This window comes from Bacillus sp. RIT 809 (genome assembly GCF_016892495.1).
Taxonomy (GTDB): domain Bacteria; phylum Bacillota; class Bacilli; order Bacillales; family Bacillaceae_G; genus Bacillus_A; species Bacillus_A cereus_U.
In genome coordinates, this window is sequence record NZ_JAFEMR010000024.1 from 1 (window position 1) to 57,671 (window position 57,671).

Below are 57,671 nucleotides of genomic sequence, written 5' to 3' on the forward strand. Positions count from 1 at the left end.
AACTTCGGACTGGGGTTATGTTCTTATTGAGTAAAAAGACTAACCTGCCTATTAACAAGAAAAACCGTCCCAAAAGGTATTTTGGGACGGTTTTTTTATTCACTATTATTATTCATATATAAAATTGTTTCTTTTAATCCTTCATAATATGGAGTTTTAGGTAGAATACCTATATGCTCCTCATATTTTTCCCCACTTAACATAACTGGTTTTTCTGTCAAATATAACATTTCGACATATTCTTTCATCTGCTTATCAAATAAACCAATGAACTTGATCATACCCCTTTTTACAGTCATTACTCGTTTTGTATATCCCGTTAGTTCACGTATATGTTGAATCATTTCTTCTCCTGTAATAACACCACAACCTGGTATATTCCAATGTTGCCCATAAGCCTCATCACGTAACGCTAATTCTACCATGGCTTTCGCACCATCTGGCGTAAAAATATACTCACGCGCAATCCGCTTATCTCCAACAAAGCTAGATATTTTATTCGCAAGTACGCCATTTAAAGTATGCTGAACGAGTGTACTTTCTGCTTTCGGGCCGTAAAAATCCGGAAAATGAGCAATAAACATTTGGACACCACTCCGCACTGCCATCATTTCAAGTTGTAATCGAATTTTCCCCTTCTTCGTATGAGGTTTCTTTTCAGCATCTTCTTTAACGAGCCCTTGATTTTGCATACCATATGCATAAATATTATCAACGATCCCTAACTTAATATTATTCTCTTTTGTTACTTCCAATATGTTTCTTAATAGTTTAGGTTGCTTCTCTTCCCAATCCGAATAGGGGATATTTATAGCATGGAATATAGCATCTACGTCTTTCGCATTATCCATTATATCCGCTTTTACAAATACATCTCCTGCTACTATTTGTATCCGTTCTTCTCCTTGAAATAAATTCTCCAGCTTCCTCTTATTTCTTGCAAAAGCAATCACATCAATTCCTCTATTACATAACTCCTTTGTAATCGCATATCCCATTGCTCCAGACGCTCCCAGTACTAACGCTTTTCTCATCCTAATTCCCCTCCAATTAATTAACCGATGTTCAATTAATAGCAAAAAGAAAATCACTTACATTAGAAGCGATTTTGAAATAAACTCTACATGTGCTTGAGCGAACCCCTTTAATTCTTCAAATGTTTGCCCACTTCCGCAATAATGCGCTACAAACCCATGTAATGATAAAAAGACAGACCATATCATCATTGTATCTATTCTTTTATTACATAAAGAAAAAACAACCTTTGCAAATTTTTCATAACTAACATTCGGGCCGTCTGCTAGACATTCCTTTAACTCATCATCTTTAATTAAAAACATAATTTCATAATGACTTTGATTTTTCAAACCAAACTCTATAAAACCAAATAAAACCGCTTTTAACTGATCTTCTTGAGATAAGTGTCTTTTACTAATCTCATCTAACTTTTTATTTAGCAATTGAAAGTCTTGTTCTACCATTGCATAAAAAAGTTCAGCTTTATTTTTAAAATGATAATAAATTGAACCATGGCTATAACCTAGTTCCGTCGCAATTTTACGCATTGAAGTGTGTTGATATCCTTGCTGTACAAATAAATCTCTGGCTGCATTCATAATCATTTCTCTTGTTAACTCTTGTTTGACTGCTCTTCTTGGCGACATTTTTTATACCTCACGATTTAATTAACCACTGTTCAATTATTATTATATATTTTTCCCAAAATAATGCAACTTCTTTTTTTCAAAAATATACATTTTTGAAATGATAGCATTATATCAAAGAATTTAGTATCATGATTCAAGACACTATTTAGAAATGAACGGAGGACATTATGAGCTTATTAACTGTTGAAAAATTAGGTCATACATTTGGTGATCGCACATTATTTAAAGACGTATCCATGCGCTTACTCGCAGGAGAGCATGTTGGATTAGTTGGAGCAAACGGTGTTGGTAAATCAACATTTATGAATATAATTACTGGTCAGCTTATTCACGATGAAGGTCGTGTAGAATGGACACCTGGTACAAATTATGGTTACTTAGATCAACATACAATTTTAACACCTGGTCGCACAATTCGTGATGTATTAGCAGATGCGTTTTTACCTTTATTTGAAAAAGAAAAAGCTTTAAATGAAGTTACAGAAAAAATGGGAACTGCTACAACAGAAGAGTTAGAGGAACTTCTTGAGCAAATGGCAGAAATACAAGATGCTCTTGAAGCAGGTGGTTTCTATTTATTAGATATGAAAATTGAGGAAGCAGCGCGTGGTCTTGGAATTGACGCAATTGGTTTAGATCGTGATGTTGCGTCATTAAGTGGTGGACAACGTACAAAAGTATTACTTGCAAAGTTACTACTTGAGCAACCAGAAGTATTACTATTAGATGAGCCTACCAACTATTTAGACGTTGAACATATTTATTGGTTAACGACTTATTTAAAAGAATATCCACACGCATTCCTATTAATTTCCCATGATACGGAATTTATGAATAAATGTGTTGATGTTATTTTCCATCTAGAATTCACAAAGATGACGCGTTATACAGCGACATATGAAAAATTCCTAGAGCTAGCAGAGATCAATAAAAACCAACATATCAACGCTTATGAAAAGCAACGCGAGTTTATTAAAAAACAAGAAGATTTCATTTCCAAAAATAAGGCTCGTTACTCAACGACAGGCCGTGCAAAAAGTCGTCAAAAACAACTTGATCGTATGGAACGTATTGATCGTCCTGAAACAGCTATTAAACCTGAATTCTCATTTAAAGAAAGTCGTGCAAGTAGCCGATTCGTCTTTGAAGGAGAAAATGTAGAAATTGGATATACACATCCTTTATTACCAAAATTAACAATGACAATTGAACGTGGTGAAAAAATTGCAATTGTTGGATGTAATGGCGTAGGTAAGTCAACACTATTAAAAACGATTCTAGGTAAAATCAAACCATTAAGCGGAAAAACAAGTCTTGGTGATTTCTTAAACCCATCATACTTCGAACAAGAAGTGAAAGCTGATAATATAACACCGATTGATGATGTTTGGAATACATTCCCTAGCTTAGACCAGCATCAAATACGTGCAATGTTAGCGAAATGTGGTTTAAAAAATGAACATATCTCTCGTCCGCTGAACCAATTAAGCGGTGGCGAACAGGCAAAAGTTCGTTTATGTAAGCTAATGGGCGAAGAAAGTAACTGGTTACTCTTTGATGAGCCAACAAATCACCTTGATGTTACAGCAAAAGAAGAACTACAAAAAGCAATGAAGGCATATAAAGGAACTATTCTTCTTGTATGTCACGAACCAGAATTTTATGAAGGTTGGATAACAAAAACTTGGGATGTAGAAAAATGGGCCCAAGAAAATTCTTAATTACCTAAAAGCATCCCTTTACATCATCGTAATAACATGTAAAGGGATTTAACTTTATAATTGTCATAAAAATTAATAAGGAGTTTTTAAGCATAATGCAAAGTACATTTTTCTTGAAACTTAATACCTTTTTTGTGAAATGTTTATTGATACTATGTCTCATTATTTCTGCAGCGATCACGTTTCAATCAATAGTTGTGACTAGAGAATATACCAATACACGTCTCCTTATAATACTCCCAGTAATTATTATACTAGGCCTTTTACTTTTATTTATCGGCTATATTTCTAATAAATATATGTCGAAAATGGTATTTACTATTTCGCTTATCATTTTAGCTTTTTCGATTCGATTAATTTGGGTTTTCAATGTTCAAACTCCAATCGAATCTGATTTTGCAGTAATGTACAATAGTGCCATTCAAGCTACTAAAGGTGATTTTAGTTTTGCACAAAGTACATATTATACTTCATGGGTTTATCAACTTGGATTTACAATGTACCAAGCTTTTATTATTAAATTATTTGGTGAAGGGCCCTTCCTTCTAAAGTTTTTAAATGTATTGTATTGTACAGGAACGACATTCTTAGTTTACAAACTAACTTCTCATATATTTAACGAATGGTCTGGAAGAATAGCTGGACTACTATATGCATTATATATTCCAAGTATTGTGCTGAGCTCAGTACTAACGAATCAACACCTTGCTGTATTCCTATTTTATCTTGGGTTTTATTTATTAGTTACAAAAGGCCTAAGTCATAAATATATGTGGATTTTTATAGGTCTTTCTCTGTCAGTAGGGGATCTTATGCGTCCACTTGGTGCTATCATTTTGATTGCAATAACTATTTACATCTTTTTACAAGGTATATTAGGACAATCAAAACAAAACATTTTCAATTCCATTAAAAAACTTTGTGGGATTTTCATCGTTTTTTACCTCGTACATTACATTGTAAGCTATGCATTTATATCTGCTGGAATTACACAATACCCTCTATCTAACCGTGATCCTCTCTGGAAATTTACAGTAGGATTTAATCACGAAACAAAGGGTGGTTATTCTGCAGCAGATGCTGGATACATTATGTCCTTTGACATTGGTGAAGAACGAACAGCAGCTGAAAAAAAATTGATTCAAGAGCGAATAGCTGATCCAAAACAAGTTTTATCTTTATTCGGCGATAAGTTCACACTCATGTGGGCAGATTTTGATTCCGCCCCAATGTGGAGTCTACTGTCGCTAGAAAAAACAGACCCTGATATGATTACTTTAAAAGACACCCTTACGAAATACGAAAAGTATATGTATATTACAGCTATGCTATTTTGTACGTTGGCGCTTCTTTATCTCATCGTAACTAAGCAAAACAACACACATTACACACTATTTTTATTATTAATCATTGGTTACATAACTGTTCATTTCTTAATCGAATACCAAACGAGATATCGGTACTTCATTATTCCTAGCTTTACAATGATTCAAGGATATGGATTGTATTTATGTTATCGTCTTATTTCGAAAAGAAAGGTTTCAAAAGGATAAAGCTACAATTCCAAAGGTTCGCATGCTGCCCCGCAATTATTGGACACCATCTAAAATTGCGGGGCAGTTTTTTGATACTTATGTTTATTAACGTTAAATGCCTTATTCTAAAACAGCAAGAATTCATCAACAATAAAAAGCCACACGCATAGAGCGATGATTGGAACTGCTGCAATTGGTCGTACCATATTCATTAATGCAAATAGTGCCGCTAATAAAATCGAATACACCACTAATTTTTTTATATTTATATTGTGAATCTTCTCATGAACAATAATCATAATCGTCCAAATTAATAACAATATTGTGGCTCTGAAATTGCAAACATGTTATAAATCGTCTGAGAAGGCAATACTATCCACAAAATACTTGCTGTTATTGCTGTTTTAACTCCACAAATTTTTCTAGATATAACATATATCAATCCCATTGATATTGTAGTTAAAACAACATTTACAATAGGTGCTACCATATGACTAGCTCCAAATATTTTTAAGAAAATACTTAAAAATGAGGCATAACCAAAAATATTTGGAAATAACACGATATATCTATTATTAATAACAAATTCTTCCCTTAATGCTTCTGCAGTATAATAAAAAGTAGCATAATCAACCAGTGGCTCAATTCGGTACATAAGAACCCATGTTAATTTAACTACTAAGCAAATAATGACTAATACAAAAAAGCATTTTTTCTCATTTAATTTTTCTAGATATGATGAACATTTTCTAAGGATATAGGCCCCAATTGTACATAAAAGCACAACCCCTGTTAATATCATTGCATAATTGTATTTTTGGGTATCTGAAAAATAATTAATATTGAGGAAAAAACACCGTATATCATGTATACAGCACGTGTAGAAAGAGTCGATAACCCTTTTAAAAATAATTCCAATATAATCTACTCCTTTAAACATTGATACAAAGATATAGTTATACAATATAACAATTACATACTTAGTCAGTTAAACAGAAAAATCAAAAAATAATCATTTTTACTTCCATTATAACCCATATACGTGCTCGAGTAACCTTCAATAGTTCCATACAAACTGTACATTAAGCGTATTAAGACTGCTGTATACATACACCGGGCCAATCATCATCTATACTTTTAAAAATATAAGTACCTGTATAGCGGATTTTTCTAAGTAAAATATCAAATAAATTTAAAATCCCGTAAAATTAAAGCAAATCAATTTTATTAACGTTTCAGTATAAACTATGTTATAATTAGTGTTTGTTATGTATGAATAACTTTTCTACATTTCCTATTTTATTTATATATTTTATAAAGATGAGGATACTATTATGGAGAAACTCTTAAAGTTTGGTTTAGTAGGAATCTTTAATACACTCATTACAATTATTAGCTTCATGATATTAGTAAAACTTGGAATGAATTATCTCGTTGCGAATACCATTTCATATTTACTTGGTGTTGCTAATAGCTACTACTGGAATAAAAATTGGGTGTTTAAATCTAGCAATAAAAGCACGTCAGTGTTTTTCAAATTTCTAACTGTAAATTTAATTGTATTAGCTTTTAATACATTAAGTTTGTTTATATTAGTAGATAAACTTGCTTTCAATACATTTATTGCACAGATCTTTGCAATTGGCGTCGGAATGATTATGAACTTTTTCCTTAATAAAATTTGGACATTTAATGAAACCGAAAGCCCTACTAATTAAAAAATTGAAGCAATTTATTAAAACTACGGAGGATACAAAATGGAAAAATTAATTTCGATTGTAGTTCCTATGTACTTCGAGGAAGAAGTAGCACAGGAATGTTATAATCGTTTAAAGTCCGTTATGCTGCAAAATAATATTAATTATGAATTGGTCTTTGTAAACGATGGTAGTACAGATCGTACAATGGAAATCCTATCAGAAATATCTGCAAATGATTATCGTACAAAAGTTGTTAATTTTGCACGCAACTTCGGACATCAAATAGCTGTTACTGCTGGTATTGCTGCTGCAAAAGGTGACGCTATTGTAATTATAGATGCAGACTTACAAGATCCACCAGAAGTTATTCCTGAACTTATTGCCAAATGGGAAGAAGGATATGAAGTTGTTTATGCAAAACGTAAACAACGTAAAGGTGAAACTTGGTTTAAACTGTTAACTGCTAAATATTTCTATAAATTCTTAAACTATATGTCTGATATCGATATTCCAAAAGATACAGGTGATTTCCGAATCATCGATCGCAAAGTTGCTGATGTTTTTAATCAAATGACGGAACGAAATCGCTTTATTCGCGGCATGATGTCTTGGGTTGGCTTCCGCCAAACGTATGTTGAATATGAACGTGATGAGCGCTTTGCTGGTGAAACAAAATATCCATTAAAGAAAATGATTAAGTTTGCATCCGATGGAATCATTGCATTTTCGACAAAACCGTTACGAATCGTTATGTCTTTAGGCTTATTATCAGTTCTCATTTCCATAATTGTCTTACTGTATACAATTACTGTGAAAATCATCGGAAATGATACTCAAACAGGTTGGGCATCTATTATGGTCGCAATTACATTCTTTAGCGGCATTCAATTACTTGGCCTTGGAATTGTAGGTCAGTATATTGCTCGTATTTATGACGAAAGTAAAAACCGTCCGATTTATATCGTGAAAGAAACAATTAACATTGAAAACGAAGCGACTGCACAGAAAAAAGAAAAAGTGCACGTATAAAAAAAAGGTAACAATGAAAAACATCATTGTTACCTTTTTATATTGTAATATCCCATAAGTCGCAAGCGGAATTCTTTTAAATTTGGATATGCCTCTAAATTAGACAGCATCCCTTGAATAACTGGAATCCTTGGATTTGGTAATCTCATTTCTGCCTCCAAAACATCTAGCGTAACAAGCAATTCATCATCTTCTAATTGATCCGCTAATGTACGCTTAAACACAATAATTTCTTTTAAAAAATGTTCTTTAACTTGTTCCTTAATAAGCTCTGATTTACAAAAAAACTCTCCAAGCCTTTCTTCATGTAAAACGGGTTCTTCCAAAGATTCTATGAGTCCATCTACTAGATGATCTACCCTTTTTAAAATAAACGTCGATACATAGGACAAATCAATTTCTGGTGTTTGTAAAATAATTAGTTCTAAATATCCACGACATATCCCTTCCACCATAATTACTAAATCCAATAAATACGGCATAACCTTGTCACCATAAATAGACAACAAACTATTTCGATAAAATGCGTGAGACTCTAATTTCATCCGTATCATAAATTCTTCCACTTCTTTATTAAAAGGAATAGCATTTTCTCTCGCATGCATAATAATAAATTCCTTATGCTTCTGTATATCAGTAAACTGACAATGCAATTGTTTTGCAAATTTTTCACGTGGTAATAACGATTCTTTTTCAATATCCATCATTTTATGTTGAATCTTATCATAATAATATCGAAGTGTTGCTAATAACAGCTCATCTTTCGATTTAAAATATAAGTAAAAAGCCCCTTTTGATATACCGCAGGCTGTGACGATTTCTTGTACTGATGTCGCATTCACACCCTTGGTCGCAAATAACTTCATAGCCATCTCTATAATTAAGCGCTCTTTTTCTTTCATATCTTCTCTCCTAAATTTAATCTCGCATCTTATACTACATACATCTCGCTACTTGTGGCAGTAAAATTCCACTTAATTAAAGTTTCACTTTATTATACCATCTCTTTTCATTGACGACTGACCAATCAGTCAGTTATATTATGTATTAGACTGACCGATTGGTCAATACAATAAAAAGGGAGCGCAAACATGAACAAAATCATCAATTTCGCGTTAAAAAATAAGTTCGCGGTTTGGTTACTAACCATTATTGTTACCATTGCAGGCATTTATTCTGGGATGAATATGAAGTTAGAAACAATCCCTGATATTACAACGCCTATTGTAACAGTAACTACGGTTTATCCTGGTGCTACACCAGAAGAAGTAGCTGATAAAATTTCAAAACCAATGGAAGAGCAACTCCAAAATTTAAGTGGTGTAAACGTTGTTAGTTCATCATCTTATCAAAACGCATCTTCTATTCAGGTAGAATATGATTTTGATAAAAATATGGAAAAAGCCGAAACGGAAATTAAAGAATCGCTCGCAAACGTGAAACTGCCCGAAGGTGTGAAAGACCCGAAAGTCTCACGAGTAAACTTTAATGCCTTTCCTGTTATTTCATTAAGCGTAGCAAGTAAAAATGAATCTTTAGCTGCCTTAACAGAAAATGTAGAAAAAAATGTTGTTCCTGGATTAAAAGGACTTGATGGTGTCGCATCTGTTCAAATCGCAGGTCAACAAGTAGACGAAGTACAGCTTGTCTTCAAAAAAGATAAGATGAAAGAATTAGGTTTAAGTGAAGATACCGTAAAAAATATGATTAAAGGTTCGGACGTATCGTTACCACTTGGCTTATATACATTTAAAGATACGGAAAAATCAGTTGTTGTAGATGGTAACATTACAACAATTAAAGCATTAAAAGAATTAAAAATTCCAGCTATCCCTTCATCACCGAATGGTCAAGGTAATCAAAATGCTGGTGCTGGAACACAAGCACCACAGATGAATCCGGCCGCTATGAATGGCATACCAACGGTTACATTAGAAGAGATTGCTGATATTAAAGAAGTTGGAAAAGCAGAATCCATTTCTCGAACGAATGGAAAAGAAGCAATCGGTATTCAAATTGTGAAGGCTGCTGATGCGAATACAGTTGATGTTGTAAATGCAGTTAAAGATAAAGTAAAAGACCTTGAGAAAAAATATAAAGACTTAGAGATTATTTCAACATTCGATCAAGGTGCGCCTATTGAAAAATCAGTCGAAACAATGCTTAGCAAAGCTATTTTCGGTGCTATCTTTGCGATTGTTATTATTATGTTGTTCCTGCGAAACATTCGAACAACACTAATCTCTGTCGTTTCTATACCACTTTCTTTATTAATTGCAGTTTTAGTAATAAAACAAATGGATATTACCCTTAACATTATGACACTTGGAGCAATGACAGTTGCTATTGGACGCGTTGTTGATGACTCAATTGTTGTTATTGAAAATATTTACCGACGTATGTCTTTATCAGAAGAGAAATTACGTGGGAAAGATTTAATTCGTGAAGCTACGAAAGAAATGTTTATCCCGATTATGTCTTCTACAATTGTAACAATCGCTGTATTCTTACCTCTTGGGCTTGTAAAGGGCATGATTGGTGAAATGTTCTTACCATTTGCTTTAACAATTGTTTTTGCCCTACTTGCTTCCTTACTTGTGGCAGTTACAATTGTGCCGATGCTAGCACATTCCTTATTTAAGAAGGAAAGCATGAGAGAAAAAGAAGTACATCATGAGGAAAAACCAAGCAAATTAGCAAACGGCTATAAACGTATACTTGAATGGGCGTTAAACCATAAAATTATTACATCAAGTATCACAGTCCTCCTATTAGTAGGCAGCCTTGCACTTGTACCAATCATCGGTGTCAGCTTCTTACCATCTGAAGAAGAAAAAATGATTATCGCAACGTACAAACCTGAGCCAGGTCAAACGTTAGACGACGTTGAAAAAATTGCAACGAAAGCTGAAAAGCATTTCCAAGATAAAAAAGACGTCAAAACGATTCAATTCTCATTAGGCGGCGAAAACCCAATGAGCCCTGGTCAAACAAATCAAGCGATGTTCTTCGTTCAATATGATAACGATACGAAAAACTTTGAAAAAGAGAAAGAACAAGTCGTTAAAGATTTACAAAAGATGTCTGGAAAAGGTGAATGGAAAAACCAAGATTTCGGAGCAGGTGGCGGTAGTAACGAAATTAAGCTATACGTTTATGGAGATAGCTCTGAAGAAATTAAGCCTGTCGTGAAAGACATTCAAAATATCATGAAGAAAAATAAAGATTTAAAAGACATAGACTCTAGTGTTGCAAAAACATATGCAGAATATACTTTAGTCGCTGATCAAGAAAAGTTAAGTAAAATGGGGCTAACTGCTGCTCAAATTGGAATGGGACTTTCTAATCAACATGACCGCCCTGTTCTTACAACAATTAAAAAAGATAATAAAGATATAAATGTATATGTAGAAACTGAAAAACAAAACTATGAAACGATCGATGACTTAACAAATCGTAAAATTACAACACCACTTGGTAATGAAGTTGCTGTTAAAGATGTTATGACTGTAAAAGAAGGTGAAACTTCTAACACAGTAACACATCGTGATGGCCGTGTTTATGCGGAAGTTAGTGCAAAACTAACATCTGATGACGTTTCAAAAGCATCTGCCGCTGTTCAAAAAGAAGTAGATAAAATGGATCTTCCTTCTGGTATAGATGTTTCTATGGGTGGTGTTACACAAGATATTCAAGAATCATTCAAACAACTTGGCTTAGCGATGTTAGCTGCGATTGCCATTGTATACTTCGTTCTTGTTGTTACATTTGGCGGTGCCCTTGCACCATTCGCAATTTTATTCTCGCTACCATTCACAATCATTGGTGCACTCGTTGCCTTATTAATCTCTGGCGAAACGTTAAGCGTATCTGCGATGATTGGGGCTCTTATGCTAATTGGTATCGTTGTAACGAACGCAATCGTGCTCATTGACCGTGTTATTCATAAAGAAAATGACGGCCTATCAACACGTGAAGCATTATTAGAAGCTGGTACAACACGCCTGCGTCCTATTTTAATGACTGCAATTGCAACAATCGGGGCTCTTATCCCGCTTGCATTAGGATTTGAAGGTAGCGGCTTAATTTCTAAAGGACTTGGCGTAACAGTAATTGGTGGATTAACAAGTTCAACGTTATTAACACTTCTTATTGTTCCAATCGTTTATGAAGCATTAAGCAAATTTAAAAAGAAAAAAGTAAAATAAAAAAATAACCTCGCTAACTGCGAGGTTATTTTTTATTCCCAAACAAGATTAGGAAATCACCATATCCTTCTTTTTCTAAATCTTCTTTTTGAATAAAGCGTAGCGCTGCCGAATTAATACAATAACGAAGGCCATTTTGTCCTGGGCCGTCTGGAAATACATGCCCAAGATGTGAATCTCCTTCTTTACTTCTCACTTCCGTACGCGTCATATTATGGCTAACATCCATTTTTTCTTTCACACTAGCTGACATAACTGGTTTCGTAAAACTCGGCCATCCACAGCCGCTATCGAACTTATCGAAAGAAGTAAATAATGGTTCCCCCGAAACAATATCTACATAAAGCCCTTCTTCTTTATGATTCCAATACTCATTTTGAAAAGGCGGTTCTGTCCCATTTTCCTGTGTTACATAAAACTGCATCTCGTTTAATCTTTCTTTTAAATGAGCATTATTCTTTGGCCAATGTTGTTTAATAAAAGCATCTCGACCTGAGCCTTTACGATATAACTCATAGCGAAATGTATTCTTCTTATAATATCCTTGGTGATATTCTTCAGCTGGATAAAACGTAGCAGCTGGCAATATTTTTGTCGCAATTGGCTTCGAAAAATCCCCACTTTTCTCGAGCTCTTCTTTTGAAGCCTCTGCCTTTTTATGTTGTTCTTCATTATGATAAAAAATCACCGTTTCATAAGACTGTCCACGGTCATGGAATTGTCCCCCTATATCAGTCGGGTCAATTTGTCTCCAATATATATTTAACAACTCTTCATACGGCATTTTATTTGCATCAAATGTAATTTGTACTGCTTCATAATGCCCAGTTGTTTCCGAGCACACTTCCTTATACGTTGGATCCTCTTTATGGCCACCTGTATAGCCTGAAACAACCTGTATAATCCCTTCCATCTCTTCAAACGGCGAAACCATGCACCAGAAACACCCACCAGCAAACGTAGCTAACTCTATCTTTTCATTTACAGCCATTATTTCACCCCTATTCTATCTTCTCCTTACAGTATGGCATAAGGAACGTCATGTTATAAAAGAAAAAGCATCGAATATCGATGCTTTTTTAATCTGTACCCCTTGTAAAGGGCATTTTAAAATCAGTCTTCATATTTAATCTATGATTTTTACGTATTTGACTATAATGGATTAGATCAAGTGGATTTTATTTATGAGTTTTTGAGAAATTTAGAAAACGGAAAGTGTTATTTATTAATAGTAAAATAAATATTTACTTTATATTTATATATTTATTTTTAGTTTGGATTCTAGTAATATAAAACTGCAAATACATTTGTTGAAAACAAAACTATAAAATGTATTAATTTACTTTAAAAGGAGAGTTAATGGCATGAAAAAGTTACTAGTATTACCAGCAATCGCTTTATCTTTAATTGGAACAGGGACAGCTGCAGCATCAACATCAGTACCAGAAACGAACGTGAACATGAATAAAACTCCTGAAGTAACAGAAATTAATCCAGGAAATGGTAACGATTCAATCATCATGTATTCATCAATATTATTAGGAAGTCAAACAGTTTCCTTTAATAACGGCTCTGGAACTGGTTATTTTTGAAATAAATCTGGCGATGATCTTAAATTCTGGATTCAAAACACGGGGCCAAGTACTTTACACTATAAACTTATAAATTCAGCAGGCCATACGCTTTATCGAGAAAGTATAAATCCAGGAGCGCAAAAAACACTTTACTTTAGTAATAGTTGGTCAGATTGGGTATCAAGTGGAAAATATACCATCTCTGCATATAATGATAATGGCGGTGTTGGTTCATTCAAATTTGCAGCAAGAGCATTTCCAGAAGGATTTTAATTTTAAGGTTATAAAATATATTTATTGAACTGTATATACGAATATCGATTCAGTTGTTCAATTGTCTTTAAGGTAATAAAAAAGAAGTTTTTTGTTTAATTGAACTGCCCCCGAATCGTGGACACTAAAAAAGTCCATGATTCGGGGTTTTTGTGTATTTTCACACTTATGCCTCGTTAGAATGGAAACAATGATAAAAGTGAAGTACGGGAAATGAGTAAACTTATTTTTAATGAAATACAAATGAAACAACTAGAGAAGAACGAAAATGTCGTGAAGGTATCAGAATGTTCTATTACCTACTGTGCAGATTTTAAAATAAAAGCTGGAAAAGGTCCGAATCAAATCTTTTTGGAGAGTGGATTCAATTTAGAGATCATTGGTAAAAAAACAAATCAACGTTTGAAAAGTTGGAGAAAAACGTATGAACAATTTGGTGAAGAAGGATTCTATACGGAACGCCGTGGAAAAGGAAGTACTGGTCGTCCTTCCACAAAAATGTTATCTTCTGATGACGAGCTAAAGAAAGCAGAAGCTCGTATTGTTTTTCTAGAAGCGGAACTGGCATTCTTAAAAAAGTTAGACGAACTCGAAAGGCAGGTAATATAGGATTATATGCAAGATTATAATTATGATTGTTATCAATGGACACTCAAAAAAATGGCCCCGGTACAATACCGGAACCATCTTTTAAGTGCATAATTTTAAAGGTCTTTTTATTAAATTGTCCATTTTATAGGGCACAGTTCATTTCTTGCTTCACTTTATTTCGTTCCAACGTCCTTCTCCATTTCATCACTTGTCACATCTAAGACATCTAATAAGAAAATGAAGATAGGAATACCGATAATTAGTCCCCATACACCTAAGAAGTGTTCTGAGAAGATTAATACCATAAACGTATAGAAAATCGGTAAATTTGTTTTTTGCGACATAAACTTCGGATTTAATACATAACTTTCAAGCGAATGAATTACTGTTACAATAACTACAATATAAACGACATACATAATACCGCCGATATTGTAAGCAATCATACAGAGTGGGAATAACGAGATGATAACACCCGCCACTGGAATTAAACCAAGCAAGAAAATCATTAATGCTAAACCTAGTAATTGCGGGAATCCTAATATCCATAATGCGATAACAGATAAAACACAGTTAACAATTGCAATTAAAAATTGTGCTTCGATTACTTTTCCGAATGAACGTGCAAATTTCTTTCCGAAATACTCTATTTCGTTATAAAAAATTGCAAGTCGACTTTCTTTAAATTTCGAAGTAAAAGCAACAATACGTGCTTTTTCAAGTAAGAAAAATAAGCTCAAAATTACAGAAAGTAAAACTTGAAGGCCAAATTTCCCAACATTCGTAATAGATTTATACAAAATGTCTACGCCTTGCCCTACATATTTAGAAAGCTCCATATGATTCACAGCATTAACTGCATACTTAATTAATTCACTATCAGGTGGATTTCTTAAAAATACATTGAATTGATAAATCAATTGTGAAATTTGTATTGTTAATACCGGTAAATATTTAAATAGCGTAATGGCAATTCCCGCCACTAACATTACATATAAAAGCGCTATAATAATTTTCCGATTAATTGGCATGAAATGATCTAATTTACGAGAAATAAACTTTTGGAATCGATCCATTAAATACGTCAACATAAACGTAATTAAAATTAAATTTAACATACTTTGCATCCCATACAATATGAGAGCAAGTAATACTAATACGATTAACCTCTGAAATCCTTTGCTTTGAAACAGGTTTTTTATTTGCATAATCGACGAGTACTCTCTCCTGTCCTATAAAGTAAAACTTTAACAAGTAGCTCTCTCTATTCTCTACTTATAATTATCCTTTAATATTAAAGCCATTGCGAGCAATTTATCTTCAACCTTAACCGCTCGTTAATTGTGCTATATATTATGTTACTTCTTATTTTACAATACAATGACCTATTTCAAAACGCATTATGCACAGTATTAATGAAGATTTAAGGAAACTTTTATTCTTCAATAGGTCTTACCACTACTGTAACATAAAAAGCAAGCTATCAGTAGAAATCCGTCCTACAAATAGCTTGCTTTTATATTTTTTTTAAGTAAGTTTTATCATCCAACAAACGGCATGAACATTGGAATAACCACCACTGTTACGACACCAACTACTGTCACAGCGATACTTGCCATAGCTGCTTCTACTTCACCCATTTCGATCCCTACAGCAACCCCTAATGCATGTCCCGCTGTTCCAAGAGCTAAACCTTTAGCAATCGGATGTTTAACTCTAAATGTTTTTAAGAATAAAGCTCCTAATGCGTATACGATAACTGCATTAAAGATAACTGCAAATGATGTAATTGCTGGAATACCACCGATACTTTCAGAGATTGGTAATGCAATTGCTGTTGTTGCTGCCTGCGGTAACATTGAGTTCATTACAGCTGTATCTAGACCAATTGCTTTTGCGACAATGAACACAACAACCACTGAACAAATAGATCCAACCACGATAGCCGATAAAATTTGCCACCAATATTTTTTTAACTTATCAACTTGTTTATATAATGGAATTGCAAATGCGATTGTTGCTGGTTCTAAGAAGAAACTAATCATCTTTCCGCCCGTATTATATTCCTCAAAGGTAAAGTTACCTACCTTTAAAAATACAATCCCTAATACCATTGCTACGAATAATGGTGTAAATAAGAAGAATCCTTTTGAGTGTTTGAATAAAAACGTTCCGATTCCGTATGCAATTAATGAAACGACGATTCCGAAATATGGAGTCATTGTGCTTGTCATGTTCATTACCTCCTAACCATGTATGGTCTAAAATAGTTACGCGACTTTTCCGTGTTTGCTTCCTTTGTTTACAACTTTCAACTCTTTTGTATCTTTTGTTTCTTTGTCATCTTTACCTAAAATGAATTGTGCAAATAAACCTGTTACAGCAAGTAAAATAATTGTTGCGACAACGATTACAGTTAGAATTTGTACGAAATATTGGCTCATTACACCAAGAGAGTTAATAACTGAAATACCTGATGGGACGAAAAGGAATCCGATAATACCTGTTAAAGCTGTTCCGAGTGATTCAACTTGCTCCAATTTAATAACCTTTAAACATAATAGACTAAATAAAACGACTAACCCGATTACTGATGAAGGCATCGGCATTGGTAAATGGGTTGAGATAATATTAGAAACTAACATAATAGCTGAAAAAACGAATATTTGTGATAGAAAACCATATACTTTTTTTGTGCTCATTTTGGCCACCTCTTTTGATTTGGTACCTTTATTTTATAGGATATAAACATCTAAGTAAGCGTTTACATAACAAAGTGTCAAATATATACAGCCAATTACAATAATCATACGGCGAAATACAAAAGCTGCTTCTTAAATACGAAGCAGCTTTTTAAGTTCTTTTGCATATGTACGGCTAACCGGGACCTTGGATCCCTCTTTCATAATTAAGTTATAAGTCGAATTAAACCACGGCTGTATCTCAGAAATATGATTAATATTAGCAACGAAACTACGATGAACACGCATAAAAATTGTTTGTGGTAATTTCTTTTCCAAAATGACGAGCGTATCATGTGTTACATATGTTTCCTTCATTGTTTTTACAGTTACTTTCCCATCTACAAGCCCTACATAAATAATATCTTCAATGTTAACAAGTACAATTGATTCCTCAATCGGTAATGCTAATTTATGCATTTCGGTCGTTACATCTATACTTTTTACATCTTGCTTTGTTTCTAATTTTATTTGCTTTTGTTTTTTATATTTCTTTAATGTCTGTACGATACGTTCTTCATCAAATGGCTTTAAAATGTAATCTAATGCATCTACTTCAAATGCTTGCAGCGCATATTGATCATATGCAGTAGCAAACACAATTGAAGGTGGATTTTTCATTTTCTTTAATATATTTGCGATTTCAAATCCGTTATCATCAGATAACTGAATATCTAAAAAAACAATATCTGGTTTGTTTTTCATTAATTCTTCTAATGCATCCTCTACACAATCCGCCTCACCAATTATCTCTACTTCTTTTGTTTGCTCTAATAAATATTTCAATTCATCCCGTGCTAACATTTCATCATCAACTACTAATACTTTTAACACTCCGTTTTTCCTCCTCTACTTTTTTCGGAATTACAAAGAGGATCTTTGTCCCTTGCTCCAATTCACTTTCAATTTGAAGCATTGTCTCTTTCCCAAATAACCCGATAAGTCGTTCATTAATATTATATAAAGCTGTTCCAGTCCCTTTCTTTGATGGAACTACCATTTTTCCTAATTGCTCTAGACGTTCAATCTCAATCCCTTGTCCATTATCCTTCACTTCAAAGTGAACCATTCCTTCTTTTTCAAACACATGTACCTCGACTTGGCACACTGGCTGCTTTTTCGGAAAAGCATGGCGCAATGCATTTTCAACCAACAACTGAAGCACAAATGGTGGAACTAAAGTCACCTTTAGCGCCTCTTCAATGTACATCTTCACTTCATACTTATTCGGAAATCTCGCTTGCTCTAACGATAAATATGCATGTACATGATTCAACTCTTGTTCTAATGGAATAAGCAATTGTCGTGCCCCTTGCAAATTACAACGAAAATAAACGCTAAGCTGCAATAATAATTTTCTCGCCTTCTCTACATCTGTTCGGCATAAAGCTGATACTGTATTAATTGCATTAAATAAAAAATGCGGATTGATTTGTGCTTGCAGCGCTTTTATTTCGGCATCTTGCAATAACTTACTTTGTAACTCAGCTTCACCTAGCTCAAGCTGTGTGGAGAATATTTTCGCTAGCCCTTCCGCTAACTCTTCTTCAACACGACTTAATTGATTAGAGTTTTTAAAATAAAGTTTTAATGTTCCTATCGTATTTCCATGTGAAGTTAATGGAATAACAACTGCCGCTTGTAATGGACACCCTTCATGTTGACAATTAATAATCTCACGTGATTTCGCCTTCATTATTTCCCCTGTTTTTAATACTTCTTTTGATAAACCTGTTATTAAACTGTGTGAAGGAATATGATGATCTGATGCTAATCCAACGTGAGCTAAGATTTTCTCTGTATCTGTTAAGGATACCGCATCTGTTCCTGTAAAGCGGTGAATAATTTGTGCCACATGTTTACAAGACTCTTCCGTTAACCCTTGGCGGAAATATGGTAACGTCTTATCAGCAATTCGTAATACTTTATGCGTTTGTAAAGCTTTTGCGTTTTCTTCTTGTCGTAAAATAGCTAGTATCATCGAAAGTAAAATAAAACTGCCAAAACTATTTACAAGAATCATCGGTAGCGCAATTGTTTTCACAACACTAAGTCCATCTTCTATAATTAATAGAATCATAAGCATTTCTAAAGTAACGATAAAAACACTTAAAACCGCAGAAAATTTAGGTGTAATAGTACGGTTATATTTTTTGAAGATGTATCCAATATAACCTGTTATAATCCCAGCCAAAATTGATGAGATTGCACAACTTACTGCCGTGGTCCCGCCAAGCATATAACGATGAATACCCGCAATAGAACCTACTCCAATTCCGACGATAGGACCACCTAGCAACCCACTAATTCCCACACCCATAATTCGTGTATTCGCAATTGTGCTGGATGATGAAACACCCTGTAACCAATTTTCATTCATAATAGTATTTCCTGCTATTTCAATCCCTGTGTAATTGCTCACAATTGTAAACACTGAAAAAATACAAATAAGCTTAAACTTATCTACATATCCGTCTTGCTTATGAAGAAGACGCCGGAACGTTTTAATATGAGAAAGTAAAAATCCTAAAATAACAATAAGTCCGACGCGTTCAATCATCATAAGTACTAAATTTAGCATCTGTGATTCATTCCTTTTTATATTAGTTAGTTTTATTATGGGAAAATAATGAAGCGTGCGTCAAGAAGAATGAAATGCTTTTTGAAATATTTTACACATAACAATCGCCCCTTTATTTGACAATCTAGTAGAAGAGTGCTAAAAATAAAGTAATATAATACAGTCCTTTAACCCAACCCCGTGAGGTTGAGAAGGAAGTCGGAATATAATATACGTATGTTCTCTTATAAGGGGGCTACGTATGCTTTTTGGCCTTCTCATCATATCAGGTGAGAAGGCCTTTTGTTATTCTTCCATAGCGACTGTAGAAGAAAATTAGGAGGAGTAATAATGAACATTACTACTGATGTACAACCAACAACAGAGGAGACGAAAGAAAAAAGATATAAAACATTATTTGGTTCTGCGCTAGGATATGCAGCAGAAGGATTAGATATGTTGCTCTTATCTTTCGTACTTGTCTACATTCTAAAAGAATTTCACCTTAGCCCTGTCGAGGGAGGGAACTTAACATTAGCCACAACAATTGGGATGTTAATTGGTTCCTATTTATTCGGATTTATTGCTGATTTATTCGGTCGTATTCGTACAATGGCCTTTACAATCTTACTATTTTCACTAGCAACCGCACTTATTTATTTCGCAACAGATTATTGGCAATTATTAATTCTTCGCTTTTTAGTTGGGATGGGCGTTGGTGGTGAATTCGGGATTGGAATGGCCATCGTAACAGAAACATGGTCTAAAGAAATGCGCGCTAAAGCGACATCAGTTGTTGCACTTGGCTGGCAATTTGGCGTCCTGGTTGCTTCACTCCTTCCAGCATTTATCGTCCCGCATTTTGGATGGAGAGCTGTTTTCTTATTTGGACTAATTCCAGCTTTACTAGCTGTCTATGTACGTAAAAGTTTAAGTGAACCGAAAATATGGGAACAAAAACAACGCTACAAAAAGGAATTGTTACAAAAAGAAGATGAAGGTAATTTAACGACTACTGAAGCAGAACAACTAAAACAAATGAAAAAGTTCCCACTTCGAAAGTTATTTGCAAGTAAAAAAGTAACAATAACAACAATTGGTCTTATTATCATGTCATTTATCCAGAACTTCGGATACTATGGAATTTTCACATGGATGCCAACTATTTTAGCGAATAAATATAACTATACATTAGCAAAAGCAAGCGGTTGGATGTTCATTTCTACTATTGGTATGCTAATTGGAATTGCAACCTTTGGTATTCTAGCCGATAAAATTGGCCGCCGCAAAACATTTTCATTATATTATATTGGCGGTACTATATACTGCCTCATTTACTTCTTCCTATTCACAGATGCGACATCATTGTTATGGGGAAGTGCCCTACTTGGATTCTTTGCAAATGGAATGATGGGAGGATTCGGAGCGATTTTAGCTGAAAATTATCCTGCTGAAGCTCGCTCTACGGCAGAAAACTTTATTTTTGGCACAGGGCGTGGGTTAGCTGGATTTGGACCGGTTATTATTGGATTACTCGCTACGGGCGGCAATCTACTTGGAGCGTTGTCCCTAATTTTTATTATCTATCCAATCGGATTGATTACGATGCTATTATGTGTACCCGAAACAAAGGGAAAAGTGTTAGATTAAGCATAAAAGAGGAAGCATCTCACTTAAGATGCTTCCTCTTTTCAATGTTTGTTTATTATTTACTTTGATTTACTAGCTTTCTGGAATAAGAAAGCTGTTTTATCTTTTTCTTCTACAATTCCTTGCTTTAATGCTAATTCACCTGCAACTTTAGGTGCTAGCCACAGCATCGGGAATAATAGAATTGATACAGGAACAGCCGTCACTACAATAAAGGATTGTAGTGCATTAATACTTCCCTCACCCATATATAAAAGAATTGCTGCAACTGCGCCCATAATAAGCGACCAAAAAATTCGCAAGCTAATTCTAGGATCTCCATCTCCAGTCACTGCCATTGAAATGGAATAGGCCATTGAATCTCCTGTTGTCACTACAAATAAAATTGTTAATAAAAGAAATGCTGGTCCGATAATATTAGAAAGTGGTAATTGTTGCGTAATTGCAATCATAGCCGCAGGCATACCAGATTCACTTAATGCCACCGAGATAGAGCCTGGCTTCATTAATTCATAAAACACACCAGATCCACCCAGTATAGTAAACCAAAACGTTGTAATAATAGGTGCGATAATTCCAATTGCAACGATGATTTCTCGAATCGTTCGTCCTCTTGAAATTCGACTCACTAAAATTGCCATCATCGGTCCATACCCAATAAACCATCCCCAAAAGAAGATTGTCCAAGATCCTAACCAACCTGCATCGCCGCGATATGTGCTTATTGAAATAAACTCATTTATATAAAATCCAAACGAAGAAACAAATGCATCAATAATAAATCCACCTGGTCCACAGAGTAACACAAATACCATCAATAAAATCGCTAACTTAACATTTAAATCACTTATAATTTGAATACCTTTATTAATTCCTGTTACTGCAGATATAGTAGAAACAGCTACTACACAAATAATAATTGCTAATTGAGTAGTAAACACATCAGGAATTCCAAACAATGCTTGTAATCCGTAACTTGCTTGTAGTCCTAAAAATCCAATTGGACCAATTGTTCCTGCTGCTACCGCAATAATTGCAAATACATCAATCATCGTTCCAAGCCAACTCTTTCGCAATTTCTCCCCAAAAATAGGATATAAAAGCGTTCGAGGTTTTAACGGCATACCTTTATGATAATGTCCGTACATCATAACTACCGCACTAATTGTCCCTAAAATCGTCCATGCTAAGAAACCCCAGTGCATATAACTTTGTGCTAAAGCAGGCATGACTGCTTCTTTCGTTCCAGCAGATATACCTTCATGTATTGGTGGTACCGTCATCAAATGGTACATTGGCTCTGCCGCTGCCCAAAAAACGCCACCTCCGGCAAGTAATGTAGACATAATAATAGCAAGCCATTTTGCCGTACTAATCTCAGGTTTTTCTAATCCCCCAAGTTTAACTCTTCCATATTTCGAGAACGCCATGCACATTGCAACAATAAATGTACCAATTAATAAAACCTGCCAAAAGGCACCAAAATATTTAATTGAAGCTGCAAAACTGCTATTAATGACTCCCTCTACATAACTTTTATTTAAAATAACTGCAATTACAAATAATAAAAGTGAGCCACCGCTAATAAGAAATACAGGCCAATCCGTTTTTTGACTCTTCATCCTCATTTACACTTCCTCCTTCCTCAGCAATCTAAAAAAACAACTTTATTATGTTTTATTGTTTATATTCCACACACAATAATTATATAAGTATAATGTTTTAGTGATTTCACACACTTATGTTGTCCCTAAAAATATGCTAAATCCTTTATTTTAAAAGAATATTCTATTCCTCTTACATAAAAACGCAAAACAAAAGACCTTATATTTCTATAAGGTCTTCGAAACAGAAATTTGATTATAACACAAGGAAATGGCCGTTTCAAAAAAGGGCGTGCTAAAAGAGCTAGAAGTAAAGGCTTCCAACTGCTATCTAATAGGAATTAAAAAAAATTTAAATTTCACGATTGATACCTTTATATTACAAACTACTTACGGAAGAAATTAGGAGATATAATGTCATTTGGATACGGTTTATGATAAATATGAGTTGCAGCAGGTGATAACGGAGGAATTAACCATACCCAGTTGCCAGTTACAACCCGTCCACAAGCAACTTCTTGCTTCTCAAACTGCTGAAATTGCTGGGCGGCAGTATGGTGATCTACAATGCTAACCCCTTGTTTTTTGAAAGAATGTAAAACAGCTATATTTAACTCAATTAACGCTTTGTCTTTCCATAACGTACTATTTCTAGAAGTATCTAAATTCATCATCTCTGCAACTGCTGGAAGCAAATTATAACGGTCATGATCCGCTAAATTACGAGCACCAATTTCAGTCCCCATATACCATCCATTAAACGGGGCTGCTGTATAAGAAATACCACCAATTTCTAAACGCATGTCTGAAATCATCGGTACCCCATACCATTTTACTTCTAGTGATGAAATTGGGTACTCTGGATGTTCAATTGGTACCTCTTTCACTTCTTTTTTAGGAATTTCTTTATATACAGGATCCTTTCCATCAACAGAAAATACAAGCGGTAATACGTCAAAATGTGTACCTTCTCCTTGCCACCCAAGACCTTGACATAAATCAGTAAATGCGGCAGAGTGTGAGTCACCAATCACTCCCATTTCCGTTTTGTATCCTGCATATCGAATTAATTGATGATTATAAAGTCGTATATTATTCTCTTCACCTTGATATTGCTTAAAAATCGTAATTGTCGGTTTAACTTTCCCATCATTCGTCGCATATTTAATATGATGAATTAATGCATTATATACACCTTCTTCATCATTTACTTCACGCGCATCTAATATGTGCATCTTACTCCAAAATAATCTCCCAATGCATCTATTACTATTACGCCATGCCATTCGTGATCCATGAACAAGCTCTTCAAATGTATGCTCATACGTTCCAGTCTTTTCTATCTCTATTAAAATTTCGTTCATACGCTCTTTTATTAATTTCTCTTTATTAAGTTCCTTATAGCAAACGGTAATAAAATTACTTGCTTCCTCTATTAATTGTTTCGTTTTGCTCATAAACAATCTCCTTCTATCTCAACAAGACACTACTACTTTACAGTATAAGCAAAAAGGATAAGAGTCACAAACGAAATCAAAAGTGTTACTTTTATCGTAATATTTTTCAGAAAATTTTTATATTTTTTGTTGACTTCCAAAAAAAACAAGTGTATTTTTGACTTAAGGAAAATATTTTTACCTAGGTCAACTTTTCGGGTAGAAAGGAGGTAATTTCACGTATTCATTTCAATTTCCCAACCTTTCATATGACTATGATGAACTAGATCCATATATTGGTGTGATACATTAGTATTCATCATGCATGTAAGGTAAATTTGGTGATGTAAAACTAGTATTGTTGAAATCCTCCAGAATCCCCTGGATTGCCACCGGGGGATTTATGATTATTTCAGTATATTTATGTAATGCTGTAACACATTTTTGATTTCTGTATTTAATTCTCGGAACGGAAATCTTAATTCGCGAGCTTTTCTATTATGTAACGTACAATTAATTATTTCATTATAAGGTGCTATATTCTCTCCCGCTTCTTGAATAAGAGCTTTTGTCCCACTGTTGTCTTCTATGAAACGAATAACTTCTTCCATGGAAATCACTCCGTTACTACAAGCATTAATTGGACCTTCTATATTTTCCATTCCGCACCATGCTAAAAACTCTCCTGCTTCTTTTTCATGTATAAATGACAACTTTCCATCTACATGATCCACAAAGATAGGCTCTTGTTTCATAACATGTTCAACGTAAAATTGTAATCTTTTCGTATAATCATTTTCTCCAATAACAACTGGAAAACGCACTGCAACGACTGGGAATGTTGCATGTTGAAATAAAACTGCCTCAGCTAATCGCTTACCTTCACTATAATTGAAATCATTCCTACCTCCATACGTAATTGTATACTCGTACGGATTGAAGTTTTCTTCTAACAGGCCTAGCGCAGGCTCATAGACAGCCATTGAAGATGTCATAATGTATTTCTTCGTTTTTCCTTTTAACACTTCACATACTATCTTCGCTGTATTCGAGCTATAGCATAAATTATCGTATACGATATCATAACTTTTATCTTCTAGACGCTCTTTTAGTAGCTCTTCATCTTCTCTATCGACAATCAATCTTTTTACCGCACTACCGAAAGAATCTTCAGTAACTCCCCTCGTAGCAATCGTTACATCGTGTCCAGCTTGTAACAGTACTTCGACTAAATGTTTACCAAAAAACCTTGTTCCCCCTAGTACCAATACCTTTTTCAAATTCATCATCCCCTGTTTTATAAAATTGAATATTGTAAGTTACTACCTTAATTATAAACTTGAATATAAATAAAAAGCATGGAATCATTATAAAGATTCCATGCTTTCTTACATACGATACTTTAACGTACTCGATATTTAAAAATACAATAGCAGCAATAGAAAATAGAAATTACTGATACATAAACCCATAGTTCATATACGAATCCCTCTCCCCATACTCCCATAAAATAAAAGAGTGAAGGCAACGTCAATGTTACCCATGATTGTACAAAAGCAATTCTGCCAAGATATTGATTGATATTCTTTTTTTGTGCATTTAACACAAAGAATAAATACCAAAGTAATGCCCACATAAACCATGTTAACGCATTAACAACATCGTGGAATTGAACAAATGAAACAACCATATAGAATAAAGCAATAATTGCTACCCAAATACAGAACCAGCCTAGTCCACTACTATCCATTCCTTTAATAAAAGTAACGCCTACATATAAATAAGTTAAACCAAATAAAAAAGTAGCTGCATACGAATATACCGTCCAATTACTTTGATCAGAAATCATAATCAAATAGAACGGAATGATAATTTGTAATGCCCCCACAAATAAATTAAAGACACCTGCACTTTTCATCTCTACTTTGCCCAATATAACAAGACTATTTAAAAATAAAGCTGCACCTGAAAGTAATAATCCTACATAACCCATATATATTCGTGTGAAAGTCTTTCCCTTTCACACTTTTAACCTCCCCACAATATAAAGTGATCCTTTATCCCGCATTAACGGGCAGTAAAACTCCCACCTCAAAATTCAGCTGGAGCAAAGAAGTTCGGTGGGAGATCAACTGCCCGTAAAAGCCCGATTGGTTCAACTAATGATCAGTGGGGGATGAACAAAACCCCCACTGATCAAAGTTTCACTTTATTATTTTTCTTCCTATTTAAAACTACATACATAATTTTTAACCTGAATAAGTCAGACTTCCTACCTTAAAAAAGAACAGATTTAAAACGCTTTCAATAATAAATAACCCTATCAGAACATTAAATAGGATTCCTTGATTATAAACGTACTCTAACCATGATACAAGTATTGGAATTCTTTTCAATATTACGTTTTTTATTTCTATGAAAAATTAGTAGGATGATGCATTTCCCCTATCTCATTCTATTAATTTCTAGCATAAAATATTGTACAATCATATCATTTTAAGGAAGGTTTGATATTTATGCCTCTTCATTATCCAAATCAATCTGTTCTTCACTCCACAGGTGTATTAACAAGAGAGCCTGCAACAGTTTCAGCAGTAGTAAACATTGTAAATTTAGATGCATTTTACGCACACTATGTAAGTATAGAGGTTTGGGATTGGTCTAACTATTCTAATCCTGTAAAATTACCTATACTAATTGGTGAAAATGCGGAAGTAGCATTTCCATATCTTTTACAAGGTAATCACTTAGCAGTTTTTTATGCTGATTTAGATGACTCTATTCACTTATATGAAATTCGTATTTCTGATCCTGGCCACTCCAATATTATTGCAAATTGTTTTGGACGAAGCATCCCGCCATACGCAAGCCAAGAAGGTAATACCGTATACCATAAACAACTTATTCGAATTCATTAATTTCTCTTTCCAAATCACCAATTTATAAAGCCTTCAATAGACTAAATTCCTATTAAAATGCTTTGGTCAGTAATAATTTTCTTTTCCTCAACGAAAACTATTACTGACCTTTGGCTCCTTTATTATACATAAATACAATAAAAACAAAGTATCCTCCTTAAATCATTTGATAGCCATTTTTATTATCTACCTGCCATCTCCACGAATCTATACACATCTCTTCTAATCCATATTCTGCTTCCCATCCTAATTCTCGCTTCGCTTTAGATACATCAGCAAAACATATCGCTACGTCCCCAGGACGACGCCCGATAATTTTATAAGGTATTTTTTTGCCCGAGACCTTCTCAAAAGCATTAACCATCTCCAATACACTATACCCTTTCCCTGTGCCAAGGTTATATGCATCTATTCCTGTAGTTTCAAGTACTTTCTCAAGTGCCTTTACATGTCCTTTTGCAAGGTCAACAACGTGAATATAATCACGGACACCTGTCCCGTCCCTTGTTGGATAGTCATTTCCAAATATATTTAATTCCTTTAATTTCCCTACCGCTACTTGTGTTACATATGGCATTAAATTATTCGGAATCCCATTTGGATCTTCTCCGATACGGCCACTTTGATGCGCCCCAAATGGGTTGAAATAACGAAGTAACGCGATACTCCATTCACCATCAGCTTTTGCAACATCACGCATAATTTGCTCTATCATTAACTTTGTTTGCCCGTATGGATTTGTCACGCTTAATGGAAATTCTTCCGTAATTGGTGATGTTTTTGGAATTCCATATACAGTTGCAGACGAACTAAAAATAAATTTTTTCACATTATGCTTTTGCATTACATCACATAATATGATCGTACTTATAATATTATTATAATAATATGTAAGCGGAATTGTAGTAGATTCCCCAACTGCTTTGAAGCCAGCAAAATGAATAACTGCTTCAATGTTATTTTCCAAAAAAATCTCATTCATTTTTTCACGATTTAAAATACTTTCATTATAAAATTTAAATTGTTTCCCTGTTATTTCTTTTACTCGGTTTAAAGACTCTATTGAACTATTTGAAAGATTATCTACGACTATAATTTTATAATTATTATTTAATAATTCTATACACGTATGACTACCAATATATCCTGCTCCACCCGTTATAAGTATCGCCATATATATAGTCCCCCACTTATCATCAATTATAAAATCTCAATACACATCTATCCTATCATATTCCAAGATTTAAATTCTAAATATTTTAAATTTTCTTTTTTATATAAAAAAAGCTACATAACCTTTAAGTTATGTAGCTCTTCAACATCTATATTTGTCTATATCATTTTTTATTACTCAAAAATTTTAGTAAAAGCTATTCGGACGTTCCGGTTTGTTAAATTACGTAACAATATACACTTAGAAAATGCGCAAGACTACCTAACAATACAAAAACATGAAAAATTTCATGGTGTCCCATATATTTAAACTCCAACCATTTTGGCTTCGCACCGTAAATAAACCCACCAATTGTATAAAAAATGCCTCCAAGTACTAAGAAAATAATACCTCCTGTACTTAAATTCTCAGCTAGCGGTGCAAAGAATAGAACAATTAACCAACCCATCAGAAGATAAATTGCTGTCGATAACCATCTTGGACAATTAAACCAAAACATTTTAAAAACAATACCCAAAATCGCAGTTGCATAAACTAAACAAAATAATAGTAAACCATTTGCCGAGTCTAATGTAATTAAGCAAAAGGGTGCATATGTACCTGCAATTAATATAAAAATCATAGAATGATCTAGTTTCCTAAAGAAATAAATAACACGTTCACTGGCTACAACACTATGATACACAGCTGACGCCATATAAAGGACCATCATCCCGATACCAAATAAAATAACGGCTGTAATTGCAGCAACAGATGGCATCTTAACAGAAACCTTCACAAGCATAGCTAATAATGCAATAAATGATAATACAGCTCCTCCTAAGTGAGTAAATGCATTAACTGGTTCTCTTACATAAGCATTCATATAAACACCCCTCATATAATTACATGTAGTTTTCATAACTACATGTAATTATATACACATTATTCGCACGGGTCAACATTTACAATTCATTTGTTTCGTAATACCATATTTAAAGATATACTAAACATTAAGTTCCACTAAGTTATAAAAGTGAGGGGTTCTACGTGGAAAATATAAATAAATTACTTGAATCATTACATTTAGAAAAAAGTATTAAACTTGAGGATATCCCAAATGTCGACTTATATGTAGACCAAGTTGTCCAACTATTTGAGAATACTTATGCGGATACAACGAGAACTAATGATGAAAAAGTATTAACAAAAACAATGATTAACAATTACGCAAAAGGGAAATTATTCATCCCTATCAAAAATAAAAAGTATTCAAAAGAACATATGATTTTAATCAGCTTAATTTATCAATTAAAAGGAGCTCTTTCCATTAATGATATAAAAAACTCCTTAGAAAATATAAATGCACCGTTAATAAACGATGCTACATTCGAATTAAATACTCTATATAAAGATTACCTTTCTCTTACTGACACCAATGTGGAAAGCTTTAAGCAAGACGTGAATAACCGTGTTAAGGAAGTAAACGAGGTTTCTTCCTTAGAAGATCCAAAGCTAGAAAAGTTTTTATTACTAACATCCTTCGTGACTATGAGTAATATGTATAGACGTTTAGCAGAGAAACTAGTTGATGACCTCAAAGAAACTTAAACAAAAAACTATCCACCTGTTAGAGGTGGATAGTTTTTTGTTTACTTAATTGCTTCATGAACCTTTAATTGTTTCCCTTTAATCGTTGTGTTTTTCATGATTTTTAAAACAAGTGGTCCTTTTCCATTTAATATTTCAACGTAAGAAACATTGTCTTGTATTGTAATAATTCCTATATCTTCTGCTGTAACACCTTTAATTTTAGCAATTGTACCGACGAAATCTACCGCCCTAATTTTCTTTTTCTTCCCGCCATTAAAGTACAATTTCATAATTCCTTTGTTTAGATCTGCATTTTTATCTTTCTTTATAATTGGTTTAGCATGTATCTTTTCCTCAAATACTGCTTTCCCTTTCATAACTTCTTCTTTTGAAGGTGCAAGTGCCTTTGGAATTTCAAAGCCAATGTACTCCTCAATCTCTTCTAAAAATCTATTTTCATACGGCGTCATGAATGTAATAGCTTTCCCATTATTACCAGCTCGTCCCGTTCTTCCCGTACGATGTACATAACTTTCTTTTTCTAATGGAATATCATAGTTAATAACATGTGTAATATTATCAATATCAATTCCTCTAGCAGCTACGTCTGTCGCTACTAAATAACGGAACTTTCCTTTTCTAAAATCGTCCATAACTTCAAAACGATCTTCTTGTACCATACCACCATGTATTTTGTCACAAGGATAGTTAACCCGCTTTAACTGTTGAAATACGTGATCTACATTTTCTTGCGTACGGCAAAAAATAATACAACTATCGGGATTCTCAATCGTTGTTACATCTTTAAGAAGTGAAAGCTTCTCCTCTTCTCTCGTCTCAAAAAGTGTATGTTCAATTTTATCTGTTGTAATCCCGGCAGCCTTGATTTCAATATGAGTTGGAGAGCCCATATACTTACGAGATAACTTTTCAACATCTTCTGGAAGTGTTGCTGAAAATAGCATTGTCATTCGTTTTTTAGGTAATTCGTCAATAATTGCCTCTACTTGATCGATAAAACCCATATTTAGCATTTCATCTGCTTCATCAATAACTAAGTACTTCAAACGGTCTAAAGAAAGAGTGCCTTTTTCAATATGATCTAACACACGGCCAGGAGTCCCAACTACAATATGTGTTTTTTGCTTTAACTCTAATTTTTGACGTGCAAATGGAGATTTACCATAAACTGCAGCGGCCTTAATTCTTTTGAAGCGGCCTATATTCGTAATATCTTCTTTTACTTGCACCGCAAGCTCTCTCGTCGGTGTTAAAACTAAGGCTTGTGGCTTATTCTCTTCCCACTCCACCATTTCACAAAGTGGTATGCCAAATGAAGCGGTTTTTCCACTTCCAGTCTGTGATTTCACGACAAGGTCTTTCTTTTGCAAGGCAACTGGAATAACCTCTCCTTGTACTTCCGTTGGATGTTCATATCCTAAACCAGTAAGTGCTCGTATTATTTCTTTACTTAATGCATAATTACTAAAGCTTTTTTTATTCATATATTAACCTCATTTGAATTTTATATTTAAATAACCCTATTTTCCATATCTCACGTCGAGTTATACTAAGATACTATATTACACCAATGTTTTTAATTTATCTAAGTATAATTCTTAAATAATAAAAGGCAGCCTTAATAATAAGTCTGCCCTTCTAAACTATATTCATTTCTATCCCGCTATTTGTGGGCAGTAAACGCCCGATTGGTGAAGGCTAATAATCAGTGGGGGGATGAACAAAACCCTCACTGATTAAAGTTTCACTTTATGGGACTAATTTTTTTACAACCGGTATTCTTTGCAACACTAAAGTGATTACCATACTAAGGACAATTGTGATCATCACATTAATAGGTATCGCCAATATTGCATGTACATGTTCATTTACCTTTGGAAAGACCCTGTACAGATAGTTATTTAATAAGAAAAAGTGAAGGATATAAATACCAAGGCTCGTTTGATTTATACCGCGTAATAAAAATGGTAATTTTCTTTCCGAATTTTGGAAATAATATTTAAAGAATATAAATAAGCCAATTGTCATAAGTACAACACCTGGAGCAAAGTATCCATACCAAAACTGGTCCAATTGTCCATTTGCTTGGACTGTATAGTAATATGTAATAAAGAATGTAGTACTAAATCCTACGATTCCTCCGACGTAAGCGATAATCCTCCATTTTTTCACAATATCATAATTTGATAAATAATAACCAAGTAGAAAATATCCTACATAATTCGTAACATAAAATAATTCAATATTAAAGTTAATAGGGTAATAATATTTTGCTAAATTAACCACAACAGATGCATATAGCCATAAAATTAAAAAATACTCTATCTCCCTCTTTTGAGCATTCTTCACAAAAATTTTCAGTAAAGGTGTAATTAAGTATATCCCTACAATCATGTACATGAACCATAAATGTCCACCAATACTATCTGTTAGAAAATACTTTATCCCCTGCTTTATCGAACGTGGGAAATATCCCGCATAAGCCCCGTATAAGTAAAATAAAGCACTCCAAGCTACAAAAGGTATAATTACCTTACTTGCACGCTTCCGTATAAAATCACCAATAGAAATGTCTTTCGTTCCCTTTAATAATAAAGCACCACTAATCATCACAAAAATTGGAACACTGGCACGTGAAATTGATTCAAAAAGGTTACCAGCCATCCAGCGCGACACGTTATTTGCATCTAACATGGAAACATAGCCAGCAGCAACATGAATTGTAACGACTGCAATTGTCGCTAATACACGCAACCAATCCATATACACTAATCGGTTCATTAACACCCCTCCTAAATTTACATATTTAATTTTTTATTTACCACACATAATTTTATATTAAATTCCGATATATTAAAACAAATTGTGACGATATCAACCTATAACAAACCTAAATAAACTTAATTTTTTAATATAAACATTAAAACCTTTGACTTATTAGTGAAAATAATGTAAATTATCTTTTGGACGAACATTTTCAAAGAAATTAAATAAAATATTCGTATTTTAGGGGTGTAAATGATGGAAAACGTATTTGACTATGAAGATATTCAATTAATTCCTGCAAAATGTATTGTAAATAGCCGATCCGAATGTGATACAACTGTCACTTTAGGAAAACATAAATTTAAATTACCTGTCGTACCTGCAAATATGCAAACGATTATTGATGAAAGAATCGCAACTTATTTAGCTGAAAATAATTACTTCTACATCATGCATCGTTTTCAACCAGAGAAACGAATTTCATTCATTAGAGATATGCAATCACGTGGATTAATTGCTTCAATCAGCGTTGGTGTTAAAGAAGACGAGTACGAATTCGTACAACAATTAGCTGCTGAGCAACTTTCACCTGAATACATTACAATCGATATCGCGCATGGTCACTCTAATGCTGTGATCAACATGATTCAACATATTAAAAAACATTTACCAGAAAGCTTCGTTATCGCTGGAAACGTTGGAACTCCAGAAGCGGTAAGAGAATTAGAAAACGCTGGTGCTGACGCAACAAAAGTTGGTATTGGACCCGGTAAAGTTTGTATTACTAAAATTAAAACAGGCTTTGGAACTGGTGGTTGGCAGCTAGCTGCACTTCGCTGGTGTGCAAAAGCTGCAAGTAAGCCAATTATTGCTGATGGTGGTATTCGTACACATGGCGACGTAGCTAAATCCATTCGATTTGGAGCAACTATGGTTATGGTCGGTTCTCTATTCGCTGGTCATGAAGAGTCTCCAGGGGAAACAATCGAAAAGGATGGCAAACTTTATAAAGAGTACTTCGGTTCAGCTTCTGAATTCCAAAAAGGTGAGAAGAAAAACGTTGAAGGTAAGAAAATGTTCGTTGAGCATAAAGGTTCTTTAGAAGACACTTTAATCGAAATGGAACAAGATCTTCAATCTTCTATCTCTTACGCTGGTGGAACAAAATTAGACGCAATTCGTACTGTAGATTATGTAGTCGTGAAAAACTCTATTTTCAACGGCGATAAGGTATATTAATTCTTAAATTTAACTCGAAGGACAAGCATTTTTTATGCTTGTCCTTCTTTTTCATGTATAAAAATGAAAAATATTTTCATTTTACTGAATTTTCTAGTATCATATTTTTAGATACTTATAATAAGGGGGATATAACAAATGAAAAATGTAATTGAGAAACGCCTTATTCGCGCGGAAGTCCCTACTGAGTTAACATGGGATCTTTCTGATTTATACGAATCTGATAAAGAGTGGGGAACTGCATTACGTGTATTAACAGACGATATAAAAAAACTTGATGCATTTAAAGGACAATTACACACTGGCCCCGCTACCTTATTAAATTGCCTACTTTTAGAAGAAGAGCTTTTAATGAAGTTAACAAAACTCAGCACATATCCATATTTAAAAGAATCCGCCGATCGTACAGATCCAGTTATTCAAGCGAACTCTTCCAAAATTTCCGCTTTAGGGACGAAAGTACATACTGCACTATCCTTTATTTATAACGAAATCCTCTCATTTGAAGAAGGAACAATTGAAAAATATTTAACTGCGGAAACAAAACTCGAACCTTTCCGTAAATCGTTACTCGAAATAATTAAAAAGAGGCAGCACACTCTCTCACCTGAAACAGAAGAAACTCTTGCTGCACTCGGCGAAGTTCATAGTTCCCCCTACAAAATTTACGGCATGACTAAATTAGCCGATATGGATTTCCCTCCTATACAAGATGAACAGGGAAATGATTTGCCTGTATCATTTGCATTATTTGAAAGTAAATATGAATTTTCTCCAAGCGCATATATACGTAGAAAAGCATATTCGTCATTTGTTTCCACATTGAAACGATATAAAAATACAGTTGCAACAACATATGCTACTGAAGTAAAAAAACAAGTGACACTTTCTCGTTTACGCAAGTACGAGTCCGTTATCCATATGCTTTTAGAACCTCAAAAAGTTCCACTTGAAATGTATAACAACCAACTAGATATTATTTATAACGAATTAGCGCCTCATATGCGCCGTTTTGCAGATTTAAAAAAGAATATATTAGGGCTTGATCAAATGCTTTTCTGTGACTTACATGCACCGTTAGATCCTGAATTTAATCCATCCATCACATACGAAGAAGCTGGTAAATTAATTAAAGAATCTTTAAAAGTATTAGGGCCTGAATATAATACGATTATCGAAAAAGGATTTAAAGGGAGATGGGTAGACCTTGCAGATAACGTAGGAAAATCAACAGGTGCCTTCTGCTCTAGTCCATACGGTTCTCACCCATATATTTTAATTACATGGCAGGGTACGATGCGCGGATGTTTCACATTAGCTCATGAATTTGGACATGCTGGTCATTTTTATTTAGCAAATAAAAATCAGCGCATTATGAATGTACGTCCTTCTATGTACTTTGTTGAAGCTCCATCAACGATGAATGAATTACTATTAGCTCAGCATTTACTTGCGACAACGGAAGACAAGAGAATGCGCAGATGGGTTATTCTGCAACTACTCGGCACGTACTACCATAACTTCGTTACCCATCTACTTGAAGGAGAATATCAAAGAAGAGTATATGCTATAGCAGAGGAAGGACAAGCACTCACAGCTACAACTTTAACTGAAATAAAAACGAAGGTCCTTTCGACATTCTGGGGAGATTCCGTAGAAATTGATGAAGGCGCCGGTTTAACATGGATGCGTCAACCTCACTATTATATGGGCTTATATTCTTACACATATTCTGCGGGACTAACGGCTTCTACCGCTGTAGCTCAAATGATTAAAGAAGAGGGACAACCTGCTGTTGATCGCTGGCTTGATGTACTCCGTGCAGGCGGTACGATGAAACCACTTGAATTAATGAAACATGCCGGGGTAGATATGTCAAAACCAGATGCAATCCGTAAAGCTGTTTCTTACGTCGGTTCCTTAATTGATGAATTAGAACGTTCTTATCAAGAATAAAAATAAGCCCTCGTTTTATGAGGGCTTATTCTATATTTACTTTCCAAATCTTTTGCGGTATCCACACTTTCTACATAGTTCTTCTACTGCAACCCTTTTTGAAAATCCATCTACAATATTGTTCGCTCTTTCGCCTTCAATAATATTAGAGAATGAATCATTATTAATATTTCCGAGATTAATAATTCCCTCACCATCTAGACAACAAGGAATAACCGTTCCGTTCGCTAGAATACCTGCCTGATTTCGAAGACCATGACAGAATCCTTTTCCATCATCCTCTTCTTCATGTAATGCCGGCCACTGGAATTCATAGTCTTGATTAATAAAGACACGTTCCGCAATTTTTATACCTTTTCCCGGTGTAAGCTTCTCTTCAATTTGATAGGATAGATCAAATTCATTTTCAATTATGGATAATAAATCCCTATTTTTCTGGATTTCAGCATTTGTTTTATTATCCTGAGTTAAATTCCATAATCTTAGTGAAACAATTAAATCTGATTGACTCGTTGCTTCTCTAATGAAAGAAAGTATACTTCTTACATAGCCCTCTTTATCTTGCGAACCTGGATGTCCATCAAAACTGTGTAGTGAAAAATTCATTTGTCTTAACGCAGGTTTATTTAACAGTCTATGCCTTCTCTTATTAATTAACGTTCCGTTCGTTGTAATATTAACTTTAAACCCTTTTTCATGGCTTAAATCTAACAGTTGATCTATTTTCGGATGGAGCAGCGGCTCACCCTTCACGTGCAAATAAATGTAGTCTGTGTGAGGTTTAATTTGGTCTAATCTTTTAGCAAAATCCTCCACAGAAATGAATTGCTTCTGCCTTTCCGTCGGCGGACAAAAGCTGCACGCAAGATTACATACACTTGTAATCTCCAAGTAAAACTTCTTAAACTTCTTCACCTTTAATTCCTCACTTCTCTGACTACTTATACTTTTTCCTCTTCATATTACAGCATATTTTTTTAGAAATAGAAACATACTTATTTTAGGAAATAAGGGTTACTGCATAAAATACTTCTTCAACCTCTTTTTGATTTCTGGTAGCTGCATATAACTATCATGTTTTCTATCTTTAATCTCTTGAATACCGATCTCAAAGATTTCTTTTGCTTTATCTTCTTATTGCATATTCCGTCTTGTTATTCTAACTATATATTCTCATTGTTTTAATGCTGCTCACCATAATATGTATAAACAGATTATCTATAGATTTCATTGTTAAATCATTCAATTATATATTTTAATTTAGTCAAAATAATGATCCAAATTTCTTTCTTTTAATAAAGTAGATTGTTTGGCTAGGTTTAACAATCCTGCACTACTAGGATATAATAATTCATCTTCTAAAAATTCTTGAAGGCCTTCCAATGGAACTACTTGTAAATCTGTTCCCTCAAAGTTTATTTTAAAGTTTTTTTGTAAAAAATCTGGACTATCTACTAAAAGCATAAAAGATAACTCTGGTCTTAAAGACATTAGTTCTGTTACATTCCCTAAAAATTGCAAATGGGCCTCACCATTCTCAAGCATTTTCTCTAAATCTACAATATCTGGGTGCTTATGTACAATTTCTTTCGCTTCCCCTTGCTCATTTTCTTCATAGTCTTTTCCATTAAAAATTTCTTCAATTAACTCTCTAAATAGGGCTAACTCAATATTAAAATTCTGTTTAATAATATATTTATTCGTTGTTTCTTCTTTTTCAAAAATTTCATATCCTCCAGCAGGTATAATGTGATAATAATTTGGTTTAATAGCCACTTTTTCAGACCTTTTAAAAATCAAAGTACAGTATTTATCTGATTTTTTTGAGTATGCTATTATGATCATTTGTACACTAAGTAAAGAATGACGATTTTTACCTTTAATCATTATCTCAAAATTAGACTGGTTGTTATGAATTTTATTCCTGTACTTTAGTTTTTTTAGAATATTTTTTGTAGGAATATTCTGCAAATTACCACCGTATTTTTTATATGATCTAAATAATTCATATTCTAAAATATGGCTGGTTACAACCGTATGTTTATATTGACATACATTTGCGCTAAAACCAGTAATTTCATTCTGTTTATTTAAGGTATATTCATCTAGTTCAAATCCAATTAAACTAGGCCGTCTAATTGTTCCTTTTACAAGCTTATAGTACTGCCTTTGTTCCCTATCTAACACCAGATCTGGTACCTCTAGATTCTTTAACTCACCAAATTTCTTTAATGTATCATCAAAAGGATAATATATTTCTTTAGTAGCCTTATGTACTACAGCTAGATGCTTTTTATTAAATACTTCCACAAGGGGCAAATCATCATAAATTTTTTTTAATAACGCATCTTGCCATTTAACAAAGTTTTTCTCAGTTGATTTTTTGTAAAAATCGTTTCTCTTTTTCTCCTTGCGGTATTCTCGACTATCTTTTTTAAAATAGGATAATATAGAAATAAATAAGTTCATATCTAAGTGTTTTTTCAAAAGAGTATTCACGAAAAGAAATGAAATAATCATTAAAACTACCCATCCTGCAATTGATTGCGTTTCCATTATATACTTTTCCATATCTCCAATTCCGGGACGACTATACAAGTACTCTTTAATCTGTTGCAATTTCAAACCTCCTAAAATAAATTTATGCAATATAATAACAAAAATACTATACTATCCATTGTTTAGCTATATATTTTAATGAATTCTTTTCTCATAAATAAAGAAACAATTCGACTAAATACATTAGTCAAACTGCTTCTTTAAAAAGTAAACACTACACTTACTTATGATACGGTTCCCCGCGATTAATCCGAAACGCTCTATACACTTGCTCAAGCAATACTAATCGCATTAATTGATGTGGTAATGTCATCTTTGAGAAAGAAAGAGATTCGTTTGAGCGCTTCATTACTTCAGAACTAAGCCCCAGTGATCCACCAATTACAAATGTGATTTTGCTCTTTCCATATGTAGCAAGGCGATCTAAGCTTACTGCAAATTCTTCTGATGATTTTTGTTTTCCTTCTATTGCTAACGCAATAACGTGCGTATCATCAGAAATTTTATCCAGTATACGTATGCCTTCTTTTTCTTTTACAATTAACATTTCTGCTGCACTTAAATTTTCTGGTGCCTTTTCATCTGGCAACTCAATTACTTCTACTTTTGCGTAAGAAGATAATCGTTTTAAGTATTCTGCTATACCTTGTTTTAAGTATTTTTCTTTTAATTTTCCGATTGAAATAATCGAGATATTCACATCTATTCCCCACCTTACAAACACGTTATCCACAGGACTTATCCACATATCCACAAATGTTACCCACATATTGTGTGAGAATCTGTGTTCGATACAACATATGTCGCCTCATTTTGACAAAATTCACATGTTTTTTTCTCTTCTTTAGAGTTATCCACATTGTTAATAACCGGTGCAACTTCACACTCATCCACAATGATATCTAATGCTAATTCAACATGTTCTAAACAACAAGGTAAATTCATATTCTTCACCTCACTTTTCTACAATAGAAAACAGGAGGTAGGCCCTCCTGTTTTTAATACTTTTGAATGCCTAATTTCACCGTTGTTGTCGCTCGTTTTGTACCACGATAAAACGTAAGAGTCATTTTATCATTAATTTTTTTATTATATAAGGCCGTGCGGAACCCAATAATATCGTGCACCGCTTTTCCATCTACCGCCACAATAACATCATGTTCTCTAAGACCCGCATCCGTACCTGGCGAAGGACTTTTCACATCTAAAATGCAGACTCCTTCTGTTACGTTACCTGGTAATTGTAACGTTTTTGACCAATAGTAACTCGGAATCTCATTTAATGATCTTAGTTCAATCCCAACATAAGGTCTTCTTACTTTACCGTACTTTTCTAACTCATTCATAATAGGAACAGCTCTCGTAACTGGAATAGCTAATCCAATTCCTTCTACTTCTTTTGCTGCAATTTTCATTGAGTTAATACCTATTAATTGTCCCGCTACATTTACAAGCGCTCCACCACTATTACCTGGATTAATTGCCGCATCTGTTTGCAATACTTCTACTTGCCAATCGTAATGTCCATCTTGATCTAAATCTACAGGAACAATACGCTCATTAGCCGAAATAATACCTTGTGTGACAGTTCCGGAAAATTGTAACCCAAGTGGATTTCCAATCGCAATAACTGGTTCTCCTCTACGAACGGTATTAGAGTCGCCAATTTCAATCACTTTCTTCACATGCTTCGCATCTATTTCTAGTACCGCTAAGTCTGTGACTACATCGGTTCCTAATACTTTACCTGGAATTTTCTTACCGTCACTTAAGCTCACTTCAATACGATTCGCCCCAGCAACAACGTGGTTATTCGTTACAATATACGCATGTCCATCTGTTTTCTTATAAATCACACCAGAGCCTGTACCAGCTTCCGAATCAGCCTCTGAAAAATCGTCTCGTTGAATGTTAATAACACCAACAACAGCCTCTGAAGCACGATCAACAGCGTCTACAAAGCTACTCTGTTTAACAGGAACATTTCCACTTTGAGCTTCAGCCATATTTTTTTCACTTGCTTCAGCTTGCGGAAGCTTACCTGCATCATTTGAAAATAAAGGAGCTCCAAATGCAAATAATGAAGCCCCTACAATTGTCCCCGCTATGCTAGAAATGACAATACCTTTATGTTTCTTTTTCCCTGCACGTTTAATACGATACTTTTCTTCATCAATAAAGGACATATTTGTTCACCTATCTTCCTGAAAACAACTATATTCACCTTTATTGTTTACTAAAATGAAGAATTATACGTATTGAATTTTCGTAGGCATTTTTTGATCCGTATCATGTATTTCAAAGGATTCTCCAACCCCAAAACCTTTTTCTTCTAATACTTGTGATACAGACATACGCGCTAATTCTTTCATGTTATTATCTAAGCTTAAATGCGCTAAATAAATGTGTTTTGTCTCGTCTGTAATAACATCAGCCATCGCTAATGCAGCGTCCTCATTACAAACGTGGCCAACGTCGCTTAAAATACGTCGCTTAATGCTCCATGGATAGCGCCCCATACGAAGCATTTCGACATCATGATTACTTTCAAATACGAAAGCGTTCGCTCCCTTAATAACACCTTTCATACGGTCACTTACGTAGCCTGTATCTGTAATAAGAGCTAACTTTCTATTATTGTTATGAAAAGCATAAAACATCGGTTCCGCCGCATCATGAGAAACACCAAATGATTCAACTTCAATATCTCCAAATGTTTTCACGTCTCCTACTGAGAAAATGAATTTTTGATCAGTTGGGATATTACCTATTAAATGTTCCATTGCATTCCATGTTTTCTCGTTCGCATAAACAGGTAAATCATATTTACGCGCCAATACACCTAATCCTTTAATATGGTCACTATGCTCATGTGTTACAAGAATACCTGATATGTCATTTATATTCAGTTCAGCTTGTTTAAATAAAGCCTCTGTCGCTTTACCACTTAAACCTGCATCGACGAGCAGCTTTTTTTCATCTGTTCCTACATATAACATATTCCCTGTACTTCCACTTGCAAGTACACTAAAATGCATACTCATTCTTTCTCACTCCATTATGTTCTTCCGGCACTTGAGTTTCCCCTAATTCCATAACTTGTCCTTCAATTGCATTCACAAAAAAATCCTTTTTCTGTTCTGTCTTTAAGTTCCATGTTGGAGCAAGCACTTGTATATTAGAAGAAGACTCCGCAAGAGTCGCATATCCAATCTGCGCCTCTTTCACGTGCGTATTTTCTGCAATTTTATTTTTCAAATATATATTTTCTAAAGCTGTTTGCGCAGTAATAATTTCTTGTTCTTTCGTCTTTTCGCTTTCGCCCATTTCCTTCAAATCCGTTAACATTGTTTGTTTATACGAAATAAGCTCATTTTTTTCATTTAAATCTACAACAATCATCGCACGATTATTGTAGAAGATTGGTTTATCTTTATACTTTTGAAAGAAGTAAATTTTTGAGTCCTTTATTGCCCCAAACTCATATTTTTGTCCATCCAGCACATAATTTTTCAAAAACTCATTATACTTATCTTTTGACAATGATTTTGTATTTAAAAAAGGCTCTTTTAATTTACTCTCTATTTGATATTCTTCTTGCACATGCGCCGTCTGATTTTTTAAAGATTGCACATCTTCTTCTTTGAAACCCTTATTTTTTGCCATTATAAATGACTCTTTTTTCGGTTCTTTAGGAAAATTCCCCATAGTAATTTTTTCAGCTTTTAATTGTTGATCGATTTTCGTTTCCGTCACAATTTCTAATTGATTACTATCTTGCTTTTGAATGAATTGAAAGATAAGAAAGAGGTCTAAAACAAAAAAGGTCACAATAAATATGGTTTTAATTCGATCCCAATCCATTTAGTCCCCCCTCACTCCACTCATATATTTGTTGCTTACCATCTTCTTCACATTTTACATACCATATCGGCTGTAAGACAGCGATTCTCCCACTCCCATCACTGATGGAAGGTTCCAATGACATTTTATAACCAATACCAACATCCTGAATTGATTTTTTATCAATTTCCGGGTTATTCTCTAGTGATGTCATCACTGTATGACCTGATGCAAGAGAAGTTGTTTGTTGTTTACTAGGCAAAGTAATACTGAACTCAAAAAAGGGTCTTTCATACTGCATAATTTCACCTGAACCCCATACTTGTTTTAATTCCGCTATTCCATTGGCATTAAATACAGGCAAACCATCCTCATATAAACGGAATGAAGTTTTCCTCCCATTAATATAATCAAAACGATAGGACTTAAAGGATCCACTATGCCCACTTACAAAGTCAAAACTTTTTTGTAAAATCACCGCATTATCCGTAGGTTTATCACCATGTACAGCGGAATTTTTATATTTCAACATTGCATCCAACTTATCAATTTCCATAGAACGGATGCCATCCGTAAATGTTTCCTTTTCTTTCTCAGAAATAGGACTTAAATAACGTGGATCACTAAATAAAGCATTTTTGAATGGATCCACCTCTAGTTTAGCTGTAATATACTCTGCCTTACTTAATTCCGTAATCCCATCTGGTAAAAAAAGTTTTTTTGTATCATTTATTTGATATTCAAAATATGGTCTTGCTACTGTTATAAGTTGATTTTGAGCATTTATAATATCCTTTATATAAGCACCGCTCAATTTTGCTTGATATATTTTATGAGGAGTATCATAGGAAACAAAGCTAACTTTAATTTCTTGGTCCGTACTTCTAGAAGGATCAATTATAATACGATTAAAACTTCTGTTACTTTCTATGTTTTTATCTTTAATATTAAACATATCTTTAATCGTATCTAACGGGATATTTGTAGGGAAAACAAATTCAATTTTTTCTTCTCCGTGTACATAAGACAGAAAATCACCTTTAGGGACTGTCCCCGTTATTTCCCTAAAATCATGTAATTCTCCGTTTTCAAGAATTTTATAGATTGAATCCACATTTTCCTTCTTTTCACTTACATAATGATTTTTCTCTTTATGAATAACGACAGAGGATGGGCGAACAACCTCCGAAATCTTTACCTGATTTATCTCTTCGTTACCTTGAACGAACTTTGTATTTTGCATAGAAGTGGAATCAGGAACATATGTCCATAAGTTAAAAGTAAGAAATAGACTAATGACAACCAAATTAATTAGAACTATCGTTTTAAAGTTTTCCATACTCATTCCCAATCGTCCTCTTCATCTGTCGCCATTGGCAATGTGAAATAAATAGTTGTCCCTTTTCCTTCCTCACTTTTCGCCCAAATCGAGCCGCCATGTGCCTCAATCATTTCTTTCGCAATAGCTAACCCAAGACCTGTACCACCCATTTGTCTCGAACGCGCTTTATCTACACGATAAAAACGTTCAAATATTTTATCTACATTTTCTTTCGGAATTCCCATTCCTTGATCACTCACACTAATCTCTAATAACTCCCCGCGGTCACGTAGGCGATATGTTACTGTACCACCTTCTGGCGAATATTTTAGTGCATTGGAAATAATGTTATATAAAACTTGTGTGATTTTGTCTGTATCCATATCAATAAATCGAGATTTTTTAGAGAAAGATCGTTTGAAGCTTACATTTTGCTCTTTAGACATTTCAAAGCGATCGATAACGTTATTAAAGAAGTCAGTAAAGTCGACCCATTCCTTCATTAAGCGATGTTCTGTACTATCTAGTTTAGATAGTTGTAACAATGCATTTACAAGCCTGATCATTCTTTCCGTTTCCTCTTGTGTAACCGTTAAAAATTGCGGTGCAATATTTGGATCTTGCCATGCTCCATCAGTAAGTGCTTCTAAGTAACTGCGCATCGTTGTTAACGGCGTTCTTAACTCATGAGATACGTTCGCAACAAACTCACGGCGCTCTTGTTCTATCCGCTCCTGCTCTGTTACATCATATAATACAGCAATTAAACCATTTGCCTTCCCAGTTTCTTTTTGAATAACAGAGAAACTAGCACGTAAAATATATGGTTCATTTCTCGTACTAAAATCTAATAAAACTGAATCAGGTTCTTCATATAAATGATCAAGTGTAAATTCTTCTTGTATTCCTAACACTTCTAACACTGATTGATCTAGCGCCGTTTCACGCGAAACATTTAACATCTTTTCCGCAGGATCATTTAATAAAATGATATCCCCTTTTCGATCAGTAGCAATTACTCCATCTGTCATATGTGATAAAACGGATGATAATTTTCGTCTTTCACTTTCTGTGGAGGAACGAGCTTGTTGTAATTTTTTAGATAAATTGTTAAAAGATAATGCTAATTGTCCAATCTCATCGTGACTATGCACCTTTACTTTTCGCGAATAATTTCCTTTCGCCATTTCAATTGCTTGTCTTCGCATATCTGAAATTGGTCTCGTAATTGTTTGAGCCAATAAAATTCCAAGTACAGCTGTTACTAATAAAGCAATTACTGTCCCCGTTGCGAAAATTTGGTTGATGTCCTTCATTTGTTTATACACATCTTCCATAGATGCAACAATATGAATGACGCCAAGTACATCTCCGCCCGGCTCTTTTAGAATAGGGGTAATCATAACTTGAACCCGATGACCTGTATGTCCATCTTTCTCAATCTTTGACTCTGGTTTCTTTTGTACCATTACCCGTTGTACAGCTGTATCTGCTGACGTTCGTCCTACCTTATTTTGCTTAGACCCATCTGAAATTGCCATTAATTTTTTAGTAGAATCAATTACACTTACTTCTTGAATATCTCTCTTACGATCTGATGCGAATTTTTGAATCGAATCATTAATAGCTTTATCTACTGATTCTGTTTTAGGACGTTCTTTTACAAACTCTTGCTTCAGGTTATAAGAAAGTAAGTTTGTTTGCTGCGTTAAGGAATCTTGAAAGCCTTTTACAAGGCTTTTTTCTAATTCCCTGACGAAATATACACCAATTACTTGCATTGCTATTAATATTAACAGCATATATATGAGCACAAATTTTAAATGAATAGATTGAAAAAAACCAACTTTCTTCATATACTATTCCTGTTCTGGGTCACGCAAGTAATACCCTACCCCACGTCTAGTTACAATTAAAGTAGGATGACTTGGATTATCTTCAACTTTTTCGCGTAAACGACGTACTGTTACGTCTACTGTACGTACATCTCCAAAATAATCATAACCCCAAACTGTTTGTAATAAATGTTCACGAGTCATAACTTGACCTAAATGCTTCGCTAAATAATGTAGTAATTCAAATTCACGATGTGTAAGCTCAATGCTTTCTTCACGCTTCGTTACACTATAAGCGTTCGAATTGATAACGATTGGTCCAATAACCATTTCGGTATTTTCTTCTTTCTCTGCAGCACCACCCTGCTGATGGCGACGTAAATTTGCTTTCACACGAGCAAGTAACTCCCTCGTACTAAATGGCTTCGTTACATAATCATCTGCCCCAAGCTCAAGCCCTAATACTTTATCAATTTCAGAGTCTTTTGCTGTAAGCATAATAATTGGCATTTCTGAGCTTTTACGTATTTCACGACATACCTCTAAACCGTCTTTTCCTGGTAACATAATATCTAATAAAACCATATCTGGCTGTTCTTCATTTGCTTTTTCAATCGCCTCATCACCATCATGCGCCATTACAATTTCAAAACCTTCTTTTTCTAGGTTGAACTTTAAAATATCCGCAATCGGCTTTTCATCATCAACTACTAAAATTTTCTTTCCCATCATCGTCTATTTCCTCCTTATAAAAATATGATCAATAATCCTCAAACATATTGGTGTTTCTATAGTATGTTCCTATATGACAACAATCTTAGCCTAAGTATTTCTCCTCTATTCTCATAGACTCATGTATCATCCACTTTTACACGGAATCCTATACGATCTATAGAAAAACCTCTAGCTTCAACTGCTAGAGGCTCCTCATTCTATTGTAAAATAACTACCCACTTTTGTAAAACTGGACAAAATAAAAAGGATATTAAGTGGGCCCACTTAATATCCTGAGAGTGGCTCGGGACGGAATCGAACCGCCGACACGAGGATTTTCAGTCCTCTGCTCTACCGACTGAGCTACCGAGCCAAAACTATATATAAAACCACTAATGGTGGTATAAACAAAAGTGGCGGTCCCGACCGGGGTCGAACCGGCGATCTCCTGCGTGACAGGCAGGCATGTTAACCACTACACCACGGGACCAAAAATGAACATAAAAAAACATGACCCGTACGGGATTCGAACCCGTGTTACCGCCGTGAAAGGGCGGTGTCTTAACCACTTGACCAACGGGCCACGAAAAATAAAATGGTGAGCCATGAAGGATTCGAACCTTCGACCCTCTGATTAAAAGTCAGATGCTCTACCAACTGAGCTAATGGCTCATACTCACCAACGTCATATTTTCGTGACGACAAGACATATCATAACATGTTATCTTTTGTTTTTGCAATACCTTTTTTTATTTTTTTATAAAAGATAAGAAAAAACTCATGAGAACATGAGTTTTTTCTTAAAAGAATCAATTTTTTATATCAATTAAGCTTCGTATACATTACGAACGATATTTGTTTGATTACGATCTGGTCCAACTGAGAACATAGATAATTGGATTCCTGTTAATTCAGAAACACGCTCTACGTATTTTCTTGCATTTTCAGGAAGTTCATCTAATGATTTCATAGCAGTAACATCTTCTGTCCAACCTGGAAGCTCTTCATATACAGGCTCACATTTCGCTAAAATGTTTAAGTTTGCTGGAACTTCATCGATAACTTCGCCATTGTATTTGTAAGCAACACAAATTTTAAGAGTTGGGATACCTGTTAATACATCGATAGAGTTTAATGATAAGTCTGTTAAACCACTAACACGACGTGCATGTCTTACAACAACGCTATCGAACCAACCTACGCGGCGCGGGCGACCAGTTGTTGTTCCGTATTCACGACCAACTTCACGAATTTGATGACCGATTTCATCATTAAGTTCCGTAGGGAATGGACCATCACCTACACGGCTTGTATATGCTTTACATACACCTACAACGCGAGTAACTTTCGCAGGACCAACTCCAGTTCCAACTGTTACACCACCAGCAATTGGGTTAGAAGATGTAACGAATGGATACGTACCGTGGTCAATATCAAGCATAACACCTTGTGCACCTTCAAATAATACACGATGATTGTTATCTAGTGCATCATTTAATACGACAGATGTATCGCATACATACTGTGCGATTTGTTGTCCGTATTCGAAGTACTCTTCAAAGATTTCTTCTACGCTGAAACCTTCTGTATCGTACATTTTTTCAAACAAACGATTTTTTTCCACTAAATTGCGCTCAAGCTTCTCTTTAAATGCTTCACGGTCTAAAAGATCAGCCATACGGATACCAATACGAGCAGCTTTATCCATATATGCAGGACCGATACCTTTTTTCGTTGTACCGATCTTGTTATCACCTTTACTCGCTTCTTCTAACTCATCTTGTTTTAAGTGATAAGGTAAAATAACGTGCGCACGGTTACTTACACGTAAATTATCAGTACTTACACCACGATCGTGTAAGTATTTTAACTCTTCAAGTAATGCTTTCGGATCTACTACTAAGCCATTTCCGATTACACAAATTTTCTCTTTATAGAAAATACCAGATGGAATTAAGTGTAATTTATATTTAACTCCGCCGAAAACAATTGTATGTCCCGCGTTATTTCCACCTTGATATCTTGCAACTACTTCCGCATGCTCAGAAAGAAAATCAGTGATTTTACCTTTTCCTTCGTCGCCCCATTGTGTTCCTACAACTACTACTGAAGACATTATTAAAGCACCTCCGCAATTTTCAAACGATCTATTCAAACAATATAATTGTACCAAAACAGAAAAAGAAGTCAACCAAAAAGCGAACATTTTTTTATCGAAAAACGTTTTCGTTCGTAAGAATTACATATTCACCTTATGAAAGCCCTATCTTTCATATAAAAAAAAAGAAACACATCTTATTATAAGAAATGTGTTTCTTTTTTATACTGCCTTTATGCGTGCGGTGCATGTCCATCCTCAAAGCGGCGTTCTAAGTTGACGAATTTATTAAATTCCTTAACAAACGCAAGCTCTACTGAACCTACTGGACCATTACGTTGTTTTGCAATGATAATTTCAATTGTATTTTTATTTTCTGTTTCACGATCATAGTAATCTTCACGATATAGGAAGGCCACAATGTCAGCATCCTGCTCGATACTTCCTGATTCACGAATGTCAGACATCATCGGACGTTTATCTTGACGAGATTCTACACCACGAGATAACTGCGACAAGGCGATAACAGGTACTTGCAATTCACGTGCAATCCCTTTTAATGTACGAGAAATCTCAGATACTTCCTGCTGACGGTTTTCTCCTGATTTCCCACTTCCTTGAATAAGCTGTAAATAGTCAATCAAAACCATCCCAAGACCTTGTTCTTGCTTTAATCTACGACATTTTGCTCGAATCTCATTTACTTTAATCCCTGGTGTATCATCAATATATATACCAGCATTAGAAAGGCTACCCATCGCCATTGTTAATTTCGCCCAATCATCAGAAGTTAATGAACCGGTACGAAGTCTTTGCGCATCAATATTTCCTTCTGCACAAAGCATACGCATAACAAGCTGATCAGAGCCCATCTCCAAACTAAAAATCGCTACATTTTCATCAGTTTTCGTCGCTACGTTTTGTGCGATATTTAATGAAAATGCAGTTTTCCCCACCGACGGACGCGCTGCTACGATGATTAAATCATTTCGCTGAAAACCCGCGGTCATCTTATCTAATTCAGTAAATCCAGTTGGTATCCCAGTAACTTCACCTTTTTGATTATGCAAAAGTTCAATTTTATCATAAGCATCTACAAGAACATCTTTAATGTTTTGGAATGCTTTTGCATTTGTTTGATGTGATACTTCTAATATTTTTTTCTCAGCCTCATTTAAAAGGCCATCCACATCATCTTCTCGCTCGTATCCATCCGATACAATATGAGTTGCCGTTCGAATTAAACGACGTAAAAGTGCCTTTTCAGCGATGATGCGTGCATAATATTCTACGTTAGCAGCTGTTGGAACAACTTCTGCTAATTCTGCTAGATAAGAAACCCCACCAACTTCTTCTAGTAACCCTTGATCAGCCATCGCTGATGTCATTATTACTAAGTCGATTGGTTCTCCCTTATCAGACAACCCAAGCATGACTTCAAAAATCTTTTGATGTTTCGTTCGATAGAACGAGTCAGGTAGCAACAGCTCTGATGCTGACGTTAATGCATCTTGATCAATCAATATAGCCCCTAAAACCGCCTGCTCTGCTTCTATATTATGCGGAGGGGTACGATCAGCCAGTACATCACTCATGCGCAATCCTCCTTGCTTAATTTATTTTTATTGTTCACTAACATGAACTTTTACTGCCGCTGTTACTTGCGGATGCAATTTTACAGTGACTTTTGTATAACCTAATGCACGGATTGCATCGTCCATTTCAAATTTACGTTTATCAAGTTTAATCTTGTGTGATTTTTGCATTGCATCTACAATTTGTTTGCTTGTAATAGAACCAAATAAACGGCCACCTTCTCCAGATTTCGCCTTTAATTCTACAGTTAATTTCTCTAATGTTTCTTTTAATTGTTTTGCACTTTCAAGCTCTGCTGCTGCATCTTTTTCCTCTTTGCGCTTTTGAGCATCTAAAGTTTTCATACTGCTGTTTGTCGCTTCGGCAGCTAACCCCTGTTTTAGTAAGAAATTATTTGCATAACCATCTGGTACGTTTTTTATTTCTCCTTTTTTACCTTTACCTTTTACGTCTTTTAGAAAAATTACTTTCATGATTGTGTGCCTCCCTGTAAATAGTCATCAATAACAAATTGAAGCTTCTCCTCCGCTTCATCTACTGTAACATTTTTCATTTGTGTGGCTGCATTTGTTAAGTGCCCGCCACCTCCTAAATTCTCCATAATTAGCTGTACATTCAATTCACCTAAAGATCTACCACTAATTCCAATGAAATTTTCTCCACGTTTTGCAATAACAAACGATGCAATGATACCTGTCATTGTCAATAATGTGTCTGCTGATTGTGCAATAAGTACTTGGTCATAATATTCATCACCATCAACTTTAGCAATCGCAATTCCATTTTTATAAATGTACGCATTTTTAATGGCTTTTGCAACTCGTAAATACTGACCCATATCTTCTTTTAAAAGTTCTTGTACAACTACAGTGTCTGCGCCATGCGAGCGTAAATAAGAAGCGGCATCAAAGGTACGAGCACCTGTACGGAATGTAAAACTTTTCGTATCAACAATAATACCAGCTAACAATGCCGTTGCTTCTAACATTGTCATCTTTAAATTTTTCGGTTGATACTCAAGTAACTCTGTAACAAGCTCTGCCGTTGAAGAAGCGTACGGTTCCATATAAACAAGTAATGGATCTTCAATAAAATCTTCTCCACGGCGATGATGGTCAATAACCACTACATTTTCAATCTTATGTAACAGTTTTTCCTCCATCACCATTGAAGGTTTATGCGTGTCAACAACAACAAGTAATGAATCATCATTTGCAAATTCCATCGCTTGCCCTGGTGTAATAAAGTGTGACCATAACTCTTCATTTTGTTTCACTTTATCCATCAAACGCTTGATTCCTTTATCAGAATCATTTTCATCTAATACAATATATCCTTTGCGCTCATTTAATTGAGCTACCTTTAAAATACCAATCGCCGCACCAATCGCATCCATATCAGGGGCTCTATGCCCCATTATAATGACATTACTGCTTTCTAATACTAAATCCTTTAATGCATGCGAAATAACTCTAGCACGTACACGAGTACGCTTTTCGACCGGATTCGTCTTGCCACCGTAAAACTTAACTTTACCCGTTGCTTGTTTAATAGCTACTTGGTCTCCTCCTCGTCCTAATGCAAGGTCTAAACCAGATTGAGCCATCGCTCCAAGCTCCGATAAAGGTAAATCACCTGAGCCAACACCAACACTTAATGTAAGTGGTATATTCCTTTTTGATGTTTCTTCACGCACTTGATCCAAAATACTAAATTTCCCTTTCTCCATTTGCGCTAAAATACTTTCATTTAGTACAACGAAGAATCTTTCTGAAGATGCACGTTTCAAATATGCACCATACTTAACGGCCCATTCATTTAGACGTGACGTCACAAGACTTGTTATATTTGTACGTAATTGATCATCTAACCCTTGTGTAACTTCATCGTAATTATCTAAATAAATAACAGCCAAAACAGTGCGCTGATCCTCATACATTTTTTCAATCTCTGTTTGCTCAGTTACATCAAAAAAATAAATTAGTTTTTCTTCTTTCCTTACAAACACACGGAACTTCCGACTATTTAAAGATACTATATCATCAGAAGTCTCTCCTTTAATAAAAAGGAGTAATGTTTCTGATACATCGTACAGATGCCACCCAGCTAATGCGTGTTGCCCCAAACATGAAGACAAGTAAGGATTTGCCCAATCAATCCCATACTCCTTATTGTATAACAATATACCGATTGGCATCTGGTTGAATGCTTCGTTACTCACTTTTTTTACCCTAGTAATCATATCTGTCGTATACTTTTCAAAGTTCCTTTGAAAGGTAAGTTCAAATCGTATAACTAAAAAGAAAACTATGCTAAAAACCAAAAAGGAAGATATCCCCATAATTAAGTGGAAATAACAGAGAATCGAGATTAGCACCAACACAAAAAATGCCAATACGTAAACAGGATATAAAAACCACTGTTTCTTATAAAATTCAGGCATGTATACAACTCCTATAAAGTAAAACTAACTCACCTTCCAGTTAGTTAAACAAATTAAAATAGTGTAAGGAATATTATTTTATTCCCCTATTTTAGAACGCAATGAAATCCCTAAATCAATTATACCTAAGATTGTCACAAGAGGAAACAGCATTGGAATAAACATACATACAATAAAACTAATAATAGGAATACCCCTCGTAAAACCTTTTCTGTGTGCTAAAAAGGTGATAAACGTTAATCCTTGCAATACGAGCAGCAAAGCAAAGATTACATATAGGTTAGAAAATACCATATGTAAATATGATGTTGGTTCTACTTTTATAAAAGTTGCTAACAAAATAAATATGACGTAATACCAGACAATACTCTTTGGCAATTGTATATCTTTAAATTTAGGCCAAGGTGTAACGTCGTGCTTTAACTTTCTCAAAACACTACCTGATATTAGCACTGTGATCCAAGAAAAACATACAGAAACTAGTACAAGTATACTTGGAAATAACGTCTGTAATATATCATTCATTTGTGCAAATAACTCTTTTTGTTCCTTACTAACTGGCATACCAGCAGCAGTTGCTATCTTTTCACTTTGCGCCATACTTTCACTAAATATATTTTGCATTTGCTTCATTAAATCTATGTTAAAAAATTTTATACTTCCAACATAAATGAGCATCATACCAATTAAATATGCAAGCGTTCCAGCTATCAATATCTCCACTGGTTTTTTCCCTTTTTTATACATATACCCTAATACAACACCTATTAATCCAAACATCACTGTCTTTATGAGACTAATCGGCTGACTCACAATAACTGTAATAAAAAGTGCTGCTACAAAAATAACGAGTATATTAGATAGTTTATGTCTTACTGTTAATAATATAAATGGTAACGGCAACACAAACGTTACCATTGTACCTAAAATCGGAACATACATAGATATAAGCAACAAAATTGCATATATAGCCAATAACGCTGCACCCTCAGTAATAAATCTCGTATTTTTCATCATTCAACCTCTCTCTCAAAAAAGAAAAGCATAGCAAAATGCACAGTAGAGTCCGACTCTACTGTGCATTTCATACGCTATTATTCACCAACATATGGTAAAAGTGCCATTTGACGAGCACGTTTAATTGCAACTGTAAGTTTGCGTTGGTATTTCGCGCTTGTTCCTGTTACACGACGAGGTAAAATTTTACCACGCTCAGAAACGAAACGTTTTAATAAATCAACATCTTTATAGTCAATGCGAGTGATGCCGTTAGATGTGAAGAAACACACCTTACGACGTTTCGCACGTCCACCTTTGCGTCCTGCCATGTCTATTCCCTCCATTCTTTGTTAAAAATATCCGATTCATACCATTAAAATGGTAAATCGTCGTCCGAAATGTCAATCGGTTGACCAACATTCGAAAATGGATCGTCATTCTTCGTAAATCCAGTGTTACCTGAGTTACCTGAGTTACCCGGATTACTAGATTGACCAAATGGGTTAGAGCTTTGGTTACCGAAACCAGCTCCTGATGGTTGCTGATTGAATGAACCACGTTGCTCCCCACCGCCATTACGCGGCTCTAAAAATTGTACGCTCTCCGCAAGAACTTCTGTTACATATACACGTTTACCATCTTGTCCATCGTAAGTACGAGTTTGAAGACGTCCGTCTACGCCTGCTAAGCTACCTTTTTTCAAATAATTTGCCACGTTTTCTGCTTGTTTACGCCATATTACACAATTAATAAAGTCAGCTTCACGCTCACCTTGTTGATTCGCAAATGCGCGATTCACAGCTAACGTAAAAGTAGCTACTGCAACACCATTGGGCGTGTAACGTAAGTCAGGGTCCTTAGTTAAACGACCAACGAGGATAACACGATTCATCAATCGAACCACTCTCCCTATATATCTTAATTATTTTTCTTCTTCTTTAACAACGATATGACGAAGGATATCTTCGTTGATCTTAGCTAAACGGTCGAATTCATTAATCGCTTCTGAATTAGAGTTCACCTTTAAGATCATGTAGAAACCTTCACGTAAGTCGTTGATTTCGTAAGCTAAACGACGCTTACCCCACTCTTTTGTGTTAATGATTTCTGCACCATTGTTTGTTAAAACACCTGCGAAACGTTCAACTAAAGCTTTTTGAGCTTCTTCTTCAACGCCAGGACGAATGATGTACATAATTTCGTACTTTCTCATTACACTTTCACCTCCTTTTGGTCTAAACGGCCCATAATGGGCAAGGAGCAATTAATTTATAGTAATTACTCACGAGTTTAGATTATATCATAGTAAGTTATATGAATCAACTCACCAATACGTAAAAAACTTGGCAAACATATAATATATTTGCCAAGTCTATATCTTTATTTTTCCTAGGAAATATTAAATTAAACGTTAAAGCGGAAGTGCATAACATCTCCGTCTTTTACGATATACTCTTTTCCTTCTAAACGTACTTTACCAGCTTCTTTTGCAGCTGTCATAGAGCCATTTGTCATTAAATCAGTATAAGAAACTGTTTCCGCACGAATAAATCCACGTTCAAAGTCCGTATGAATAACACCAGCACATTGTGGTGCTTTCATACCTTGTTTAAACGTCCATGCACGTACTTCTTGCACACCAGCTGTGAAGTAAGTAGCAAGTCCTAATAAGTCATATGCAGCACGAATTAATTGATCTAAACCAGATTCTTCAATACCTAGTTCTTCAAGAAATACTTTCTTCTCTTCCTCATCTAACTCAGCAATTTCTGATTCAATTTTTGCACATACAACAATTACTTGTGAATTTTCATTTGTTGCAAATTCTTTTACCATTTGTACATATTTATTGTCAGAAGGATCCATAATATCATCTTCACTTACGTTTGCTACGTACAGCATTTCTTTCGTTGTAAGTAAATGAAGGCCTTTAACAATCTTCATTTGCTCTTCTGTAAATTCAACAGTACGAGCTGGTTTTCCCTCTTCAAAAGCTTCTTTTAAACGAACTAAAATTTCATGCTCATATACAGCTTCTTTATCTTTTTGTCTTGCTAACTTCGCAACTCGTTCGATACGTTTATCAACAGATTCCAAATCCGCTAAGATTAGCTCTAAGTTGATTGTTTCAATGTCATCAATTGGATCTACTTTTCCTGAAACATGCGTAATATTTTCATCTTCAAAACAACGAACAACTTGGCAAATTGCATCTACTTGACGAATGTGAGATAAGAATTTATTTCCTAACCCTTCACCTTTACTCGCACCTTTTACGATACCTGCGATATCAGTAAATTCAAATACAGTTGGAACAGTTTTTTTCGGTTCTACTAATTCCGTTAATTTATTTAAACGCTCATCTGGTACTTCTACAATCCCTACGTTTGGATCGATTGTACAGAATGGATAGTTCGCAGATTCTGCTCCTGCTTGTGTAATTGCATTAAATAAAGTGGACTTCCCTACGTTAGGTAATCCAACAATCCCAGCCGTTAATCCCATATTTTTCACTCCTATGTCTCAATCTTTCATCATTATAGATAGTAACGAAAAAAATGACAAGTTTCCACCAAATGAAAAAAAGCAACGGCTGTCTACTGCAGCTGTTGCTTTTTCACTATTCTTCATGCTTCACAAGTATTTTTTTTACCTTACGATCAAACTCTCTTCGAGGAATCATTACCGAATGGTCACATCCCTCGCACTTAACGCGGATATCCATTCCCATACGAATAATCTTCCAGCGATTTTCACCACATGGATGGGCTTTCTTCATTTCCACAACATCGTACAAGTTATATTGCTTTTGCTCCATTCTCTAAATCCCTCCCACTATTAAATTGCTTTTTCACTAACTAATTCTTCGCGACTATATAGAACCATACGTGGGTATGGAATTTCAATCCCATGTAAATCAAGACGATTTTTAATCTCTTTGCGAAGAGCCCTCGCAATAACTGCATGCTGCATCGGCTCAACTTCAGCAATAACACGTAATACAACTTCAGACGCTGCCAGTGTTTGAACACCTAGCAATTGAGGTGTTGTTACCATTTTCTCATATTTTTCTGGTAATTCCACTAATAAATCTTCAATAACTTGCTCCGCTCGTACTATATCACTTTCATAAGAAATAGATACATCAACAAATGCTACACTATTGCTAACGGAAAAGTTCGTTACTTGTACAATACTACCATTTGGTATTATATGAATTTCACCTGTCCAGCTTTTCATCTTCGTTGTACGTAGTCCAATTTCCAAAACAGTTCCTTCAAATTGACCTATTCTTACATAATCACCTACTGAAAATTGATCCTCTAACAAAATAAATAATCCTGTAATAACATCTTTAACTAAACTTTGTGCACCAAAACCGACTGCTAAACCAATTACCCCAGCACCGGCTAATAGACCTGACGCATTAATATCAAACACACCTAAAATTGCAATTAACATAATGAACATAACAACGTATGCCACAATATTTTCAAGCAACTTCGCTACCGTAACTGTACGACGTTCTGAAATTTGAATCGGCGAACGGCTTCCCATACGAAACGCATTTCGTACAATTGCCCTCGCAACTCGTACAACGATTGCACCAAGTATTAAAATAACGATTATTTTTAGTGATTTCACACCTATATTCGTCCAATCAATGGACTCAAACCATTTCAACGCTACATCCATGTCCCTCTACCTCTCCAGCTAAAATTTCTTTTTAGTTATCCTTATTATTGTATCAGAACTCTCTCTGATTTCTGAAAAAAATTTATGACTTTAATTCCATTTGTTAACTTCCATTCAGGTATAAAATGAGACGAATATATATATACTAGTACTATTATTTCTGTTTTCATTCACAGTTTGCAAAAAGTATGCACTTATAATTTTCCATTTCAGACACCATATAACATATTGTGAAAATTTATTAAAAGGATGGGTGCTTCATGAATATTAGAAGTTTTCGCTTACCTTTTTTTGAAAAAGAAACTCAAAATGTTATGCATCATGACTTAGAAGCCTCTGAGACAATCAGTAATTTCTTACTTTCCCATATTCCCATTAAGACTAATATACCACTCATTCTCGTTTGTATCGGAACAGACCGTTCCACCGGTGATGCACTTGGTCCATTAGTTGGTACTAAACTAGAACAAATTGAAATCAAAAACCTTCAAGTGTTCGGCACACTAGACGAACCAATACATGCACTAAACTTAGAAGATAAAATTCAGAATATACAGAAAGAAAATCCTACGTCATTTATTATTGCTGTTGATGCATGTTTAGGAAAATCTCAAAGTATCGGTTCTATAACT

Annotated in this window: 51 protein-coding genes, 4 tRNA genes and 2 pseudogenes (1 of these 57 running past the window's edge); 13 read left to right on the forward strand and 44 right to left on the reverse strand. The window is 34.6% G+C overall.

Annotated features, from left to right (window positions below; translation table 11 throughout):
- Nucleotides 1-95: 95 nt before the first annotated feature.
- Together JTF23_RS21770 and JTF23_RS21775 are read right to left on the reverse strand one after the other, a co-directional pair.
- Nucleotides 96-1,034 carry an SDR family NAD(P)-dependent oxidoreductase gene (locus JTF23_RS21770; protein ID WP_204209682.1) on the reverse strand — a complete coding sequence of 313 codons (939 nt, stop codon included), beginning with the start codon at nucleotides 1,032-1,034 and terminating at the stop codon, nucleotides 96-98.
- A 57-nt stretch (nucleotides 1,035-1,091) separates the two neighbouring features.
- Entirely contained in the window at nucleotides 1,092-1,664 is a 573-nt protein-coding gene (locus JTF23_RS21775) for a TetR/AcrR family transcriptional regulator (protein ID WP_002159702.1), read from the reverse strand.
- 170 nt (nucleotides 1,665-1,834) lie between these two features.
- Between JTF23_RS21775 and abc-f the strand changes: the two genes are divergently transcribed.
- Both abc-f and JTF23_RS21785 read left to right on the forward strand, forming a co-directional pair.
- On the forward strand, nucleotides 1,835-3,388 hold the full coding sequence (abc-f, locus tag JTF23_RS21780) for a ribosomal protection-like ABC-F family protein (protein ID WP_204209683.1): 1,554 nt from the start codon (nucleotides 1,835-1,837) through the stop codon (nucleotides 3,386-3,388).
- 95 nt (nucleotides 3,389-3,483) lie between these two features.
- On the forward strand, nucleotides 3,484-4,941 hold the full coding sequence (locus JTF23_RS21785; RefSeq protein WP_204209684.1) for a glycosyltransferase family 39 protein: 1,458 nt from the start codon (nucleotides 3,484-3,486) through the stop codon (nucleotides 4,939-4,941).
- Nucleotides 4,942-5,066: 125 nt separating this feature from the next.
- Here the strand turns inward: JTF23_RS21785 and JTF23_RS21790 are convergent.
- A pseudogene (locus JTF23_RS21790) lies at nucleotides 5,067-5,841 on the reverse strand (glycosyltransferase family 39 protein); the annotation flags it as partial.
- 416 nt (nucleotides 5,842-6,257) lie between these two features.
- On the opposite strand from JTF23_RS21790, the gene JTF23_RS21795 reads away from it, so the two are divergent.
- Nucleotides 6,258-6,641, forward strand: coding sequence for a GtrA family protein (locus tag JTF23_RS21795; protein WP_078174625.1), 384 nt, complete (start codon nucleotides 6,258-6,260; stop codon nucleotides 6,639-6,641).
- A gap of 39 nt (nucleotides 6,642-6,680) precedes the next feature.
- On the forward strand, nucleotides 6,681-7,652 hold the full coding sequence (locus tag JTF23_RS21800; protein WP_204209685.1) for a glycosyltransferase family 2 protein: 972 nt from the start codon (nucleotides 6,681-6,683) through the stop codon (nucleotides 7,650-7,652).
- A gap of 29 nt (nucleotides 7,653-7,681) precedes the next feature.
- Here JTF23_RS21800 and JTF23_RS21805 read toward each other — a convergent pair whose 3' ends face one another.
- Complete coding sequence (locus JTF23_RS21805; RefSeq protein WP_204209686.1) at nucleotides 7,682-8,554, reverse strand: TetR/AcrR family transcriptional regulator; 873 nt, start codon at nucleotides 8,552-8,554, stop codon at nucleotides 7,682-7,684.
- 189 nt (nucleotides 8,555-8,743) lie between these two features.
- On the opposite strand from JTF23_RS21805, the gene JTF23_RS21810 reads away from it, so the two are divergent.
- Nucleotides 8,744-11,860 carry an efflux RND transporter permease subunit gene (locus JTF23_RS21810; RefSeq protein WP_204209687.1) on the forward strand — a complete coding sequence of 1,039 codons (3,117 nt, stop codon included), beginning with the start codon at nucleotides 8,744-8,746 and terminating at the stop codon, nucleotides 11,858-11,860.
- Nucleotides 11,861-11,885: 25 nt separating this feature from the next.
- Here the strand turns inward: JTF23_RS21810 and msrB are convergent, their stop codons facing one another.
- Together msrB and msrA are read right to left on the reverse strand one after the other, a co-directional pair.
- Nucleotides 11,886-12,338, reverse strand: a complete 453-nt coding sequence (gene msrB / locus JTF23_RS28385) for a peptide-methionine (R)-S-oxide reductase MsrB (protein ID WP_370458379.1) — start codon at nucleotides 12,336-12,338, stop codon at nucleotides 11,886-11,888.
- A gap of 45 nt (nucleotides 12,339-12,383) precedes the next feature.
- A pseudogene (gene msrA / locus JTF23_RS28390) lies at nucleotides 12,384-12,851 on the reverse strand (peptide-methionine (S)-S-oxide reductase MsrA); the annotation flags it as partial.
- 373 nt (nucleotides 12,852-13,224) lie between these two features.
- Here msrA and JTF23_RS27980 point away from each other — a divergent pair.
- Together JTF23_RS27980 and JTF23_RS27625 are read left to right on the forward strand one after the other, a co-directional pair.
- Complete coding sequence (locus JTF23_RS27980) at nucleotides 13,225-13,452, forward strand: SH3 domain-containing protein (protein WP_252188037.1); 228 nt, start codon at nucleotides 13,225-13,227, stop codon at nucleotides 13,450-13,452.
- 468 nt (nucleotides 13,453-13,920) lie between these two features.
- Nucleotides 13,921-14,316, forward strand: a complete 396-nt coding sequence (locus JTF23_RS27625) for an HTH domain-containing protein (RefSeq protein WP_213020126.1) — start codon at nucleotides 13,921-13,923, stop codon at nucleotides 14,314-14,316.
- A 155-nt stretch (nucleotides 14,317-14,471) separates the two neighbouring features.
- On the opposite strand, the gene JTF23_RS21830 is transcribed toward JTF23_RS27625, so the two are convergent.
- The 5 genes from JTF23_RS21830 to lytS all read right to left on the reverse strand — a co-directional run bounded on the left by JTF23_RS21830 (nucleotide 14,472) and on the right by lytS (nucleotide 19,620).
- Nucleotides 14,472-15,506 carry an AI-2E family transporter gene (locus JTF23_RS21830; RefSeq protein WP_204209689.1) on the reverse strand — a complete coding sequence of 345 codons (1,035 nt, stop codon included), beginning with the start codon at nucleotides 15,504-15,506 and terminating at the stop codon, nucleotides 14,472-14,474.
- Between the two features lie 333 nt (nucleotides 15,507-15,839).
- Nucleotides 15,840-16,532 (reverse strand): antiholin-like protein LrgB, encoded by a 693-nt coding sequence (lrgB, locus tag JTF23_RS21835; RefSeq protein WP_088079793.1) that lies wholly within the window; start codon nucleotides 16,530-16,532, stop codon nucleotides 15,840-15,842.
- Nucleotides 16,533-16,568: 36 nt separating this feature from the next.
- Nucleotides 16,569-17,000: an antiholin-like murein hydrolase modulator LrgA gene (lrgA, locus tag JTF23_RS21840; protein ID WP_204209691.1), complete on the reverse strand. Its 432-nt coding sequence runs from the start codon at nucleotides 16,998-17,000 to the stop codon at nucleotides 16,569-16,571.
- A gap of 132 nt (nucleotides 17,001-17,132) precedes the next feature.
- The gene (locus JTF23_RS21845; RefSeq protein ID WP_002159687.1) at nucleotides 17,133-17,873 is read right to left on the reverse strand and encodes a LytR/AlgR family response regulator transcription factor; all 741 of its coding nucleotides are present in this window, start codon (nucleotides 17,871-17,873) and stop codon (nucleotides 17,133-17,135) included.
- Nucleotides 17,851-19,620 (reverse strand): two-component system sensor histidine kinase LytS, encoded by a 1,770-nt coding sequence (gene lytS, locus JTF23_RS21850; protein ID WP_002113187.1) that lies wholly within the window; start codon nucleotides 19,618-19,620, stop codon nucleotides 17,851-17,853. Before lytS ends, JTF23_RS21845 begins: the two co-directional genes overlap by 23 nt.
- Nucleotides 19,621-19,950: 330 nt before the next feature.
- Between lytS and JTF23_RS21855 the strand changes: the two genes are divergently transcribed.
- Nucleotides 19,951-21,249 (forward strand): MFS transporter, encoded by a 1,299-nt coding sequence (locus JTF23_RS21855; protein WP_016106785.1) that lies wholly within the window; start codon nucleotides 19,951-19,953, stop codon nucleotides 21,247-21,249.
- A 59-nt stretch (nucleotides 21,250-21,308) separates the two neighbouring features.
- Here JTF23_RS21855 and JTF23_RS21860 read toward each other — a convergent pair whose 3' ends face one another.
- The 4 genes from JTF23_RS21860 to JTF23_RS21875 form a co-directional block, all read right to left on the reverse strand.
- Nucleotides 21,309-22,877 (reverse strand): BCCT family transporter, encoded by a 1,569-nt coding sequence (locus tag JTF23_RS21860; protein ID WP_204209693.1) that lies wholly within the window; start codon nucleotides 22,875-22,877, stop codon nucleotides 21,309-21,311.
- 362 nt (nucleotides 22,878-23,239) lie between these two features.
- Nucleotides 23,240-24,310 carry a nitric oxide synthase oxygenase gene (locus JTF23_RS21865; protein ID WP_204209695.1) on the reverse strand — a complete coding sequence of 357 codons (1,071 nt, stop codon included), beginning with the start codon at nucleotides 24,308-24,310 and terminating at the stop codon, nucleotides 23,240-23,242.
- Between the two features lie 386 nt (nucleotides 24,311-24,696).
- A complete protein-coding gene (locus JTF23_RS21870; protein WP_204209697.1) occupies nucleotides 24,697-25,575 on the reverse strand; it encodes an NAD-dependent epimerase/dehydratase family protein in 879 nt (292 codons plus the stop codon).
- A 116-nt stretch (nucleotides 25,576-25,691) separates the two neighbouring features.
- Nucleotides 25,692-26,282 (reverse strand): AmiS/UreI family transporter, encoded by a 591-nt coding sequence (locus JTF23_RS21875; RefSeq protein WP_002159682.1) that lies wholly within the window; start codon nucleotides 26,280-26,282, stop codon nucleotides 25,692-25,694.
- 523 nt (nucleotides 26,283-26,805) lie between these two features.
- Between JTF23_RS21875 and JTF23_RS21880 the strand changes: the two genes are divergently transcribed.
- Nucleotides 26,806-27,207 (forward strand): hypothetical protein, encoded by a 402-nt coding sequence (locus tag JTF23_RS21880; protein WP_204209699.1) that lies wholly within the window; start codon nucleotides 26,806-26,808, stop codon nucleotides 27,205-27,207.
- Between the two features lie 157 nt (nucleotides 27,208-27,364).
- Here the strand turns inward: JTF23_RS21880 and galE are convergent, their stop codons facing one another.
- Together galE and trhA are read right to left on the reverse strand one after the other, a co-directional pair.
- A complete protein-coding gene (galE, locus tag JTF23_RS21885) occupies nucleotides 27,365-28,381 on the reverse strand; it encodes a UDP-glucose 4-epimerase GalE (protein ID WP_204209701.1) in 1,017 nt (338 codons plus the stop codon).
- 217 nt (nucleotides 28,382-28,598) lie between these two features.
- A complete protein-coding gene (trhA, locus tag JTF23_RS21890; RefSeq protein WP_204209703.1) occupies nucleotides 28,599-29,246 on the reverse strand; it encodes a PAQR family membrane homeostasis protein TrhA in 648 nt (215 codons plus the stop codon).
- Nucleotides 29,247-29,410: 164 nt separating this feature from the next.
- Between trhA and JTF23_RS21895 the strand changes: the two genes are divergently transcribed.
- Nucleotides 29,411-29,971 carry a DUF1836 domain-containing protein gene (locus JTF23_RS21895; RefSeq protein ID WP_204209705.1) on the forward strand — a complete coding sequence of 187 codons (561 nt, stop codon included), beginning with the start codon at nucleotides 29,411-29,413 and terminating at the stop codon, nucleotides 29,969-29,971.
- Nucleotides 29,972-30,012: 41 nt separating this feature from the next.
- Here JTF23_RS21895 and JTF23_RS21900 read toward each other — a convergent pair whose 3' ends face one another.
- Both JTF23_RS21900 and JTF23_RS21905 read right to left on the reverse strand, forming a co-directional pair.
- On the reverse strand, nucleotides 30,013-31,458 hold the full coding sequence (locus JTF23_RS21900) for a DEAD/DEAH box helicase (protein ID WP_016106790.1): 1,446 nt from the start codon (nucleotides 31,456-31,458) through the stop codon (nucleotides 30,013-30,015).
- A 265-nt stretch (nucleotides 31,459-31,723) separates the two neighbouring features.
- Nucleotides 31,724-32,755: an acyltransferase gene (locus JTF23_RS21905; RefSeq protein ID WP_204209707.1), complete on the reverse strand. Its 1,032-nt coding sequence runs from the start codon at nucleotides 32,753-32,755 to the stop codon at nucleotides 31,724-31,726.
- 240 nt (nucleotides 32,756-32,995) lie between these two features.
- Between JTF23_RS21905 and guaC the strand changes: the two genes are divergently transcribed.
- Both guaC and pepF read left to right on the forward strand, forming a co-directional pair.
- Nucleotides 32,996-33,979: a GMP reductase gene (gene guaC / locus JTF23_RS21910; protein ID WP_002068771.1), complete on the forward strand. Its 984-nt coding sequence runs from the start codon at nucleotides 32,996-32,998 to the stop codon at nucleotides 33,977-33,979.
- A gap of 138 nt (nucleotides 33,980-34,117) precedes the next feature.
- The gene (pepF, locus tag JTF23_RS21915) at nucleotides 34,118-35,935 is read left to right on the forward strand and encodes an oligoendopeptidase F (protein ID WP_204209708.1); all 1,818 of its coding nucleotides are present in this window, start codon (nucleotides 34,118-34,120) and stop codon (nucleotides 35,933-35,935) included.
- A gap of 36 nt (nucleotides 35,936-35,971) precedes the next feature.
- Here pepF and JTF23_RS21920 read toward each other — a convergent pair whose 3' ends face one another.
- The 25 genes from JTF23_RS21920 to JTF23_RS22040 all read right to left on the reverse strand — a co-directional run bounded on the left by JTF23_RS21920 (nucleotide 35,972) and on the right by JTF23_RS22040 (nucleotide 57,039).
- On the reverse strand, nucleotides 35,972-36,850 hold the full coding sequence (locus tag JTF23_RS21920) for a radical SAM/SPASM domain-containing protein (RefSeq protein ID WP_002016446.1): 879 nt from the start codon (nucleotides 36,848-36,850) through the stop codon (nucleotides 35,972-35,974).
- Between the two features lie 345 nt (nucleotides 36,851-37,195).
- Nucleotides 37,196-38,554 carry a hypothetical protein gene (locus JTF23_RS21925; protein WP_204209710.1) on the reverse strand — a complete coding sequence of 453 codons (1,359 nt, stop codon included), beginning with the start codon at nucleotides 38,552-38,554 and terminating at the stop codon, nucleotides 37,196-37,198.
- A gap of 160 nt (nucleotides 38,555-38,714) precedes the next feature.
- A complete protein-coding gene (gene rlmH, locus JTF23_RS21930) occupies nucleotides 38,715-39,194 on the reverse strand; it encodes a 23S rRNA (pseudouridine(1915)-N(3))-methyltransferase RlmH (RefSeq protein ID WP_002113213.1) in 480 nt (159 codons plus the stop codon).
- A gap of 59 nt (nucleotides 39,195-39,253) precedes the next feature.
- Entirely contained in the window at nucleotides 39,254-39,439 is a 186-nt protein-coding gene (locus JTF23_RS21935; protein ID WP_002035001.1) for a CxxH/CxxC protein, read from the reverse strand.
- 53 nt (nucleotides 39,440-39,492) lie between these two features.
- A complete protein-coding gene (locus JTF23_RS21940; RefSeq protein ID WP_204209712.1) occupies nucleotides 39,493-40,680 on the reverse strand; it encodes a S1C family serine protease in 1,188 nt (395 codons plus the stop codon).
- Nucleotides 40,681-40,743: 63 nt separating this feature from the next.
- Nucleotides 40,744-41,538 (reverse strand): MBL fold metallo-hydrolase, encoded by a 795-nt coding sequence (locus tag JTF23_RS21945; RefSeq protein ID WP_002138925.1) that lies wholly within the window; start codon nucleotides 41,536-41,538, stop codon nucleotides 40,744-40,746.
- A complete protein-coding gene (locus JTF23_RS21950) occupies nucleotides 41,522-42,358 on the reverse strand; it encodes a two-component system regulatory protein YycI (RefSeq protein ID WP_204209714.1) in 837 nt (278 codons plus the stop codon). Before JTF23_RS21950 ends, JTF23_RS21945 begins: the two co-directional genes overlap by 17 nt.
- Nucleotides 42,339-43,682 (reverse strand): YycH family regulatory protein, encoded by a 1,344-nt coding sequence (locus JTF23_RS21955; RefSeq protein ID WP_016106795.1) that lies wholly within the window; start codon nucleotides 43,680-43,682, stop codon nucleotides 42,339-42,341. The genes JTF23_RS21950 and JTF23_RS21955 overlap by 20 nt, the downstream gene beginning before the upstream one ends.
- Nucleotides 43,679-45,514 carry a cell wall metabolism sensor histidine kinase WalK gene (gene walK / locus JTF23_RS21960; RefSeq protein ID WP_002144571.1) on the reverse strand — a complete coding sequence of 612 codons (1,836 nt, stop codon included), beginning with the start codon at nucleotides 45,512-45,514 and terminating at the stop codon, nucleotides 43,679-43,681. Before walK ends, JTF23_RS21955 begins: the two co-directional genes overlap by 4 nt.
- A gap of 3 nt (nucleotides 45,515-45,517) precedes the next feature.
- The gene (walR, locus tag JTF23_RS21965; RefSeq protein ID WP_002089942.1) at nucleotides 45,518-46,225 is read right to left on the reverse strand and encodes a cell wall metabolism DNA-binding response regulator WalR; all 708 of its coding nucleotides are present in this window, start codon (nucleotides 46,223-46,225) and stop codon (nucleotides 45,518-45,520) included.
- 282 nt (nucleotides 46,226-46,507) lie between these two features.
- A tRNA-Phe gene (locus JTF23_RS21970) sits at nucleotides 46,508-46,580 on the reverse strand.
- Nucleotides 46,581-46,621: 41 nt separating this feature from the next.
- Nucleotides 46,622-46,697: transfer RNA gene (locus tag JTF23_RS21975), tRNA-Asp, on the reverse strand.
- 21 nt (nucleotides 46,698-46,718) lie between these two features.
- Nucleotides 46,719-46,790 (reverse strand) — tRNA-Glu (locus JTF23_RS21980).
- A 13-nt stretch (nucleotides 46,791-46,803) separates the two neighbouring features.
- Nucleotides 46,804-46,879, reverse strand: a tRNA-Lys gene (locus tag JTF23_RS21985).
- 154 nt (nucleotides 46,880-47,033) lie between these two features.
- On the reverse strand, nucleotides 47,034-48,323 hold the full coding sequence (locus JTF23_RS21990) for an adenylosuccinate synthase (protein ID WP_002138921.1): 1,290 nt from the start codon (nucleotides 48,321-48,323) through the stop codon (nucleotides 47,034-47,036).
- A 215-nt stretch (nucleotides 48,324-48,538) separates the two neighbouring features.
- Nucleotides 48,539-49,900 carry a replicative DNA helicase gene (gene dnaB / locus JTF23_RS21995; RefSeq protein ID WP_002113222.1) on the reverse strand — a complete coding sequence of 454 codons (1,362 nt, stop codon included), beginning with the start codon at nucleotides 49,898-49,900 and terminating at the stop codon, nucleotides 48,539-48,541.
- A 27-nt stretch (nucleotides 49,901-49,927) separates the two neighbouring features.
- Nucleotides 49,928-50,374, reverse strand: a complete 447-nt coding sequence (gene rplI, locus JTF23_RS22000) for a 50S ribosomal protein L9 (RefSeq protein WP_002144568.1) — start codon at nucleotides 50,372-50,374, stop codon at nucleotides 49,928-49,930.
- On the reverse strand, nucleotides 50,371-52,344 hold the full coding sequence (locus JTF23_RS22005; protein WP_002159669.1) for a DHH family phosphoesterase: 1,974 nt from the start codon (nucleotides 52,342-52,344) through the stop codon (nucleotides 50,371-50,373). Before JTF23_RS22005 ends, rplI begins: the two co-directional genes overlap by 4 nt.
- Nucleotides 52,345-52,422: 78 nt before the next feature.
- Nucleotides 52,423-53,358, reverse strand: coding sequence for a YybS family protein (locus JTF23_RS22010; RefSeq protein ID WP_078175133.1), 936 nt, complete (start codon nucleotides 53,356-53,358; stop codon nucleotides 52,423-52,425).
- Nucleotides 53,359-53,438: 80 nt separating this feature from the next.
- The gene (gene rpsR / locus JTF23_RS22015; RefSeq protein ID WP_000918874.1) at nucleotides 53,439-53,672 is read right to left on the reverse strand and encodes a 30S ribosomal protein S18; all 234 of its coding nucleotides are present in this window, start codon (nucleotides 53,670-53,672) and stop codon (nucleotides 53,439-53,441) included.
- Nucleotides 53,673-53,716: 44 nt separating this feature from the next.
- Nucleotides 53,717-54,238 carry a single-stranded DNA-binding protein gene (gene ssb / locus JTF23_RS22020; protein ID WP_002144566.1) on the reverse strand — a complete coding sequence of 174 codons (522 nt, stop codon included), beginning with the start codon at nucleotides 54,236-54,238 and terminating at the stop codon, nucleotides 53,717-53,719.
- Between the two features lie 27 nt (nucleotides 54,239-54,265).
- A complete protein-coding gene (gene rpsF / locus JTF23_RS22025; RefSeq protein ID WP_002144565.1) occupies nucleotides 54,266-54,556 on the reverse strand; it encodes a 30S ribosomal protein S6 in 291 nt (96 codons plus the stop codon).
- Nucleotides 54,557-54,747: 191 nt separating this feature from the next.
- The gene (ychF, locus tag JTF23_RS22030) at nucleotides 54,748-55,848 is read right to left on the reverse strand and encodes a redox-regulated ATPase YchF (protein WP_002159666.1); all 1,101 of its coding nucleotides are present in this window, start codon (nucleotides 55,846-55,848) and stop codon (nucleotides 54,748-54,750) included.
- Nucleotides 55,849-55,963: 115 nt separating this feature from the next.
- Entirely contained in the window at nucleotides 55,964-56,161 is a 198-nt protein-coding gene (locus tag JTF23_RS22035) for a DUF951 domain-containing protein (RefSeq protein ID WP_000436054.1), read from the reverse strand.
- A gap of 20 nt (nucleotides 56,162-56,181) precedes the next feature.
- Nucleotides 56,182-57,039 carry a mechanosensitive ion channel family protein gene (locus JTF23_RS22040; protein ID WP_016106799.1) on the reverse strand — a complete coding sequence of 286 codons (858 nt, stop codon included), beginning with the start codon at nucleotides 57,037-57,039 and terminating at the stop codon, nucleotides 56,182-56,184.
- Between the two features lie 260 nt (nucleotides 57,040-57,299).
- Here JTF23_RS22040 and yyaC point away from each other — a divergent pair, with 260 nt between their 5' ends.
- Nucleotides 57,300-57,671, forward strand: partial view of a spore protease YyaC gene (yyaC, locus tag JTF23_RS22045; RefSeq protein ID WP_204209716.1) — the 5' portion only. Its footprint extends 225 nt past the window's final position; the window shows 372 of its 597 coding nt (coding positions 1-372); its start codon is at nucleotides 57,300-57,302; its stop codon lies beyond the right edge, outside the window.

Excerpts from the sequence above, each read along its gene's own strand:
- rpsR (WP_000918874.1), bottom strand. The coding sequence starts at position 53,672 with ATGGCAGGACGCAAAGGTGGACGTGCGAAACGTCGTAAGGTGTGTTTC.
- walK (WP_002144571.1), bottom strand. The coding sequence starts at position 45,514 with ATGAAGAAAGTTGGTTTTTTTCAATCTATTCATTTAAAATTTGTGCTC.
- JTF23_RS27625 (WP_213020126.1), top strand. The coding sequence starts at position 13,921 with ATGAGTAAACTTATTTTTAATGAAATACAAATGAAACAACTAGAGAAG.
- JTF23_RS21955 (WP_016106795.1), bottom strand. The coding sequence starts at position 43,682 with ATGAGTATGGAAAACTTTAAAACGATAGTTCTAATTAATTTGGTTGTC.
- JTF23_RS21775 (WP_002159702.1), bottom strand. The coding sequence starts at position 1,664 with ATGTCGCCAAGAAGAGCAGTCAAACAAGAGTTAACAAGAGAAATGATT.
- JTF23_RS21805 (WP_204209686.1), bottom strand. The coding sequence starts at position 8,554 with ATGAAAGAAAAAGAGCGCTTAATTATAGAGATGGCTATGAAGTTATTT.
- JTF23_RS21810 (WP_204209687.1), top strand. The coding sequence starts at position 8,744 with ATGAACAAAATCATCAATTTCGCGTTAAAAAATAAGTTCGCGGTTTGG.
- dnaB (WP_002113222.1), bottom strand. The coding sequence starts at position 49,900 with ATGAGTGATGTACTGGCTGATCGTACCCCTCCGCATAATATAGAAGCA.
- JTF23_RS21990 (WP_002138921.1), bottom strand. The coding sequence starts at position 48,323 with ATGTCTTCAGTAGTAGTTGTAGGAACACAATGGGGCGACGAAGGAAAA.
- JTF23_RS21785 (WP_204209684.1), top strand. The coding sequence starts at position 3,484 with ATGCAAAGTACATTTTTCTTGAAACTTAATACCTTTTTTGTGAAATGT.
- JTF23_RS21945 (WP_002138925.1), bottom strand. The coding sequence starts at position 41,538 with ATGAGTATGCATTTTAGTGTACTTGCAAGTGGAAGTACAGGGAATATG.
- JTF23_RS27980 (WP_252188037.1), top strand. The coding sequence starts at position 13,225 with ATGAAAAAGTTACTAGTATTACCAGCAATCGCTTTATCTTTAATTGGA.
- JTF23_RS21940 (WP_204209712.1), bottom strand. The coding sequence starts at position 40,680 with ATGTCCTTTATTGATGAAGAAAAGTATCGTATTAAACGTGCAGGGAAA.
- JTF23_RS21880 (WP_204209699.1), top strand. The coding sequence starts at position 26,806 with ATGCCTCTTCATTATCCAAATCAATCTGTTCTTCACTCCACAGGTGTA.
- guaC (WP_002068771.1), top strand. The coding sequence starts at position 32,996 with ATGGAAAACGTATTTGACTATGAAGATATTCAATTAATTCCTGCAAAA.
- lytS (WP_002113187.1), bottom strand. The coding sequence starts at position 19,620 with ATGCTAAATTTAGTACTTATGATGATTGAACGCGTCGGACTTATTGTT.
- JTF23_RS21860 (WP_204209693.1), bottom strand. The coding sequence starts at position 22,877 with ATGAGGATGAAGAGTCAAAAAACGGATTGGCCTGTATTTCTTATTAGC.
- JTF23_RS21795 (WP_078174625.1), top strand. The coding sequence starts at position 6,258 with ATGGAGAAACTCTTAAAGTTTGGTTTAGTAGGAATCTTTAATACACTC.
- abc-f (WP_204209683.1), top strand. The coding sequence starts at position 1,835 with ATGAGCTTATTAACTGTTGAAAAATTAGGTCATACATTTGGTGATCGC.
- lrgA (WP_204209691.1), bottom strand. The coding sequence starts at position 17,000 with ATGAGCACAAAAAAAGTATATGGTTTTCTATCACAAATATTCGTTTTT.
- JTF23_RS21800 (WP_204209685.1), top strand. The coding sequence starts at position 6,681 with ATGGAAAAATTAATTTCGATTGTAGTTCCTATGTACTTCGAGGAAGAA.
- rpsF (WP_002144565.1), bottom strand. The coding sequence starts at position 54,556 with ATGAGAAAGTACGAAATTATGTACATCATTCGTCCTGGCGTTGAAGAA.
- JTF23_RS21875 (WP_002159682.1), bottom strand. The coding sequence starts at position 26,282 with ATGGGTTATGTAGGATTATTACTTTCAGGTGCAGCTTTATTTTTAAAT.
- JTF23_RS21950 (WP_204209714.1), bottom strand. The coding sequence starts at position 42,358 with ATGGATTGGGATCGAATTAAAACCATATTTATTGTGACCTTTTTTGTT.
- trhA (WP_204209703.1), bottom strand. The coding sequence starts at position 29,246 with ATGAATGCTTATGTAAGAGAACCAGTTAATGCATTTACTCACTTAGGA.
- JTF23_RS21870 (WP_204209697.1), bottom strand. The coding sequence starts at position 25,575 with ATGAATTTGAAAAAGGTATTGGTACTAGGGGGAACAAGGTTTTTTGGT.
- walR (WP_002089942.1), bottom strand. The coding sequence starts at position 46,225 with ATGATGGGAAAGAAAATTTTAGTAGTTGATGATGAAAAGCCGATTGCG.
- ychF (WP_002159666.1), bottom strand. The coding sequence starts at position 55,848 with ATGGGATTAACGGCTGGGATTGTTGGATTACCTAACGTAGGGAAGTCC.
- JTF23_RS21855 (WP_016106785.1), top strand. The coding sequence starts at position 19,951 with ATGAACATTACTACTGATGTACAACCAACAACAGAGGAGACGAAAGAA.
- pepF (WP_204209708.1), top strand. The coding sequence starts at position 34,118 with ATGAAAAATGTAATTGAGAAACGCCTTATTCGCGCGGAAGTCCCTACT.
- lrgB (WP_088079793.1), bottom strand. The coding sequence starts at position 16,532 with ATGACAAGCACAATGACTCCATATTTCGGAATCGTCGTTTCATTAATT.
- JTF23_RS21900 (WP_016106790.1), bottom strand. The coding sequence starts at position 31,458 with ATGAATAAAAAAAGCTTTAGTAATTATGCATTAAGTAAAGAAATAATA.
- JTF23_RS22005 (WP_002159669.1), bottom strand. The coding sequence starts at position 52,344 with ATGCCTGAATTTTATAAGAAACAGTGGTTTTTATATCCTGTTTACGTA.
- JTF23_RS22010 (WP_078175133.1), bottom strand. The coding sequence starts at position 53,358 with ATGAAAAATACGAGATTTATTACTGAGGGTGCAGCGTTATTGGCTATA.
- JTF23_RS22035 (WP_000436054.1), bottom strand. The coding sequence starts at position 56,161 with ATGGAGCAAAAGCAATATAACTTGTACGATGTTGTGGAAATGAAGAAA.
- JTF23_RS21935 (WP_002035001.1), bottom strand. The coding sequence starts at position 39,439 with ATGAATTTACCTTGTTGTTTAGAACATGTTGAATTAGCATTAGATATC.
- galE (WP_204209701.1), bottom strand. The coding sequence starts at position 28,381 with ATGGCGATACTTATAACGGGTGGAGCAGGATATATTGGTAGTCATACG.
- JTF23_RS21830 (WP_204209689.1), bottom strand. The coding sequence starts at position 15,506 with ATGCAAATAAAAAACCTGTTTCAAAGCAAAGGATTTCAGAGGTTAATC.
- rplI (WP_002144568.1), bottom strand. The coding sequence starts at position 50,374 with ATGAAAGTAATTTTTCTAAAAGACGTAAAAGGTAAAGGTAAAAAAGGA.
- JTF23_RS21865 (WP_204209695.1), bottom strand. The coding sequence starts at position 24,310 with ATGAGCAAAACGAAACAATTAATAGAGGAAGCAAGTAATTTTATTACC.
- JTF23_RS21770 (WP_204209682.1), bottom strand. The coding sequence starts at position 1,034 with ATGAGAAAAGCGTTAGTACTGGGAGCGTCTGGAGCAATGGGATATGCG.
- JTF23_RS22040 (WP_016106799.1), bottom strand. The coding sequence starts at position 57,039 with ATGGATGTAGCGTTGAAATGGTTTGAGTCCATTGATTGGACGAATATA.
- JTF23_RS21905 (WP_204209707.1), bottom strand. The coding sequence starts at position 32,755 with ATGAACCGATTAGTGTATATGGATTGGTTGCGTGTATTAGCGACAATT.